The sequence below is a fragment of the Streptomyces jeddahensis genome (assembly GCF_001642995.1).
In the GTDB taxonomy this organism is placed as follows: domain Bacteria; phylum Actinomycetota; class Actinomycetes; order Streptomycetales; family Streptomycetaceae; genus Streptomyces; species Streptomyces jeddahensis.
This window is the reverse complement of sequence record NZ_LOHS01000200.1, coordinates 114,330-166,420: the sequence shown is the minus strand read 5'-3', so window position 1 is coordinate 166,420 and position 52,091 is coordinate 114,330. Positions and strand designations below refer to the sequence as shown.

The window sequence follows — 52,091 nt, the reverse complement described above, 5'->3', positions numbered from 1 at the left end:
AACAGACCATCGAAGGCCTGGACTTCGTGCGTCCGGACCGGTTCAAGACCAGGTAACCGCCCACTCCGGCCGCTTCGGCTCAGTGGCCTCGGTGGCGGCATCCGGCTGACGGTCGTTGCGGGACTCATCTCTTGACGTCCCGCAACGATGCCGAGGACCAGCCGTATGCCGACCCCCTGGGCGGTCCTCGCCCCGGCCGCCGTCCTGGGCCCTGCTCGGGGCGATCGCGGTCACGGCGGCCGGTGGCGTACGCATCCCGCGGCTGAGGCGGCGCCCGCGTCGTGCCTCCGTGGAGCGGCCCACGGACCATCCCAGCGGGACGGCGCAGACGGTGCCGGAGCCACCGCGTACGCCCGTAACTCACACCACCCAGGAACTGACGGCCACCGCCATGCCCGATCTCATCTCCCGCGCCCTGACCCGCCGAACCGTCCGGACGACCAAGCCTTCACGCGAGCGGACCTGGAAGCATCTGTCACCGCTGCTGCGGCTGCTGCTCCTTACCCAACTCACCTCCGGTATAGGCTTCTTCGCCGTTCTGCCGTTCCTCGCCGAGCACCTCGGCACCGCGCTCGGCATGGCGGGGTGGATGGTCGGCTTCGTCCTGGGTCTGCGCACCTTCAGCCAGCAGGGCCTCTTCGTGGTCGGCGGCGCACTCGTCGACCGCTACGGCGTACGCCCGATCGTGCTGGCCGGCTGCGCGCTGCGGGTCGCCGGCTTCGCCTGGCTGGGGTACGCGGAGCAGACCTGGACGGTGATCGGCGCGGTGCTCCTCATCGGCTTCGCCGCCGCACTCTTCTCACCGGCGGTGGAGTCCGAAGTGGCCCGGCAGGCGGTGATCAGGGAGGAGGAGGGCCACGGTTCACGCACTCGGGTGCTGGCTCTGCTGAGCGCGGCCGGACAGGCCGGTGCCTTCATCGGCCCGCTGCTCGGCGCCCTGCTGCTCGCCGTGGACTTCCGCACCACCTGCCTGGCCGGGGCCGCCGTTTTCGTCCTCATCCTGGCCGGGCACGTATGGCTGATGCCGCAGCACATCCCCGGCCGAGTACGCACCCGGCAGCGGGGCGGCACGCGCGTACTGCTGCGCAACCGCAGCTTCCTCGCCCTGTGCTGCGCCTACGGCACCTATCTGCTCGCCTACAACCAGCTCTACCTCGCCCTGCCGGACGAGGTGCAGCGCGCGACCGGCTCCCAGGCAGCCCTGTCCTGGCTGTTCGCCCTGTCCTCCCTGCTGGTCGTCTGCGCCCAACTGCCCCTCACGCGCTGGGCAGGCGACCGGCTCGGCCTGCGCCGCTCAATGATCGCCGGGCTGCTGCTCATCGCGGCCGGTTTCGCCGTCGTGGCCGCCGCCCTGCCCGTCGGCTGGACGGGTGTGGCGGGGTTGCTGCCCGCCGCCGGGTACGTCGTCCTGCTCACCCTCGGCCAGATGTTGGTCGTCCCCGCCGCCCGCGCCTGGGTGCCCGACCTCGCCGAGAACGGCCGCACCGGCCTCTACACCGGCGCACTGTCCTCCGTCTCCGGCCTGATCGTCCTCATCGGCAGCTCAGTCACCGGCTCCCTGCTCGACCTCGACCTGCCACCCGCCGTGCCCTGGCTGATCCTCGCCGCAGTGCCCGCCCTGGCGGCGGCAATCCTCCCGAGCCGCTCGGAACGGTATGCGGATGCGGGAGGGGCTCACTGACGTCATTGGTTCCTGCCCGCACGCAGGCGGCCTGACCCGTCGCCTTCTCAGCCGCGCCACCCCGACAGGGTGCGCCACGCCGATCACGTCGGGTCTTGCCCTCCTGGGTGCGGCGTTCGTAGTACGCCTGGGTGCGCACGCCTCAGACCCTCTCACGTATCACGGACGTCCCTATAACGGGGGCACTGGATACCCGTCCTGACCAGGTTGAAGACCTCTCGGGCGGCATATCGCTTGAGGCAGGGAATGATCTCACGCCGGGTCTTGCCCTCCTGGGTGCGGCGTTCGTAGTACGCCTGGGTGCGGGGGTCGAGGCGTAGCCGGGCGAACACGATGCGGTGCAGGACGGCGTTGGCCTGGCGGTCGCCGCCAGGGGCTCCGGACTCGCAGGGTGACGTGCATGACGAGACGGATCGCGTTCGAGCGGCTGCGTCCGCCGCGGTTCCGGAGAGGCCCTGGTCGTCCAACAGCCTGACGAAAGATGGGAACCAGCGGAGCAGCCCGCCGTGGCGGGCCCGGTCAGGGCCAGGGGATCTCCGTGGAGGCGAGGTAGGCGAGCCCTCGCTCCTCCCAGAGCTGCGCGTGACGGGCGAGGCGGGTCCGGTGGCCCTCCCATTCCGGCTGCCGGCCGGTCCATGCGGTCTCCGCCACGGAGACCATGCGCGGCAGCAGCAGGGTCGTGAGGTCGTCGAAGCCGCCGACGGATTCGCCGAACAGCGTGGCCTCGACCCCGGCGATCCGTTCGTCGGGGACGGCGTGCGCGGCCGGGTTCCAGTCGGCCGTGTGCCGGACGCCGCCTGACCGGTAGGTGCGGAAGCCGAGGCGGGCGCCCGCCTCGACCTGATGGGCCGGCGTCACCTCGTGCGCGTACGGGCGGTCCAGGTAGAGGTGGGACTGCGGGGAGAGCAGGACGCGCCCGCCCCCCTGGACGATACGGGCGAGGTCGTGATCGGCAGGGGCGAAGAACGCCTTGAGGGCCTTGATGAACTCGAGGGTGTGGCCGGCTGCGAGCAGTTCGGGCCGGTCGGCGAGTTCCTCTTCCGTGTCGGGCAGGTCCATCATCGGCACGTCCACCCAGAACTGGGCGATGTCGTCCGGGGCGATCCCGGCACGTGAGGACTCCTGCCAGGCCAGCGGCCGCCTCCCCGACGCCCTTACCAGCGCGCGCAGTTCACGTATCGCAAGGGCGAAACCGTCCGCGGTCATCCCGACGGCCTCGTCACCGCCGATGTGCACGAACGGGCCGGCGGTCAGCCGGCACACGTCGGCGAGAATCGCGGCGACGACGTCCCGTGTGCCCGGGTCGGCGAGGTCGAGCGGAGGGACGAACGGGAAGCGGCCCGCGAGGCCCTCCGGTGCGGGGGCGGCCGGCAGTCCCGGCATGGCCTCGCGCAGGGCGGCGCAGTGGCCCGGCAGGTCGATCTCGGGGACGACGGTCACGAAGCGCTCGGCCGCGTACTCCTGGAGGGCCCGGTAGTCCTCGGTGGTGTAGTACTCCCGCGGTGCGCCGTCGCCCCTGGGGGCGGTCAGTTCGGGAGCGGCGGGCAGCTGCAGACGCCAGCCCTCGTTGTCCGTCAGGTGCAGGTGCAGCACGTTCAGCTTGTAGAGCGCCGCGAGGTCGATGACGCGACGCAGTTCGCCGGGTGTGAGGTAGCCGCGCGCAGGGTCGACCATCAGGCCGCGCCACGCGTAGTGCGGGGCGTCCGTCAGCTCCTGGCAGAGGATCCGCGCGGCGGACGTGGTGAGCAGCTGGATGGCGGTGGCAGCGGCCCGGAACACCCCCTCGGGGGTGACGGCCCGGCAGGTGATGCCGCGTTCGGTGACCGTGAGGCGGTAGGACTCGTCCACCGGTTCGGCGGCGCCGCGCGGGGAGATGCCCACGGTGGTGCGGTGCGGCGCCCGCGGCTCCTCGTCCAGGGCGAGTGTGAGGGTGGCGGGACCGGAGCCGGTGGCGCCGCCGTCGGCGTCCGGCGGCAACAGGCGGTCGCGCAGGTGTGGTTCCAGCAGCGCGCGGACCGTCCCGGCGACCGCGGCGAGTCGGCCGTCGGCGGCGCGGATCCGCCAGGGGCCAGCGACGGGCAGTTCGCCGCCGGTGGCTGTTGCCTGCCGCGCGGGGCGGGGAATGACGGCGTTCACGGTCTCCTCCACCGGGCTGATACGGGACCGGCTGGCGGCCGGTGTGCACCCCCGGCCCAAAGGCTGGCGCCTCGTCAGGTCGGTGCCGGGCCTCTGAGCCGGTGGACCGCGCCCGGAGCGGCGCTCGGGCTGCCGCCTCTTCCTGCCGGACCGGGTGCGCCTGTAGGCTAACACGAAAACCGATCAATGAACGCTTTTTGTGGAGTTGCGGGTCAGCCGCCCGGCGCCCCGGCTCCGCAGCGGAAGGAGCTCCCGCATGACGCCCTCGATCGGGCCCGGTCTCGTACTGCCGGACGGCTTCCTCATGGGAGCCTCCACCTCCGCCCACCAGGTAGAGGGGAACAACGTCTCCAGCGACTGGTGGGCCCTCGAGAACCGGCAGGGCAGCTTCGTCGCCGAGCGCAGCGGGGACGCGGCCGACAGCTTCCACCGCTGGCCGCAGGACATGGACCTGTTGAGCGAACTCGGCTTCAACGCCTACCGGTTCAGCATCGAATGGGCCCGCGTCGAGCCCGAGCGCGGACACGTCTCGCGCGCCGCCGTCGAGCACTACCGCGCCATGGTGCGCGGGGCGCTGGAGCGCGGCCTGACCCCCGTGGTGACGCTGCATCACTTCACCTCGCCGCGGTGGTTCAGCGAACTCGGCGGCTGGACGTCGCCCGAGTCCGCCGATCTCTTCGCGACCTACGCAGGAACGGCCGCGGAGATCCTCGGGGAAGGCGTCCGGTACGCGGCCACGATCAACGAGCCGAACATGATCGCGCTGATGCACACCCTGCTGCGCCACGCCGCCCGGAGGGCGGACGGTGACCCCGGCTCGACGGCGGGCGGGGATCACGGGGGTGCCGCGGCCTTCGGCCCCGGCGCGATCGAGCCGGACGCCGAGGTCACCCGGGCCCTGATCCGGGCCCACCGGGCCGCCTCCGCCGTCCTGAAGGCGGCCGACCCCGCGCTGCGGATCGGCTGGACGATCGCCAACCAGGTCTACCAGGCCGAACCGGGAGCGGAGGAGACCGCCGCCGTCTACGCGTGGCCGCGCGAGGACGTCTTCCTGGAGGCCGCCCGCGAGGACGACTGGATCGGCGTGCAGGCGTACACCCGCCACCGCATCGGCCCGGACGGCCCGCTCCCCGTGCCGCAGGACGCCGACACCACCCTGACCGGCTGGGAGATCTACCCCGAGGCGCTGGGCGAGGCGGTGCGGCACACGGCCCGCGTGGTCGGCCCGCACGTCCCCATCCTGGTCACCGAGAACGGCATCGCCACCGGCGACGACGACCTGCGCATCGCGTACACCACGAGCGCCCTGGCGAGCCTGGCCTCAGCCATGCGCGACGGCGTCGACGTCCGCGGATATCTGCACTGGAGCGCCCTGGACAACTACGAGTGGGGCTCCTACCGGCCGACGTTCGGGCTCATCGCGGTCGATCCGCACACCTTCGCCCGCGAGCCCAAGGCGTCGGCCCGCTGGCTGGGCTCCCTGGCCCGCGCCGGGCGCATCCCCTGCCCGCCGGCCGCTGCGCCCGCCGGCGTCTCCTCCGCGGGTTAGGCTGGCCGGCATGGCGAAACGGGGCCCGTACGAGAAGGGCGAGGCGAAGCGCAAGGAGATCCTGCACGCCGCTCTTGAGATCTTCGCCGCCGAGGGATACCGGGGCACCTCGCTGCGCAAGGTGGCCGCCAAGTGCAATCTCAGCCTGCCCGGCCTGATGCACTACTTCGACTCCAAGGAGGACCTGCTCACGCAGGTGCTGCGGATGCGCGACGAGACCGCTCGGGCGCGGCAGAACGAGCGCACCGGCCCCGAGAGCTACCGGGAGATCATCCGGGAGAACGCGAGGACACCGGGACTGGTGGAGCTGTTCGTGTCCATGGCAGCGGCGGCCGGCGAGCCCGGCCATCCGGCGCACGCACACTTCGCCGAGCGCTATCCGGTGCTGCGCGAGCGGACTGCCGCGTTCGTCCGGAAACGCATGGACGAGGGGCGGATGACCACCGCGATCCCGGCCGAGCGGCTGGCGGTCCTGCTGCTGGCGGTGGCCGACGGCATCCAGCTGCAGTGGCTCATCGACCGGTCCATGGACATGGAGCAGCCCATCGACGACATCATGCGACTGCTCGACCCGGGCCGGGAGAGCTGAAGTTCACCCGTCCCGGCCGTCGGCGGCGACGAGAGCGGCCAGCTCCCGCACGCCCTCGGGCGGTACGGGGCTCTGCGGGAATTCGGCGATCACCTCGAGCGGCATCCCGGCGAGGAACCGCCGCATCACCGGGTCATCCATGGCGCTCGAACCCGTCCTTGCCGCCCGGGCCCGGGCGAACCTCTCCGCCAGCAGCGGCCCGCCCACGGGATGCCGCAGCCATTCCGCGAGCGTGTTGCGTCCGCTGAGCAGCAGGCGCGAGGGGTCACCGGCGACGGTCACCTCGACCGACAGCCGGATGTCGCGCGAGGAGGAGCCGGCCTCGATGCGGTGGACGCCGGCCTCGACCCGCCAGCCGCCTTCGCGTTCGCTGTAGTAGGCGAGGTCGTCGCGCGCCAGCTCCACGACCACCTCGCGGCTCTCGCCGGGGGCGAGGGACACCGAGGCGAAGCCGCGCAGCTCCCTCGGCGGCCGGGCGACCGCGGAGTCGGCCGGGCCGCTGCTGTAGATCTGGACGACCTCACGTCCCGCACGGTCGCCGGTGTTGGTGACGGTCACCGCCACGGTGAACGTCGCGCCGCCCTCGGCCTGGACCACGCGCATCCCGGAGTACGCGAAGGTGGTGTACGACAGCCCGTGGCCGAAGGGGAAGGCGACCTCGCAGTGGCGGGCGTCGTAACCGCGGTATCCGACGAAGACGCCTTCGCCGTACCGGACTCGGCCCTCCTCGCCGGGGAAGGAGAGGTGGCTGGGCGAGTCCTCCAGGCGCAGTGGCACGGTCTCGGCCAGCTTGCCGGACGGGTTGACCGCTCCGAACAGCACTCGGGCGAGCGCGCCGCCGCCGGCCTGGCCGAGCAGCCAGCCCTCGACCAGGGCGGGCACGGCCGTGTGCCAGGGGGCGGTCCGCACCACGCCGCCGTTGGAGAGCACGACGGCGACGCGCGGGTTGACCGCGAGGATCCGCTCCAGCAGGTGCAGTTGCGCGACCGGCAGGTCGATGTGGTCGCGGTCGAAGCCCTCCGACTCGTCCTGGGCGGCGAGTCCCAGGAACAGCAGCACGGTGTCGCTCGCGGACGCGAGCCGTACGGCTTCGTTCGCCAGGGCCTCTTCCGGGGCCGCGTCCGTCGGCGCCGCCCCCGGGAGCGCGTAGCCGGGAGCGAAGTCCACGCGGGCTCCGTCGGCGAGTTCCCACAGGCCGTCCAGCGGTGTGTCGAGGCGGGTCGGTGTCACCTGGGAACTGCCCGCGCCCTGATAGCGCGGCGTACGGGCCAGCTCGCCGATGACGGCCACGGTGCCGGACGCGGGATCGAGGGGCAGCAGCCCCGAGTCGTTCTTCAGGAGCACGACGCACCGGTCCGCGGCCTCTCCGGCGAGACGGTGGTGCTCCTCGACGGACGTCTCGTGGCCTGTGCGCGCGCCGTCCGTCACGCGCCGGGCGAAGCGGACGAGCCGTTCCACCGCGGTGTCGAGCGCCGCCTCGTCGAGGTCGCCGGCGGCCACCGCGGCGACGACCTCGCGGTCGGTGCGCCCGCCCGTGCCGGGCATCTGGAGGTCGAGTCCGGCGCGCAGCGCGGCGACGCGGTCGCGCACGGCGCCCCAGTCGGACATGACGATGCCGTCGAAGCCCCATTCGGTGCGCAGGATGTCCGTGAGCAGCCGGGTGTTCTCGGACAGGGGGATGCCGTTGACGCCGTTGTAAGAGGACATGACGGACCAGGGGCGGTCGCGCCGGACGATGCGTTCGAAGGCCCGCAGATAGATCTCGCGCAGCGGGCGCTCGTCGATGTCGGCGCTGATGCGCATGCGGTCGGTCTCCTGGTTGTTGGCCGCGTAGTGCTTGAGCGCCGCTCCGACGCCTGCCTCCTGCAGTCCTCGGACCATGGCTCCGCCCAACTCGGCGGAGAGCAGCGGGTCTTCGGAGAAGTACTCGAAGTTGCGCCCGCACAGCGGTGACCGCTTGATGTTGATGCCGGGCCCGAGCACGACGCGTACGCCGTGGGCGGTCGCCTCCGCGGCGATCGCGGCCGCGACACGCCGGGCGAGATCCGGGTCCCAGCTGCTTCCGAGCGCCACGGCGGGCGGGAAACAGGTGGCGGGGGCGGCGCTGTGCAGATCGACCTGGCCTCCGTCGCCGCCCTCCTTCGGCAGACGCAGCCCGTGCGGACCGTCGGACATGGTGACCGCGGGGATGCCGGCAGAGGCGACGGCCGTGGTGACGAAATCACCGGCACCGCTGGTCAACGAGGCCTTGTCGGCGAGAGAGAGCCGGGACAGCGTCGGGTCCGTGGCCGGGGACGGCGGGGTCTGCTGAGTCATACGGCACACCTATCGAGGTCTCATGAGGCAGGAGGAAACCGGCCCAGGGGTCCGAACCGTGCGCTGTGGACTGCCCCCTGACGATGCGTGGGGCCGGGAAGGCGCGGGCGGGCTGCGTCGGCGATCGCGCGATTCAAAAACCGTAAAATGTTCGGTTTTCACTGTCAAGGAGACCTGTCCTCCCGTCACCACGAGGCAGTGCCAGCCCATTTACCCCTGCGCAATCTCTTGACGCCCAGAAACCGATCAATTTACGGTTTTCGCGCTCGAGCCGCGTCGCTCCGGGACAGCGCCCGTGTCCCGTGGCCGCATCCCTCTCCATTCCTTGAGGAAGTGAGGAACGGTCATGTCTCCGTCCAGCCAGCCGCCCACCCTGCCCGAGGGAGCCCGGGCGTCCCGTGCAGCGGCCCCGAGCAGTTCCGGTGCCCCCCGCCGGGCGGTACGCGCCGGGATCGCGGCCACGGCGGCCGTCGCTGTACTGGCCGGCACGGCCACGGCCGCCTCCGCGAGACCCGCGACCAAGCACCCCGCCAAGCGCCCCGCCGAAGAGGTGCGTTATGTCGCGCTCGGCGACTCCTTCAGCTCCGGTCCCGGTATCCCCGAGCAGTCCGACTCGATCTGCGGGCGCTCGTCGAACAACTACCCTGCCCTGGTGGCCCGCGCGGTCGGCGTGACCTCGTTCACCGACGTGACCTGTGCGGGAGCCGACACCAGCCACATGACCAACCGTCAGGGGTCGGCTCCGCCCCAGCTCGACGCCCTGCGCCCCGACACGACCCTGGTCACCCTGGGCATCGGCGGCAACGACCTCGACCTGACCGGTGTGCTCACGCGCTGCGTGCTCCTGGGTTACGTGGCACCGCACGGCTCGCCCTGCAAGCAGAGCTTCACCCTGCTCGGCAGGGACGAGGTCGACTCCCGTATCAACGCCACGGCTCCGGAGATCGAAGCGGTCCTCAAGGAGATCCACGCCCGCTCCCCGCAGGCGAAGGTCCTCCTGGTGGGGTACCCGGTGCTCTTCCCCGACGACGGTACGGCGTGCCGGGAGACGGTCTCGCTCGCGACAGGCGACTTCCCCTGGATCCGGGACAAGGAGAAGTACCTCAACACGATGCTCGCGCAGCAGGCCAACGTCTACGACGCCACCTACGTCGACGCCTACGGGCCCTCGATCGGGCACGACGTGTGCAAGCCCGCGGGCGTGCGCTGGATCGAGCCCGAGGACACCGCGGAAGCGGCCGGGTTCCACCCCAACGCGGCCGGGCACCGCAGTATGGCCGGTGCGGTTCTCGCGTCCCTCACCCGCTGACGCCGGCCTCCAGGCTCCCCGCCCATCTCGCCTGGGACGACTCTTCCCCGGCCCTTCCGACGGAGCGAACCTCATGAGCAGAACCACCCGAACCGGGGCCATCGCCGCCTGCGTGGCGGCGTCCCTCACCCTCGCGGGATGCGCCGGCTCCGACGCCGGAAGCGCCGGCTCGTCGACGCTGAACATCGCGACGATGACCTTCCCCCAGAGCCTCGACCCCGCGCAGGCGGTCGGCAGTGGCCTGCCGTTCTTCCAGGCCACCTACGACACACTCGTCAAACGGGAGCCGGACGGCAGCTTCAGTCCGATGCTCGCCACCGCGTGGCAGTACAACGGCGACCGCACCGAACTCAGCCTCACCCTGCGCAAGGACGTGAAGTTCGCCGACGGCACCGCCTTCGACGCGGCAGCGGTCAAGGCGAACATGGAGCGCTTCAAGAAGGGCGGCGGCGCCGACGCGAAGTGGCTGACCGACCTGGAGTCGGTGAAGGTGGTCGACGCCACGCAGGTGACGCTGAAGCTCAAGCGGGCCAACCCCGCCATGCTGTTCTACCTGAGCGACGCGGCCGGTCTGATGGCGAACCCGGCGAAGTTCGAGAAGGCCGACAGCCTCAAGACGACCCCCGACGGCACCGGCCCCTACCGCCTCGTCAAGGCGAAGACGACGATCGGCACCAAGTGGGTCTACAAGCGCAACGCCGACTACTGGGGCGAGCGGCTTCCGTACGAGAACCTCACGATCAGCTTCTTCGACAACGAGACGGCGATCGTCAACGGGCTCAAGACCGGGCAGGTGAACGCGGCCCTCCTGCAGGCCGCCGACCAGCAGGTCAGCATCGAATCCGACCCCAAGGTGAAGACGACGAAGCAGGAGTTCGACTTCCAGGGGCTGCTGCTCTTCGACCGCGCGGGGCAGCTGACCCCGGCTCTCAAGGACACCCGCGTCCGGCAGGCGCTCAACCACGCGATCGACCGCACGACCATGCTCGGCGCCATCCGCCAGAACCGCGGCCAGGTCACCAGCCAGGTCTTCGGGCCCGACACCCAGGGCTACGACAAGCGGTTCGACTCGTACTACTCCTACGATCCGGCCAAGGCGAGGGCACTGCTGAAGGAGGCGGGTTACGCCAAGGGCTTCACGCTGAAGCTCCCGCGCGTCTCCGCGATCGTCAACGACGCCCTCGCCGAGTCGCTGGCCACCGACTTCAAGGCCGTGGGCGTCAAGCTGGCCTGGGACGAGCTCGATGGCGGCTCGGCGATCCAGAAGGTGTTCACCGACCGCGCGTACTCCGGCATGGTCATGAACATCGGCCAGTCCGCGTCCGACTGGGTCGTCGTCAACGAGCTGGTCACACCCGGCGCCTTCAACATGTTCGGCACCACCGACCGCACCGTGCAGAAGCTGATCCCCACGATCCAGACCGGCACGGGCGAGCAGGCGAAGCAGGCGGCGCGCGCCCTCAACGAACATCTCGTCAAGGAGGGTTGGTTCGCGCCCTTCTACCGCATGACGTACCTGCACGTCTCGGACGGCACGGTGAAGATCACCCCGCAGTCCGGCATGGCCGTCCCGTCGATCTACAACTACGCCCCCGTCAAGTGAGGTCGCGCCGGGGGACGGGCGGCGGGAGCTCCCGGCCCGTCCCCCGGCGGCCGGTCACGGATACCGAGTGCCATGCTGAACTTCATCGCCCGCAGGATCGCAGCCGGGGCCCTGCTCCTGGTCGTCATCTCGTTCCTCTCCTACCTGCTGCTGTCGATACCCGATGTGGACGTCGGCCGGCAGCTCCTCGGCCAGAGCGCCGACCAGGCGGCCGTCGACGCCAAGAACGCCTCCCTCGGCCTGGACCGGCCGGTCCTCGAGCAGTACACCGACTGGCTGATGCACGCCGTCCGCGGTGACCTCGGCACCTCCTGGTTCACCAGCGAGGACGTCGGCGACGCCGTCGCCGGCCGGCTGCCGGTCACCGCGAGCCTGATGCTCGGCGTCACCCTGGTCACCACCGCCGTGTCGTTCCTCCTCGGCGTCTGGGCGGCAGTCCGGCGCGGCGCCGTCGACCGCTTCGTGCAGATCCTCGGCGTCGTGGGCTACGCGCTCCCCGGTTTCCTCGTCACCCTGGTCATCGTGCTCGTCTTCGCGGTCAACCTGAACTGGTTCCCGGCCATCGGATACACCGCGTTCACGGAATCACCCGCCGGCTGGCTGTCCACCGTCACACTGCCGGTCCTGTCCCTGTCGGTGGCGTCCGTGGCCGGCGTCTCCCAGCAGGTACGCGGCGCCGTGATCGACGTGCTGCGCCAGGACTACGTCCGCACCCTGCGCGCGCGCGGCCTGCCCGCCTCCCGGATCGTGCTCAGGCACGTCCTGCGCAACGCATCGGCGCCCGCGCTCTCGGTCCTCGGCATGCAGTTCGTGGGCCTGCTCGGCGGCGCCGTGCTCGTGGAGCAGATCTTCGGCCTCCCCGGCATCGGCAGCATGACCGTCACCTACACGGCCCGCGGCGACATCCCCGTGATCATGGCGCTCGTCATGCTCACCGTGGCCGGCGTCGTGCTGATCAATCTCCTGGTCGACATCATGATCGGCTGGCTGAACCCGAAGGCGAGGGTCGCGTGAGCGAGAACCTCCCGGCCGACACGCCGACTGCGGCCCGTGCGCTGGTCCCAGCCGCGTTCGGGACGTCGACCGCCCGCCGCGGCGGCGTGGTCCGGCGGCTCCTGCGCAATCCCCTCGGCGCGCTCTCTGCCGCCGTACTGCTGCTGATCGTCGTCGCCGTGGTCCTGGCGCCCCTGCTCGCGCCGCAGGACCCCGGGGCCTCCTCGCTCCGCGACGCCTTCGCCGGCCCCAGCGGCGCGCACCCGATGGGGATGGACTCCGCGGGCCGGGACATCCTCTCCCGCATCCTCCACGGCGGCCGCAACACCCTCGGCGGAGCGCTGATCGCCCTCGGAATCGCTCTCGCCCTCGGTGTGCCCTCGGGCCTGTACGCGGGCTACTACGGCGGCCGGTTCGACTCCGCCGCCACCTGGGCCGTCAATCTCGTCATGTCCCTGCCCGCCATGGTCGTGCTCCTCGCCTCGCGCGCCATCCTCGGCCCCAACGTCTGGGTCCTCATGATCGTGCTCGGTGTGCTCGCGGCGCCGAGTTTCTTCCGCCTCGTGCGCGGCATCGTCGCAGGCGTCCGCAAAGAGCTCTACGTCGACGCCGCGAAGGTGTCAGGGCTCTCCGACACCCGCATCGTCGCCCGGCACATCCTGATCGTGGTGCGCGGTCCCGTCATCATCCAGGTGGCCCTCGTCGCCGGCATCGCCATCGGGCTGCAGGCCGGTCTGGAATTCCTCGGCGTCGGCAGCGGATCGGCCCCGACCTGGGGCGCCATGCTCAACGAGGCGTTCCAGAACATCCAGCGCGCGCCCTTGCCGATGCTGTGGCCGGGCCTCGCTCTCGGGCTGACCAACGGCGCCCTCGTCCTGCTCGCCGGAGCCCTGCGCGACGGGCTGGAGGACCGCACCGGTCACGCCGCCAAGCCCCACCGGGCCCGGGACCGCGCCGCCGCGGTCCCGTCCGCCGCCGCGGACTCCCCCGCCGGACAACGCGCCGGACTGCTCTCGGTGCGCGGCCTCACCGTCGCCTACGCACAGCCCGACGGCAGCGACAAGGAAGTCGTGCACGGCGTCGACATCGACGTACGCGCCGGTGAAATCGTCGGCCTGGTCGGCGAGTCCGGCTCCGGGAAGACGCAGACCGCCTTCTCCGTCCTCGGCATCCTGCCCGAAGGAGGGCGGGTCAGCGGTGGCAGCATCACCATCAAGGGACAGGAAGTGGTCGGCCTGCCCGAACGCGCCCACCGGGCGCTGCGGGGCGGCACCGTCGCCTATGTCCCGCAGGAACCCATGAGCAACCTCGACCCCTCCTTCACCATCGGCAGCCAGCTCATGGAGCCCATGCGCCACGCCCTCGGCATCTCCCGCAAGGAGGCGGCCCGCCGCGCCGTCGATCTGCTGCGCCTGGTGGAGATCCCCGACCCCGAGCGTGTCGTCGGCCTGTACCCCCACGAGATCTCCGGCGGCATGGCCCAGCGCGTCCTCATCGCCGGCGCCATGTCCGGCGACCCCGAACTCCTCATCGCCGACGAGCCCACCACCGCCCTCGACGTACGCGTCCAGGCGGAGATCCTCGAGCTGCTGCGCCGTCTGCAGAAGGACCGCGGCCTCGGCGTGCTCCTCGTCACCCACAACCTCGGCGTCGTCGCAGACCTCTGCGACCGCGTCGCCGTGATGAACTCCGGCCGGATCGTGGAGACCGGCACCACTGAGCAGGTCCTCCACGCCCCCCAGGACCCCTACACCAGGACCCTGCTCGACGCCGTCCTCGACGAGGCCCCGGCGCGCGCCCCCTGGGAGCCCCGAGAGGCGAGGAGCACCACCGCATGACCGTCACCGAAGCCACCGCCCCCGCGGACGCTCTGCTCTCCGTACAGGATCTGCGGGTCTCCTTCCCCAGCAAGGGCTGGCGCGCCCCGCGCACCGAGGTCCTCAAGGGCGTCTCGTTCGACGTCCGGCCGGGCGAAACCCTCGGTCTGGTCGGCGAATCCGGCTCCGGCAAGACCACCATCGGCCGTGCGGTCCTCGGCCTCGTCCCCGTCCGATCGGGCACCATCACCTTCGCCGGAGAGCGCATCGACCAGGCGAGCTCCGCCCACCGCCGCAGGCTGGGCCGCGACCTCCAGGTCGTCTTCCAGGACCCCTACACCTCTCTGAACCCCTCCCGCACCATCGGGGACACCCTCGCCGAACCCCTGCTCGGCCACGGCGCCAGCGTCAGAGAGGCACGCGGCCGGGTCGGCGACCTGCTCGCCCGCGTCCACCTTCCCGCCGACGCCGCGGCCCGGCTGCCCCACGAATTCTCCGGTGGCCAGCGTCAACGCGTCGCCATCGCCCGCGCACTGGCCCTGCGCCCCCGGCTGGTCATCTGCGACGAACCCGTTTCCGCTCTCGACCTCACCACCCAGCGGACCGTTCTCGACCTCCTCCTGGAGATCCAGGAGGAGACCGATGTCGCCTACCTCTTCGTCACGCACGACTTGTCGGTCGTGCGCTTCGTGAGCCACCGGGTGGCGGTGATCCGCCACGGGCAGATCGTCGAAACAGGAGACGCCCGCATCGTCACCACCGAACCGCAGCACGCCTACACCCGAGCTCTGATGCTCTCCGCCCCGGTGGCGGACGTCACCGAGCAGCGCCGCCGCAGGCAGGCCGCGCAACGCCTTGCCGAGCAGACCGTTCAGCCGGCGGCCGACGACGGCTGACGGCGGCGAGGACGGCCGGGATGACCGTCTTCAGGTCGCGGCCGGCCGCTCGCTGAGTGTCGAGGGTCGGGTCCGGGAGATCTCAGAAGTCATCCGCTGACCGATCAACGGGCTTGCCCGGCGCGGACCGCGTCGGCGCCGGATCCTGCCGGTGATCTTCCTCAAGGCTGTCGCCAACATCACGGGCCGCGGCAGGCTCCGCTGCGTCGTCGAGCACCTTCTCGCGCGCACCACTTCAAACGCCTCGTCTGGACAAGCCTGCGCAGGACCGAGTCACGAAGTCTGAATGCCGAGCTCAGTCGCTTGCTCCTTGGGCGAGGCAGGGTCGGCCAGTCGTGGCACTCCGGGGACCGCGAGCGGGACCAATGTGGTGAGGACTCCGAACAGTCCGGCCCCCACCAGGACGGGTTTCGCGCCGATCATGTTCGCTAGTGCTCCGGACACGGCGTAGCCGACTGGCTGGAGCCCGAAGCTGCCTACCTGGTCGATGCTGAATACCACTCCGAGACGGTCCGGTGGGATGTCGCGCTGCAGCGCCGTGTACCAGTACACGCCGAAGAGCATGAAGCCGATGCCGATCAAGAGGTATCCGGTGAAGATGATTCCGACGGGCGCCGTGGCGGCAAGGGCCAGCAGCACGAGGGGATAGGGCATCACGCCGACCAGGGACACCAGACCTGGCCTGCGGGGCGTCCACTTGGTCGCCAGCAGGCCGCCGACCACTTCTCCGACCGCCATGCACGACATGGCCAGGCCGTAGGTGGAAGGGCCGTAGTCGTCGGCGGCGACGATCGGCAGCAGGATGAAGCCCGGCGCGATGGTCAGGGGAGCCTGCACCGTGGCGATGGCGATGATCGCGACCACCCAAGGGCGCTGGCGCACCTCCGCCATCCCTTCCTTCAGATCGGCCAGCAAGCGACGAGGGCCCGTCTCGTCCCGGGGCAGTCGCTGCTCCCTGATCACTGCCAGCGCCGCGATGACCATCAGGAAGGTCATCGCGTCTATGACGAAGACGACCGACGCGCTTGTCAGGGTGAGAAGGAGACCCGCCACAGCTGGTCCGGCGATGCCGGCACCGCGATTGGCTATGCCTTTGAGCGCGTTGGCCTGCTGGAGGTGCTCGGCGGGCAACAGCACTGGCAGCAACGAACCCGCCGCGGGTCTCACCGCCGAGGAGAACACCCCGCTCAGCGTTGCCAGGACGACGAGGGTGCTCACCGAGTGCGGGTTCGTGGCGTGGCCGAGCACCACCAACAGCTCGCCCGTATGGGCCACGATCAGAACATGTTTCTTCTTGTATCTGTTGATCAGTGCGCCGACCGGCAGCCCGAGAAGTGAGACCACGATCCCCTGCGCTCCCATCAACAGGCCGAGGATCGCGGGCCCGTGCGGCTCAGCCACCAGGCCGACGAGCGCGATGGGAAACATCGCGCTGCCGAACTGGCTGACGGCATCCCCGGCCAGCAGCAGCCGGAAATCGCGGTGATTCAGGGCGCCCGCTCCCTTGCCATTCACCAGGCTCATTCCGCTCTGGTGCAATCCAGCAACGCTCCTCGTGTGACCGGGTCCTCGCGTGTGACGACGAGTTTCCAGCCGGCCTCGGAGAACAGGTTCTCGAATTCGGACCGGCGGCGCTCACGGCCTCCGACCAGGACAAGCATCCACACGTCGGCGAGGAGTCCCGGGTGCGGTTCGTGGGGGGACTCGGGTAGTACGTATTCGCCGATGACCAGCCGGTCGCATGCGGAGCGTTGCCGTAGCCCGGCCAGCAGTTCACATACCTGATGGTCGGGAAGGTTGTGCAAGACATTGACCAGCAGAGCGCAGTCGGCGGGAGGCATGGGATCCGCCATGTAGTCGAGGGCGGCGAACTCGACCCGGTCGCGTACGCCGGGCTGCCACTCGCGCTCACGGGCCTGAGCGATCCCGGCCGCGCGGTCGATCAATGTGCCCGTCTTGCCGGGGTGGCCGGCGAGAACCGTCTCAAGGTGGTGGCCGACGCCGCCGCCGATGTCCAGGATCCGCCGGCTGCGTCCCCAGTCATGGGAGCGCAGCACGGCGCTGAACGTGCGCCCCGAACGGCTCCGGCAGGCGCGTCGGAAGGTGTTCGCCCAGTCGTCATTGCGGTCCAGTGCCTGGTAGAAGCCACCCTGTTCCGCCATCGCCGGCCGCCCCGTGCGGACCACGTGCTCGATATCGCCGAACGCCAGGTACTCGGCCTGGAGCTGGACCTCGTCGGCCAGTTGGCCGCCATTGGTACACAGCAACAGGCTGGTGGGCGTGTTGCGATACCGGGTCCCGGACGTGCGCTCGAAGATCCCCGCTGCCGCCAGTGCCCGCAGGATCCGGTCAAGGGAGTCGGCATCGACCTCCAGCCGGTCGGCGATTTCCGCTGCCTCGTGGTCCTCGCCGCGGCCCAGGAGGTCGGGCACTCCTAGCCGGGTGACGGCATACAGCATGCGGGAGAGCGAGATGTCGTGCAGCTGGGTCAGCCAGAGGACGTCCGCGTGGGAGGGCGCCCCGTCGGTGGACGCCGTCACCGGCCTCGCCGCCGCTGTTCGTCCTCGACCGCCTGGAAGAGGGCTTTGATGTTGCCGGCTCCGAATCCGGAGCTCTGCCTCCTCCGCTCGATCAACTCGAAGAAAAGCGTGGGGCGTTCGAAGACCGGTGCCGTGAAGATCTGCAGCAGCTCTCCCTTCTCGTCCCTGTCGGCGAGGATCGAACGGCTCCGCAGCCGGTCGACCTCGGCCCGCAGGGCGGGAACTCGGCTCGACAAGGTGCTGTAGTAGCGGTCCGGTACGGGCAGAAACCGCACTCCGTTGCCGGTCCAGTCGTCCACACTGGCGACTATGTCCCTGGTCCCGAAGGCGATGTGCTGTATGCCGGGCCCCGCGTTGTGGCGGAGGAATTCGCTGATCTGGTCGTCTCCCTCGGCTGCTCCTGGCTCGACAAGAGTGAAGGTCACGCCGGAATCCGGCTCACGGACCACCGTGCTGCGCATACTGGACCGCCCCGTGTCGGTCGTCTCCTTCATGAGGACTTCGAACGACAGCACCTCGACGTAGAAGTCGGTCCATTCGTCGAGCTTCCCGTACGGCACGGCGAGCGCCAGGTGGTCCACATGTCCGTGGCGTTCTTCCGTGGCGCCCGGCGGCGTCTCCTCTAACGGCGGGCTCTCGACGAAGGTGTGCTCGTACGCCCCGAAGACGCTGATGGAATGACGGGCCTCGCCGCTGTCGCCGGGCTCGGCGCCATGAGCAAGCGCCTTCTTCCAGGCGCGGTCGGCGTCGTGGACGAGGAAGGCTATGTCGCGCACGCGGGTTCCATGCTCCGCCACGAACGCGTCCGCGTGGGCGCCAGGTTCTTGGGCGCCGCTGACCAGGAGCACCGCCTCACCTCGGCGGAGGACGTAGGTCACCTCACCTCGGCGGGCGCTGTCGCTCTCGCCCGCGGGAGTGAAGCCGTATCGTTGCGTGAGGATCGCCACGGCCTGGGCGGCATCCGCGGCCACGAGGTCGAGGTAACCCAGTCCCCGGATCGAGTCGTGTCCTGTCGTGGCGCTTGTCTGCACCGTCACGTTCGTCAGCCTTCCCCTGAGTCCGATGTGCCTGAACGAGAGCTCTGTCGCATGGACAGACGGCTTGTGATGAGGGACGTCTGTCCATCGATCGTGAGATGTTCGAACAGGTCGTCCAGGGAGAACTCGATGTCGAGGCGCTCCTCCAGCAGAGTGAGGAAGCGCAGCATGCTGAACGAGTCAGCGCCTTCATCGAACAAGTTGGCGGCAGAGTCGGCCACCTCGAACCCGAGGATCTCTTCCCACAGTTGACGCACCAGCGACTCCACCGTCCGCTCGCCGAGAACCGGGGCCGGCCGGGCGGAGCCGTCCGTGTGGGGCTGTGGCGTCAGCGGGTCGTCCGCGGTGTCCAGCAGGATTGTCCCGGTCCTCCGATAGGAGCCGAGGATCAGCCGCAGCCCGTCGGCCGCGGTGATGCCTGTGGGGATGCCTTTGGCCATGCCGAGATCGCGCCAGGTCGGCCAGGCTACGGTGAGGACGGAGGGGTCCCCCGCCCGCTGGGCCATGGGCACCATGTTGAGATAGGCGTTGGCCGCCGTGTAATCCGCTGCTCCTGCGTGCGGTTTGACTGACGTCAAGGACGAGAACAGTACGAGCCAGCTGCCGTCGCCAAAGCTGTCGAGCAGCCGGAACGTGCCGTCGCGCTTGGCGCCTAGGACTTCGTCCGACACGGCTGGATCCCACTGGTCCAGCCGCTGTCCTGTGGCAGTGCCCGCCGCGTGCAGGACGATGTCGACACTCTGCAGGACCTGTTGGCACGCGTCCCGAAGGGCCCGCACCTCCGCCGCGTCGCAGACATCGGTCTTCCGCAGCCACAGCCTGGTGTCGTGGCTGTTTCCCGGGTCGGCCGCGTCCAGGAGCCGACTGCGGCATCCGCCGATGCTCACGCCGTCCTCGGGGAGTTTCCGCCCGGTGAGGACGACAGCATCGTTCGGGCGCGTGGTCAGGATCTCCTCCGCCAGCGCCCTGCCCACCCCGCCGAGACCACCGGTGATGAGCCACCGCAGGCGGGCGGGCGGCCGTGACGGAGGGGTGGGGTCCTCAACGTACTCGGGGATCAGCCGAGTACCCGACCGCCGGGCCACCAACGGCCGGGCCAGGGGCACTTCGTCCCGCACCGCCTCGGCCACAGCCGAGGCGTCGGCCGTGCGCGGCAGGTCGAGCATGGTCACCGCCGACCCCCTCGCCTCCCGGGGCAGTGTGAGCAGTGGACCAAGCGCCAGTGAACGCGCGGGCAAGGGACGGTCGGCCTCGGTTGCCGCGAACCCGTCGGCCATGACGTAGACGAAGCGCACCGGGCGGCCGACGGAGGCCGTACCAAGCAGTCGGCACAGCCGGACGTATTCGGAGTGCTCGTCGGTCGTAGTCACCAGCGCAGTCAGATCGATCACGGTTGACGGATCGCCGGCGTCCGCGCCGGGCAGATCCTCAAGTGTTTCGAGTCGGTCGCTGGTGCCCGTTCCGTTCGGGAAGAGCGGCCTGACCGCACGCTCCACGGCGTCGCGGATGGCCCCTGCCGGGCCCACCACCGCGCAGCTGCCGCCGAGCGTCGCGGGAGGTTCCTGGGTCTTCGGCGCGACCGTCCACTGGATCGTGTGCGGACGCCCGGTTGCCGTCGACGTGGCCGCCTCGCTGGTGCGGGATCCGGTGAGCGGCCAGTGCCGGAGCCGGTCGAAGGGGTACGTGGGCAGCACGGTCTTCTGGCGGGGCCGTGTGTGCAGCTGCCGCCAGTCGACGTCGTGGCCGGCTGCCCACGCATCAGCGATCGAAGCGAGCACCCGCTCGGCCGGTCTTCTCCCGTCGAGCGAGTCAGGGCTGGCCGCGGTCACCTCGGCCCTCCTGGCCGCATCGGCGAGGTCAGCCAGTTCAAGGCTCCCTGTCACGGCGCTCAAGAGCAACCGCGCTTCCGCCGAGCCGGCCGTCGGATCGATTCCGAGCCGGTGCAGAAGGTGGGCCCAGGCGTATCCGAAGGCCCAGTCCTCGGGCAGTCCGGCTTCCGTGCAAGCCATGTCGTAGGGCGCTCGTAGCCCGTCAAGCGCGGCGACCGCTTCCTGAACGTCCCACCCGTCGGTCATGGCCGGATGCCACTCGAAGGCGAGCTGCGCGGGCGGGACGTCGTTGGCGCCCCGCGGTTCCTCCGCGAGGTCGGCGAGTGCGGTGACGGCGGCCTGAGGGGTGTTCGCGATCACATAGCGGCGGCGGGGGAGTTGGCGCCGCCCGGTCTGGAGAACGTAGCCGACGTCGTCGAGGCAGACCCCGTCACTGTTCCGGCCGAGGTGGTCCGCCAGTCGTCGGCACTGTTCGCGCAGGGACCAGTCGCTCATGGCCGATACCGGCAACAGCACAGGGCCACCGCTTGTGCGCTCGAACGGCAAAGTATCGGGAGGACTGCTCACCACGACATGTGCGTTGGTGCCGCCGAACCCGAGTGAGGACACACCTCCTCGTATGGGTGTGTTCTCCGGGAGCCGTACGGTCTTGGGGCTCACCTCGATGGCGGTGGAGGCGGCGAGGGCGTCGCACGGGGAGTCGAAGTTGGCCTGCGGCGGGATAGTGCGCCGCGAGGCGACAAGCGCGGCCTTGATCAGACCCACGACGCCCGCGGCCGCGTCCAAGTGGCCCAGATTGGCCTTGATGGACCCGATGCGGCACGCCTCGCCGCGTGCGTCGGCGCCGAAGACGCGTTCCAGCGCTCTGATCTCGACGGGATCACCGATGGCGGTCCCGGTTCCGTGTGCCTCGACGAATGCGATGTCGCCCGGGGTCAGACCGGCCACACGCAGGGCGTCTCGGATCACCGAGGCGTGACCGTGCACGCTGGGGGCGGTGAAGCCGGCCTTCTGGTGTCCGTCGTTGTTGACCGCGCTGCCCAGGATGACCGCTATGACCTCGTCCCGGTCGGCAATTGCGTCCGAGAGCCGCTTCAGGACCACCGCGGCGGCCCCGTCGCCCCGTGCCGATCCGGACGCCTGGCTGTCGAACGGCCGGCAGCGGCCGTCAGCCGAGCCGATGCCTCCCTGCTGGTAGAGGTATCCGCGCTCGGCCAGGAGGTCGAGGGCGCTGCCGCCGGCCACCGCGATCCGGCACTCCCCCGAGAGCAGCGCCCGGCAGGCCAGATGGACGCTGACCAGGGAAGCGGAACAGGCGGATTGTGCGGACAGGCTCGGTCCTCGCAGGTCCAAGGCATACGACAGCCTGGTGGCGAGGAAGTCTGCGTCGTTGAGCAGCCAGACGGTCGGATCGTCCGCGGCTGTCTCATACCCCAGTTCTCGCAGCAGGAGTGTCGTGTACATGTTCATTCCGGCGCTCGCGAAGACCCCGATGGGCCCGTCGTCCGGGTGCCCAGCACAGCCCGCGCGTTCCAGGGCTTCCCAAGCCACTTCCGCGAACAAGCGGTGCTGAGGATCCATCAGGGCGGCTTCACGGTCGGTCAGCCCGAACAGCTTGGCGTCGAACTCCTTGTACGTGGTTCCGACTCCGTGGGTGCCGAGAACGTAGTCGGGCCGATGCACCTTGGTGGCGTCGGCGCCCGCCGCGATGGCCGCCTCGGGTGTGACGACGGTCAGCTCATCCCGGCCGGCCAGCAGGTTCTCCCACAGTTCCTCTGGGGTGTCGGCGCCGGGCACTCGGCAGGCCATTGCGACAATGGCGATCTTCTCCGTCACACGTCAGCCCTCCTGGATTCGTGGTTCCGCATCGAGTTCGACTCGCTCTCCAGCGCCTCGACCAGAGCGCGCACGGTGGGGAACTCGAAGAAATGCGTGATGGGGAAAGCCAGCCCCAGCTCCGCGGTGAGCCTTTGACGCGCCTCGACGAGCAGGATGGACCGGGCGCCGATGTCGAAGAAGTTCGCGTCCGGGTGCACATCCGGCACGCCCAGCAGATCCGCAAGCACCTTGCGTACTTTCGACTCGCGCGAGTCCTCGGTGGCGTCAGGCTCCTGGGGTGCCGCCTCTTCTGCCTGGGGGAGCATGATGCGGGGCCCGGTCAGTTCCGCGGCAGAGGCCCCCGGCTCCGTCGCCAGTCTGCCCAGGTTCTCCACGAATCGGGTCAGCAGCGTGGCCGCTGCGGGGCGCTCCACCACCGTGCGGTCGAAGACCAGCTCGACTGACACCGTGGGCCCGGAGTCGTCGACCACCAGGGTCATCGGCTGTCCAGTGCGCGTGACCGTCCGTGCGGAGAGAACGCGGATCGCGTCGGGTTCCGCGGAGTGCTCAGGTCTGGCGTAGTTCTGGAAGACGAAGTGGTTGTCGTAGAGGCGGCCGCGCAGTCCCATGTACCGGCGTATCGCTGTCTCACCGACGTACCCGAAGTACTGGCCGTCCGCGACCTCGCACTGGAACTCGCCGAGCCAGTCGGCCACAGAGTGTCCGGGCTCGATACGGCAGAACACCGGCACCGTGGTCACATGCATGCCTACCACCGGGCCGTCCCCGTCGGTCTCGGGTTCGTGGCTCACGCTGGTGCCGACCACCACGTCGTGCCTTCCCGAGGTGGCCATCAGCACCAGAGACCACGCCGCCAGGCAGATCGTGCCCACGGTGATCCCGTGCTCCGCCGCGGCGTGGCGCAGAACGTCGAGGGTCTCCGTGTCGAGGTTGCGTCTGACGACATCCAGCTCGCGCCCGATGGCGCTTGGCAGCGGGCGATCCCCGAACAGGAGGAGTGAACGTGCCCCCTTGCCGGCCTGGGAGGCCCAGTGTCTTTCGGCCGCGGTGTCGTGACGGGCCCGCCGCGGCACGTGCTGTGCGGACGGGAGCCGTCGCGGCTCCCGGGCCGGGGCTGTGGGCGCCGTGCCGGTCTGTTCCAGAACGGCCGCGAGCAGCGCCCATGATCCGGCGCCGTCCAGAACCGCGTGGTGATGTGTCCAGACCAGGCTGGCCAGTTCGGCTGAGCGAAGAAAGAGACCCCAGCGCACTGCCGGCGGACGACTCAGGTCGAAGCCTGCCTCCAGATCCTCGTTGGCGTAGCTGTCGATTCGGCGCAACTGCTCACGTGTGGGCAGACCGGTGAGGTCCTCGATGTGCACGTGGGAAGGAACCCGGGGCTCCACTCGGCGACGCGGCTCTGCGCTGTCCAGGTGAAAACTGGAGCGCAGCAGTTCATGGCGCTGCGTCTCCGCCTCGACCGCCGACCGGAAGCGCTCCGGATCGATACGTCCGCCGAGGGTGATCACCGTGTGCTCCACCCCGACCAGGGAATCGGGCCGTGCCGCGGTGTGGAGCACCATGGCTGCCTGGGTCGGCGTGACCTCCAGGTCTTCCACCGAGTGCTCGTCGCTGACCAGGCGGGTCACTGCGGACACCAGCAGACGCCCGAATTCCCTCGCCTCCGCATCGGATACGCGGCTGCTGTCGACGGCGTAGCGGATTGCCAGCTCCTCGGTCCAGGGATTGCCCTCCACTACCAGGTCGAGGGCGTAGGCGGACACGTTGGTCTCAGCAACGTCTTCGCCCAGCAGCTCCGAGGCCACGTCGGCAGCGGCCACGGTGAAGTGGCCGTAGCCCTCTTGCGACCGCCTGCCGAGGTACGTGAAACAGACTTCCGCGGGACTGGGCGGCAGCGGTTCCTCGCTCAGGAAGCGGTGTGTGAGGAAGCGGGTGCCGACGGACGCCAGGTCTCGCAAGGTGTGTTGCACGTCCTCGGCGGTCGACCGTTCGCCGAGCAGCACGGGATGGGTCGCGGCCAGCCAGCCGAGCACGTTGGAGGCGTTGTCGTCGAGCGCGTCGCGGCCGTGGCCCTCTCGGTCGACTATCACCGCGGGGACCGATTTCCAGCGTGTCAGGGCCTGACCCACGGCGGCGAGCAGCAAAGCCTCGGCACCGTCCGCACGGCCGGCGCGACCGGGACGTACGCGGGGTACGGTTTCGGTGAACCATCTCAGACGCCCGTCGCCGCCCGCCGGCTTCGCGAACAGTGGGTGCGCCGGTGAGGCCAGTAGACGACGCCACATCTCATGTTCCTGGGGCGCCTCGCGTACGGCGGCACGGAGCCCTTCCACCCATTGCCGCACGGTAGGGCCGGGCGGCTCAGCGGTGTGCGGGCGGTGCAGCCAGGCGTCGAGCCTGTCGAGCAACATGTTCCAGGAAACCGCGTCGACGATCAGATGATGGGCGAACAACGCGACTCGTTCCCGGCCGGTCGCATCGTGTCCCGTGACTACCCGGAACACGGTGGGATCCTGATCCGAGATCTCTTGACGTGCGGCTGCCACAGCGCGTTGCCACGCCTCGTCCCCCTCGTCCGCGTTGATCACGCGTGGTTCCGGAGCACCGTGCGCTCCCAGGACCGCCTTGAGGCCCTCGCACAGACGCACCGTGTCGCATCCGGCCGCCGGGACGAGCAGCCTTGCCTGCTGGTAGTGCGCAGGGTCGGGAAAGTCCTGCTCGCGGAACCATTGAGCCATCGGTGTCAAGGCCCAGTCAGCCGGGTTCCTTTCCCCCCGGTCCGGTTCGGGCCTGCTGGACGGTTCGGGGTCCGTACCGTGGGGAACGGCGTGTTCCGAGGCGCTCAGGGCGTCCCGGAGCGCGCCGAGCGTCTGGTTGCGGAAGAGCAGGGCAGGGCCGATGGAGTACCCGAGTGCCCCGAGTCGGGCAACCAGTCGAAGAGCGAGAATCGAGTCGCCGCCGCAGGCGAAGAAGTTGTCAGTGTGCCGGGCGTAAGACTGCCCGAGCACGGCACACCATGCCTCCCCCACTGGATCGTTCGGTTGCCTGTGCCCAGAATCGTCGGACCGGAGTGTGACGGCGCCTCGCGCCGCTAGTTCCGCGAGTGGACGGCGCGCCAGTTGGCCGTCGGAGGATCGGGGAAACCGTTCGAGCACCATAGAGGAGGTCGGCACCGACTCGGTGGTCAGTACCGCTGCTGCGGCCCCGACCACCTCGTCCAGCAGCGCCGTCAGTGATTCGCGGCGCAATGGGTCGTTCGGACGACGGCTGCCTGCTGCCCAGGCGGTGCGGGGTAAGAAGAACCCTGCCTCCGTCAGGAGCATCCCGCTCGAGGCGCTGCGCGCGTCACGCCGGACAAAGGTCACATCCACCCGGCTGCTGTCTTCGGCATAGGGCAGCAGCACCTGGTATCCGTGCTGTGCGGCGGTCACGTACCACTCACGCCACACGTCAACCTCGTCGACGGGCCCGCCGGATGCCGGCGGAAGAAGCGAGGCGAGCCCCGCCTCGGCATACATACGTGTCAATTCCCCCAGCGCCTTGCCGAGTTGGGGAAGCGGTCGGTTGGGTATGACGACCACGTCGTGTGCCGCGGCAAGGGCACGCTCGAGTCCTGTCACATCCGGAGAGCAGATCGCCGGTGTCCCCGACTGCTCCCAATCGCCGTAGAAGAGCCGTGCGTCGAACCGGTAGCGGTTCAACTCGCCCTCGGGCCAAGGGGGGCGGGCGAACGTCTCCACGCCGACGGGGGCAGACGTCCCTCGGCCGGCGGAAGTAAACCAGCGAGGAGGAATCAGCAGCTCCTCCTCACGGTTGACGAGTGTTTCGATCTCCGCGATCAACTCCACGTCGTCCCGTGGAGTGGTGTCGGCGAGTACCTGCTCTCGGTACAGCGCCCGGACGAGGTCTGGATTGCGCACGTCACCGACATGAACCACGGCTTGTTCGGCGAACAGCGGTGCCAGCGTGCCCAGGAGACTTTCCAGGTACTCAACGGAAGGGAAGTACTGGGCCACCGAGTGGATGACGACCGCGTCGAAGGGACCCTGAACACCCAGGCGCCCCAGTTCGTCGGCGCTGCCGAGGAAGAGCTCCACGTGAGCGAGATCGGGACGCAGCTCCCTGATCGTCCGCTCGACGTGATCGAGGGCCGACTTGGACACGTCGATCCCCACGTAGCGCTCGCAGTCGGCCGCCAGCTGGAGCAGGAGCATTCCGGTGCCGCAGCCGATCTCAAGAATCCGTTGGGGCCGGAAGCGCCGGATTCCCGCGGCGGCGTTGTCCGCCCAGCTCCTCATCACACGTGCCGACAGCGGAGTCCGGTGGATCGCACTGGTCCATCCGCTGATGTTGAGCAGCGGGTCACCGTCGGCGTCGTAGTCGTTGACCGCTTCGTCGTCGTGAATTGCCGACCAGTCGAGCACCCGGGCAGCGTCACTGGCTTGTCTGTTCCGCCGGTGCGTGTCAGGCACTTCCAGTACGGCGACGAGCTGACCGTCGGCACGGGGGACGACCAGAGCGTCAGTCACCTGGGCATGCGTGGTCAGTGCCCGCTCGATGCCGTCCGGGTCGACCAGGACACCGCGGCGCTTGAATTTCCGGTCGATCCGCCCGAGCAACTCCACGTCTCCGTCAGGAAGTACCCGTGCCGCGTCTCCTGTATGAAGGACAGAGCCGGTCTGGGATGCCGGCCAGGAGACGGCTGCTCCGCTCAGCACAAGACGTCCCGGTTCGCCGGGTGCGACAGGTTGCTCGTCCTCGTCGAGCACGAGCAACTCGACATGGTCGAGTGGTCGTCCGATGGGCAGCCGTTCCGTTTCGCTCCCGATGGCGAAGTCCGTCAGATCGCGAACGGCCACGGTCACGGTGCCTTCCGAGACGCCATAGGCATGCAGCAGTTGGACGCCGTCGTAGCCGAGGTTTCGCCAGCGAAGCACAGAGGCGGGACGCAGTGGTTCGCTGCCGAGTACTGCCAGACGCAGTGGCAGCGCGGAGCCCGGTGCGACGTCGGCACGCGGACGCAGTTCCTCGGTCATCCGATGCCAGAAGGAGGACGGAAGGTTGGCCACCGTAATGCCGTGGTCGCGGACGAAGGAAAGGAATCCTTCCGGTTCGGCCGCGAGTTCCGCAGGGGCGACCACTACGGTGCCACCGGCGAGCAGCGTGGGCACCACCTCTTCGATGGCCACGTCGAAGCCGGTCGCCGCGAAGTGCAGAACTCGGTCGTCCGGTCCCAGCCTGTACGCACGGCGCACCGCGTCGAGGTAGGCGGCGAAAGCGCGGTAGGAGACGGCTACTTGCTTGGGCGCGCCGGTCGAACCGGAGGTGTGGACGATGTAAGCGGTGTCGTCGGCCGCCTCGCCAGGGTTGCTTCGCCCTGGAGTCGAAGTCAGGGATCTGACCAAGTCCCGCCAGATGTCGGCGTCGCTGCCGACGATCGCGGCGGGGCAGAGCCCTCGGATCACGGAGTCGAGACCTTCGGCGGACATGCGCTCGTCGAGTGGGCAGTAGGCGGCGCCCAGAAGGAAGATCGCGAGCATCCGCACAACCCCGTCGGCCGACCGGGGAGAAGCAACGGCTACGTTCTGGCCGGGTTGGACACCCGCGGCGTTCAGTTCCGCCATGGCTTTGTCGACTTCGGCGAGCAATTCGGCACAGTTCCAAGCCCTGTCGCCTGCGACAAGGGCCGGCCGTGCGGGGTCCTGAGCCAGAGCACGGTGGAGTGCTTCAGGGACGCGTCCCAAGGGGTGTGGCGTGTGGGCGGCCGGGGAGGGTTCCAGAGCTCTGACGCCGTTGTCCGCCGACGGGGTCGCGGAGGTGAACGCCACTTCGCACAGCTCTTGCAGTGCGTCGAGGAACGCCTGCTCGATCGCATGAACAGCCCCGCGATCCAGTGCTTCCGTGGCGTACTCAAAGGTGCATTCGAATCGCTGTCCATCGTCGTAGATATCGAGACTCAGCGTGAATTGGGTAGTCCCTTTGTCCACGTGCCTGAACTCGCATACGGCGCCGGGGAGGATGAGTCGCTGGTCCGCCGCGTTCTGTTGCTGGCAGGTGACATCGAACAGCGGGTTCCGGCGTATGTCCCGCACCGGGCTGATGCGCGAGACGATGCTCGCCAACGGCACCGCCTGGTGATCGAAAGCATCCAGCGCGGCTGACCGCACCGCCTCGACGACGCTGTCCGGGTCAGCGTCCGGCGGAATCACCGTACGTATCGGCAGGGTGTTGGCGAAGAAGCCGACTGCCTGCTCCAGACGCTGGTCCGTTCTGCCGGCGATTGGGCAGCCTATGGTCAGGTCGTGCCGTGACGTACGGCGGCCCAGTGCCATGCGCAAGGCCGACAGCATGATGATGAACGACGAGCACCGCCTCCGGGCGGCCTCACGGCGCACCGATTGCGCGAGCTCTTCCGGGACATGAAAGGTGTGGAGGGCACCGGCCGCTCCGACGAAATGATCCTGTCCAGCCACCGCCGCATTTCCGGGCGCGGGTGTGAGCTGACCGACCCAGTAATCGAGGAGGCCGGCAGGGCCGACGTCCTTGACTGTGTCCAACGGTGAGACTGCCGGCGGGAGCTCAATTGCGGAGGGCGGTCCTTCGGCACCGTACAGGGCGGACAACTCGTCGAAGAGGATACCGACCGACCAGGCGTCGATGACGATGTGGTGAAAAACCAAGATCAATGTGTGGTCCGCGACGCCTCTGCGCATCAGGATCGCGCGGATCAGAGGCGGACGTGCCAGATCGAACACCCGACGCGCGGCATCCTTGGCGACCTCCTGCACCTCAGCGTCCGAGTCGGCATGCACACGCTCGACCGACCAGCCCTGGGGCGCTGCGACCCATTGGACGACTGAGCCCTCGTCGTCGAGACGGAATCCGGTGCGCAGCGCTTCATGTCGATCGACCAGGACGCTGAGGCAGTCGCTCAGACGGTCCCCGTTGAGCGACCCGCGAATGCGAACGCTGATGGCCACGTTATAGAAGGGGTTGTCAGGTGACAGGCTCTGCAGGAGATACAGCTGTGCCTGATTCGGTGTGGCCGGGGCGCATCTGATCCACCCGGGCGCCTCGCTTCCGGATACTGAGTCGGCCGTCATTGTTCCCGTCCCTCCGAATCGTCAAAAGCCTTTGCAGACTCCGTATCGCGGGGGAACCTCACTTCCGCAACTCCGCTTCGATCTGTGTGGCGAGGCCGCGCACCGTCGCGTCCTCGTAGAATTGACGGAGCGGCACCGAGATACCGAACACGTCGGCGACACGGGACAGCACCTGGGTGGCCCGGAGTGAATGGCCACCGAGGTCGGTGAAGTGCACGTCCGGATCCACGGCAGTGAGTTTCAGAACGTCTGCCCAGATCGCACTGACCCTCTCGAGGACAACCTGCTGGTCCGCCTCAAAGCCAGCGGTCGCGCTGCCTCCGGTGGCATCCGGCGGTGAGTCCGCCGTGGCGGGGCCCGTCAACCTCGGCGGTCGTGCGAGTTCGGCAGCCCTGTTGCGGTCGATCTTGCCCCGGTCGGTCAGGGGCAGCGCGTCGACGATGACGGCCCGGCCAGGCACCATGAAGTCGGGCAGGTGCTTGCGGACCTCGCGAAGGATGTCCGCGGCGTCGGCAGTGATACCCGCCGTGACGGTCAGCAGCACGACCAGTTCATCGTCCGCTTCATCACGCAGATATATGGCATGAGCGTCGTCTACGGTATCCAGTGATCTGCACAGGTGCTCGACCTCACTCAGCTCGACGCGGAATCCGCGGATTTGAACCTGTCGGTCCTGGCGTCCCACCAGGACGTAGGAGCCGTCCTCGCGGCAGCGGGCGAAGTCGCCTGTACGGTAGGCGCGCACGCCTGCGGAGCCTGTGGACGCCGGCAGCATGATGAAGCGTTCGGCGGTCGCGGCAGCGTCGTTGATGTATCCAGCGGCGAGTCCCTCTCCGGAGACGTACAGCTCGCCGGTCTCACCTGGACCCACCGGCCTCAAGTCGTCGGTGAGGACATGGACTTCGGTGCCGCGCAGCGGCTCTCCCAGCGGAATCGGCGACATGGGGTCGATCTCGCCGTCTGCCCGGTAGAGCGTGGTGAAGACCGTGTTCTCCGTGCATCCGTAGCAGGCCACCAACTCGCCGCCGAGAGCGGCACGGGCGATGCCGAACTGCTCCGGCGGTACGGTGTCGCCGCCGCACATCACCAGGCGCGTCCCGGAGAGGGCGGAGACGTGCCGCGGGATGAACTGCCGGAAGAGCCCGGCGGTGAGGTGGACGACGGTGGCGCCAGACCGCTCGACCATGTCGGCCAGGCCGGACAGCGACATCTTTCGCTCGTCCGGTATCACCAGGTCGGCACTGCCGTCGAGGGCCGCCCACAACTCCCAGAGAAAGGCCCCGAACCCAGGGTGAGCGAGCATCAGCAACCTGTCGTCCCGGCGCAGCCGAATCAGATCGCTGTCTCGTACGAGATGGGTGATCGCGTGCGGTGTCATACCGACCAGCCGTGGCGTCCCGGTCGTGCCTGACGTGCTGATGAGGCAGGCCGCCCCGGCGGCCTGCGCATGGGCGGCCCCGCCGGCCCGCCGGGCCGGGTCCGCCAGCAGCCGCACGGCGATAGGGTCCGGTTGCCACCACATATGCCGGGACTGCTCCAAAACCGCCACGGCACCGGACAGTTCGAGCGTTCTGCGACGATGCGACTCGGGCCATTCCGGGTCGATGTAGACGTAGCACATTCCCGCCGAGATCGCGGCCAAGATCGCCGTGACAAGCGCGGGTCCGGGTGGCGCACTGATGCCCACAACGCTTGCCCTGGCCACGTGTTGCGCTCTGAGGGACTTGGCCACTTCCGTCGCCATATCCATGAGCATGGGATACGGGACCGTTTCTCCGCGATGAGTTACCCCATTGCGGTCGGCCGTTGATGCCTTGACAGCTATCTCGAGCAGCTCGGCGCCGACGGACGGCTTTCCCTCCTCGAAGGCGAGTCGATCCGCTGAAGTCACCGTCACTCCTCTCCTTGCAGCAGGTTGAGCTCAGGAATATGTCGCGATTCTGGAAACCGAAGACCTTGGAGCGATATGCCTGGATTTCTTGCGACGCCGACTATGCACGATTCAATCCAGCGCACGACAGACTCGGGATCCGGACACTGAGATATGGCAACGCTTAGTTGAATTTCGCTGGTCTTCTCTATGACCTGCAGTTCAAACGTCGGGCCCTTCTCCCGTTCGACCGTCTCCAGGCGCACGGTTCTGCCTGGCCGGGAGCCTGCGACCCGCGCAGGTATGTAGTTGTAGTAAACCTCGTCCCGAAGCTGCTCTCCATTGGCTCCGTGCTTATCCTTGCTCTGCCAGTAATCACGAGAAGAGGAAAGTCCACTGTACATAGCACGCATAGTGGATTTCAGGCAGAGCTTCGCCGTTGATTCGAAATCCGCCCTGCCGTCCAAGGGTAGGACAATCGGCGCAATTCTTGCCAAATTTGCAACACTGTCGAGAGAACCCGGTATTATCCTGTTGGATACATGGGTAAGTATTCGACTTACTGGAGCACCAAGTTGCGTCCTTAGATATAAAGCTAGGGCGGCAAGCCATATTGATTGCACAGAAACCTTCAGCGCGCGGGCCGCGGCGTGTGCGGAATCGAATACTTCCGGACAGTATGAGGTGGTCATTGCGAACCGACCACCGGAGTCATATGTGTCGGGGAAAATGCTAGTTGGACTACTGGCTGCACAGCGCCGGAGGTATTCGATCGATCGCGCCCTGTGGGCCACCCCGTGCGGCGACTGCTCGTATGCTGCCAGATCGCGTGGTTGCATTGGCCTTGCCGAAGAAAATGTACCACTACTCAAAGTGTCTTTAAAGTCTTTCTCCAATACCTCTATGGAAGCAGCGTCGGCAGCCACGTGATGGATCGCAAGAATGAGAACACCAGCGGAGTCGCAAGTCACCAACCGTGCCCGCATCGGGTTCTCTTCCGCAAGATTGAATCTCGGCGAAGTCAGGGATGCGGCGGCCTTTCGGCACTCTTCCGTGAAACCCTTCTCCGATACTTCGAGGAGAGGAAGCTCGTATGTATCAAATCCGTTTACTTGCTGGGATAGATACCCGTCCGGGCTCAAAGAGATAGTTGTTCGCAGCCCCTCATGCCTACCGAGAATCCCTTCCAGGGCTTGTTTTGACCTGCGGTGCATTTCCTCTGGATTTGATCCAGGGATCGATATATGGAGCGGTAAGATCATCCATGAAGGGTCCCGGTCTCCATGGGAGCGAACAGGTAGGCTCCAGATGCTGTCTTGTCCAATGGTAGCTTTGGTGTGCATTTACACCTTGCCATTCGTTGGAGATATCGAAATTCGGCTGGTTCGGTCGATGTCAGATCGAGGTGTAGGACTTCTCGGCGATGGTGAAGAGTTCGGCGTAGCGGCCGTTGGCGCGGACCAGTTCGGCGTGCGGGCCGGCTTCGACGAGCCTGCCCTCGTGCAGGACGAGGATCAGGTCGGCGCCGGCGACCGTGGAGAAGCGGTGGCTGACGATGACCGTGACGGCGCCCGTGGACTGAGCGAGTTCTCGCGCCCTGGCCATGTAGCGTTCGAAGATGGCGTGTTCGCTGGGGGCGTCGAGCGAGGCGGTGGGCTCGTCCAGGACGAGGAGGAGGGGTGTCTCACGCATCGAAGCGCGGGCCAGGGCCAGCTTCTGCCACTGTCCCTCGGACAGTTCGGTGCCGCCGTCCTCCGCGCCGAGCCGGGTGTCGAGGCCCTCCGGGAGCCGGGCGATCAGGCGCTCGGCGTCGGCGGCCGCCACGGCGCGGGCAACGGCCTTGTCCTCCGACTGCCCCTGACCGTCGGACTGTTGCAGGTCACCGAAGGCGATGCTCTCGCGGACGGTCGTGCGGTAGCGGCCGAAGTCCTGGAAGGCCGCCGAGGTGCGGGCACGCCAGTGGGCGGGGTCGATGCCGCGCAAGTCCACGCCTTCCACCTGCACTTCGCCCTGCTGCGGCTCGTGGAAGGAGCACAGCAGCTTGACGAGGGTGGTCTTGCCCGAGCCGTACTCTCCGACGACGGCCACAACGCTGCCAGCGGGGATGTGCACGCTGACGCCGTCGAGGGCGGGGCGCGCCGAACCGGCGTACCCGAAGGTCACGTTGTCCAGGGTGATGCCGTCGAGGAGGCGGTCGGGGGCCGGGCGCTTGGTCCAAGTGGCGGCCCGGGCGCGGTACCCGGCGGCATACTCGCGCAGCCACAGGAGCGGTTCGATGACGCGCTGGGCTCCGGCGGCGGTCGTGGAGCGCTGGACGGTGTAGGCGACCTCGTGGCTCAGCGACGTCGCGACGGTGATGCCGAGCACTGCTTCGCCCAACGTGGCCCTGCCACTTCCTGCTTGGAGAAGCAGGAGGGACAGTAGTCCGCCGAAGCCCGCGCAGAAGGCCAGCCAGCCGGCCAGGCGCCAAGCCGCCGCGGGCACGGCCCCGCGTACCACGGCCGCGGTGGCACGCTCGTCGGCCTCCGCCTGCAGACGGATCAGGTCGCGCCCCGTACCGGTGACGCGGATCTCCTTGCCAGGTCCCGGCCTTGTCAGATTCTCGTGCAGCTCGCGTTGCAGGCGTACGTCACCGGCGGCCTCCTGGGTCGAGCGGGTCTCGTGTGCGCGGGCGCGCGCGTCGGTCCACAACGGCAGGGCGGCGCAAGGCAGGAGAAGCAGCAGCCAGGGGCTGGCCGAGCCGAGCAGGGCCAGGCCCAGGGCGAGGCGCAGCGCGAGCATGACCGACTCGAGGGCCGCCCACGCGGAGTCCATGATCTGCCAAGTGGCCCCGCGCACTATCGTCACACGGCCGAGGAACTGGGGGTCTTCGAGGTGATCGAGGGTGTGGATGTCGGTGACGTCGCGCAGGATGCCGTCCTGGATCTCGGTGAGTCCGACCTTCTCCACCACGAGGATGCGCAGGTTGAGCGCGAGGGTGAAGGTGGAGAAGTCGGCCAGGCGCAGACATGCCAGGCCGATGGCAGCCCACATGGCGGCTGCCGCCAGGCCGGCCTCGGCGCGGTCGATGACCTCGCGTACGGCCAGGGCGATGGCGACGAAGACGACGGTGTCGAGGATACGTACGAGCAGGGCGGCGGCCGTCAAGCGCGGCTCCAGCCGCCAGCACAGGTGCAGGAGCCGCGCCCACAGGGTGATCAACCGGCGGGTCATGCCTCGTCCTCATCGATGTGGCGGAAGCCCTCGGCGAAGCGGCGGGCCTGGGTACGGAACATGTGGGCGTACAGGCCGTCCAGGGCCATCAGCGCGTCGTGGCTTCCCTCTTCGGCGATCCGGCCGTCGTCGAGGACGAGGATGCGGTCGCAGGATCGGACGGTGGCAAGCCGGTGGGTCACGAGCAGGACGGCCGCATCCCTGGGCCGCTCGGCCATGCGGTCGAACAGCTCCTTCTCAGTGCGTACGTCAAGGTGTGCGCTGGGCTCGTCGAGCACCAGCAGCGATGCTCCGCCGGCCACCGCATACAGGGCTCGGGCCAGTGCGAGTTGCTGCCACTGGCCGCCGGACAGGTCCGTGCCGTCCTCCTGGGAGCGGGTCAGAACCGTGTCCTCGCCTTGGGGAAGCCGGTCCAACACCGGCAGCAGACCAGCCTCTTCGCACGCCCGGACGACATGCTCGCGCCGCGTCTGGTCGAGCGGCCGGCCTAACTGGATGTTCTCGGTTGCGCTCAGCGGATGGCGTATGAAGTCCTGGAAGACGGCGGCCACTCTCGTGCGCCAGGCGGTGCGCCGCTCGGCGCTGACCACCTCGCCACCGACGACCAGTTGCCCCTTTGCGGGCTCGTAAAGGCCGCACAGGATCTTGATAATGGTGGACTTGCCGGCACCGTTCAGACCGACCAGACCGACGCGTTCGCCAGGGGCGACGGCTAAGTCCACGCCGCGCAGCACCTCGCGCTCGGCGTCCGGGTAGGCGAAGCGTACGCCGCGCAGTTCGATGCTCCCGGCCGGGAAGGGCTTCTTCGCGTGTACGTCGGGCCCACCGCCCAGTCTTTTCTCCAGGTCCGCCAGCGCCTGCAGGGCCGGGCGCGAACCGGCCAGCGGGAACATACCGCTCACGTCGCCGAAGGCGGTATACAGCGCCCAACCGGCCGCGATGACGCCCGTCAACAAGGCGATCTTCTCGGTGTCGTGGGCGGCCTCGCGCGCTGCCATCGCGTATACCAGGGACAAAGGTATGGCGGGGATGAGGAAGTTGATGACCTCGAGCTTCTGCAGGCGCAGGCTGCCTTCCCACACAGGGTCCATCTGAGCGTGCACCGCGCCCTGGACCCGCTGCCGGATCCACCCCGCGAGGCCGAAGACCTGGACCTCCTTGCCGGTGCCCGGAGTGGTGGCCGCCTCGCGCCAGTATTCGGCGCTCCGGCCGTGGTGGGCGCGGTCTGACCAGCCCGCCAACTGCCTCAGCCACTGGGCCCTGACGACCCGGCGCACGACCAGCGCCGCGACGATGAGCAGCGGGGCCGCCCACCACACGTACACCGCCAAGACCGCGGCGGCGGCAGCCACCCCCACCCAGCGCACCCACTGCTCGATGAGGGCCACCGCCCCCGCCCCCGGCGTGTGCTCCGTCCAGTTGCGGGGGAACGCGGAGGCGGTGTGCAGCAGGTCCTGGACCTCGGGGTCTTCCAGCGGGTCGAGGGTCACGGGGGCACAGGCGATGCGGGCCACGCGAGTCCGGTGCGCCCGGGTGCAGCGCGCCTCGACCAGGACGCGAAGCGGGGCCATCAACCCGTCGAGCACGTAGGTCCCGACCATGCACGCCAGGAACAGGGCGAAGGCGGTCCAGGGGGCGTCGGTGCCGATGGCCCCGACGAGCGCGGCCATCGCCGCCGCCCCCGCAGCCGGAAGCAAGCTGCTCACTGCGCGAAGGACGACGTATAGGGCCAACATCCCCCGCCCTGCCGACGAGGCGACCCTTAACAGCGCCAACGACTCGCGAAACGTGAGCACCACGGCCTCCCCACTCGTCATTGAGCAACTCGACGAACATAGACGTGAATTACCGGAAGAACAACCGAGTCTTCTCGATGATCGTCCGGAAATTTCCGCAAGGACTCTTCATGTTCCCGCTGACCTCAAGCCGCGCCAGGCGGCCTTCAAAGCCCTGGATCTGCTCGAGAGAGGAACCCCAGCCGACGCACGGCTGGGGTTCCTTGAGGCGGTGAGTATCGGTCAGCGGGTGGAGTTGCCCACGCCGTAAACCGCTCGTCTACGCGTCGGCAGACGGCACCACATCGCGATCACCGTGGATCAGGCAGGTTAGCGCTGCAGGGTAAGGAGGCCCGGCCGATACGGCAGTTTGTTGTAGTCGCCGCCCGAGTTGGGGGCCTTGCCCTGGTAGAGGAACTGCAGGTTGCAGGGGTCGATGGTCATGGTCTGGTCGGGGTTGTTGCGGACCAGGTCACCGTGGCTGATGTCGTTGGTCCAGGTGGCACCGCTGTTGGCCTTGCCCGCGAAGGGGTTGCTCTCGGTGGCGGCCTGCGGGGTCCACGAGCCGCTCAGGCTGGAGGCCGTGAAGGAGCGGAAGTAGCGCCCGTTCGCGCCCATCGCCTCGACGATCATGAGGTACTGGTTCTGGCCCTGAACCTTGTAGACCTGTACGGCCTCGAAGAGGTTGGCCTTCGTGTCGCTCATGATCGTCGTGTACGACGAGCCGAAGTTGCCCGGGAAGTTCCCGATCGGCATGCTCGCCCGGTAGATCTTGCCGTTGTCACCGGCGAAGAACAGGTACATGTTCTGGCCGTCGGCGATCAGGGTCTGGTCGATCGGGCCGGTGTCGGAGCCGGAGATGCTCCCAGTGAACAGCGGCTGCGGCGCGGACCAGCCGTTGGGGTTGGTCGGGTCGCTCGACGTGCGGTAGATGAAGGGCCACGCACCCCACTGGTACGCCAGCACCCAGATGTTCTTGGGTGCGAAGTAGAACAGTGTGGGCGCCACCGTGGCCTGGTTCATCCCGGTCTGGCGGGCCGACGCCATGTCCGACCAGTTCGTGAAGGGACTGAACATCATCGAGCCGTACGACGTTCCCGAGAAGTTCGACCCGTAGACGAGGTGCTTGCCGTTGTGGACCACGTTGGTGAAGTCCTTCAGCGAGGCCCACCCGTTCGCCGGCTGCGCCAGCGCACCCGTCGACGTCCACCGGTACGTCGACGGAAGAGAACACGTGCCGCCCGGCGGCGCGGACAGGCCGGTCCACTTCTGGTTGCTGCCGCCGTTGCACGTCCCGATCTCCACCGCCGTGCCGTTGGCCGTACCGGAGCCCGTAACGGCCAGGCACAGCCCGGACTGCACGCCGACGACCGTGCCGTCGGCGTTCACCCGCCACTGCTGGTTCGCACCGCCGGAACAGCTCCAGATCTGTACCCGGGTACCGGGCGCGGTGGCGTTGCCCGGAACATCAAGGCACTTGTTGCCGTACACGGTCAGCTGGTTGCTGTCCGTCAACGTCCACTGCTGGTTGGTCCCGCCCCAGCAGTCGTAGATCTGCAGGGACGTGCCGTCGGTCTGGCTGGCGCCCTGCACATCGAGACACCGGCCGGAACCAACACCGCGCAAGGCGCCGGTGGTGGCCGCCTGAGCCGGGTTGGCGACGAGCATCGCAGCCAACGAGACCAGGGCCGCAACCGCGGCGGCGAGCACCACAGACAGATGCCTGCGGCTGGAACTTCGTCTGCGCATGGGGACCTCGTAATTCTTGAATCAGCGGTTCCGGTTGGCCCCGTCTGAGGCTGTCCGGACTGTCGATGTGGTGCGGTTCGTAGCGGTCTGTGGGCCCGGGCTGACCCCTTGTGGCATCCCGGTCCTGCGAGACCTCCTGAAAGACGGGTGGCGCCCGCTGTCTTCGGGCGGCTGCGAAACGCGCCGGCCTGTGGCTGGTTGACCAGGGCATGACATATCCAGGTGTGTCGTTCTCCTTGTGCGGCCCGGCCGTTGTGGTTGGCGCATGTCGCCGCCATGAGCCTCACGGCTGTGGAGGAGGTGCTTTACCCGGCGTGCCGTTGCGGGGGGTGCCCTGCTCGTACGCGCGGTGCGGAGTGACGGGGTCGATCAGGTTCGTGATTTCGAATACCGATCGGCACATCGAGCATCCAGGATGATAGGAGACCCACACATCCCGTCAATACCTCTCGCATAATTCGTTGCGCATCTCGAAATGTTTCGGAAGCGATGCGCCCCCGGGTTCCGGCGAGCACTCGGATGCCGGTCAGAGCTCAGTGGATCACTCGTCTCATTTGCGCAGCTGATGAGCCGCCGGATGTGTTGACATGTCCGGGCGTCTCTCTATCATCCGTGAGGGCTTGCAGCCCGAAAGCTGTTCGAAATCGCGGTCGCTCCCCTTGCAGCGTCATGAGCGTGACATCCCTTCTTCTACGTCCATGTGCGGCTGCACGACGGCGGAACCGCGCGGGTGTCCGGCGGCGCGAGGGGCCGAGGATGAGGACCGGGGCGTCTTCCGGGCCGTCGAAGCGGTACGCGTTCGCCGGCGTGTACTCGTGACCGTGTCGGCACTGGGCCTCCGGGCGCGCGCCTTCCCCAGTCCCTACGACCAAGAGCCGCTACCGCCGCTGTGCGGCAAGGCGGACGGGAGCGTTGGCGGCGCCGTAGCCTCCGTAGTCACCTGTGCGTTGGACGATCTCGAAGAAGACGCGGCCCACGGTGGCCGTGTAGCAGTGGCGGAACTCGCCTCCGCTTTCGTCGCGGTCGTAGAGGATGCCGAGTTCCCGGTACGTGTCCAGCTCGCCGGGGGCGAACGCGTACTTGGCGTCGAGGTCCTCGTAGTAGTTGGCGGGGATCTTCAGCAGTTCCGCGCCGGCGGCACGGATGCGGCGGGCGGCCTTGACGATGTCGTCGGTGGCGAGGGCGATGTGCTGGGCCCGGGTCCGGACCTCCGCCGCCGGGCTGGGAGCCAGGTTGAGGACGAGCCGGAACGCCCCCGAGTCGTCGGACAGGGCGCGGCTGCGGAAGAGCCCGTAGGGATCGGCCAGGTCGACGCTCTCGTGCGGGCGCAGTCCCAAGACGGTGCGGTGGAAGAGGACGGCTTCGTCGAAGTGGTGCCAGGGCTGGGTCAGGGCCACGTGGTCGATGCCGGTGATGGCCCCGTCTCGTGAGGGGGGCTGCCGCGGGTGGACGGTAGCCGTGAAATCGCTGATCCAGTCGGCGTGTCCGGGGCGCCGGGTGGCGCAGAAGAACAGTTCGGTGCCGTCGGGGGCGGCGACCGCGTCCAGCGGGACGTCGTGCCCGCTGTGGCGTCGGGGCAGGACAGGGGCGAGCAGGGACTCGGCACGGTGGGCGGCGGCGCCGGGATCGGGGGTCTCCAGGCCGATGGCGGTGAGGGCCGTGCCCTCGCTGCGGGTGCCGGTGCCGTGGTTCAGCAGGATGCGGGCTTCGCCCTGTTCCCACAGTTCCACCGGTTTTCCGGTGTGCCGTCCGGTGCGCCGGAAGCCGAGTCGGGCCAGTAGTTCGGTCACGGGCTGCGGGTCGGCGGTGGCGAGTTCGGCGAAGGCGATCCCGGACGGTACGACCGGGGCCGGGAGCGTGGAGATGCCCGCGCTCTCCTCCAGGGCAATCAGCGAGCGCAGCGCGTCGACGGCGGTGCTGCCCGCGTCCGCCTGGCGGAACACGTCGTTGAAGACCTCCAGCGAGAGCGGGCCCCGGTACCCGGCGTTCACGACGTGGCGGACGAGGGAGGTCACGTCGAGGCCGCCCTGGCCGGGGAAGCAGCGGTAGTGGCGGCTCCACTGGAATACGTCCATGGCCATCAGCGGGGCGTCGGCGAGCTGCAAGAAGAAGATCTTCTCGCCGGGTATGGCCGCAATGCCTTCGAGGTCCTTGGGCTCAGAGCCGCGGGAGAGGATGTGGAAGCTGTCCAGGCAAACGCCGAGCGCGGGATGGCCGGCCTGTTCGACGATGCGCCAGGCGTGGTCGTACGTGCTGACGTGCCGCCCCCAGGCGAGCGCCTCGTAGGCGACGCGGATACCGAACTCCTCGGCCAGGTCGGCCAGTCGGCCGAGTTGCCCGGCGGCGAGCGCGTCGTCGTCCACGGCCTGCGGGGAGACGTTGGAGCACACCAGGAGCGTGTCGGCCCCGAGCCGGCGCACGACGTCGAACTTGCGCGCCGCCCGGCGCAGATTCCGTACGAACACCTCCTCGGGCACGGCCTCGACGTCTCGCATCGGCTGGTAGAGGTCGATCGTGAGCCCGAGGTCGGCTGCGCGGGCGCGGATCTCCTCCGGAGACAACGGGCTGGCGAGGAGATCGTTCTCGAAGATCTCGACACCGTCGAAGCCCGCGCGGGCGGCCGCGGTCAGCTTCTCGGTCAGTGAACCGCTGAGGCAGACCGTCGCGATGGACTTACGCATGCCCGCTCCCGTCGGAGTCCCGGATGCTGATCCAGCTCTTTCCGGCACGTGCGGCGGCACCGGCGAACGCCTGCTGGGCCTGCTCCAGCGGGAAGCAGGACTCGATGACGGCTCCCGGCCGGGCCTCGGGCAGCTCGGCGATCGCGGTGGTGAAGTCGCCGGGGTGGTCGTAGATCATCGACCCGCGGATCACCAGCTGGCGGCGGACCACGTCGTCGGTGGTGAACGGCAGTTGGTGGGAGTTGAGGCCGATCAGGACCACGGTGGCGCCGGGGGCGGCGCGGTCCACGGCCGGGCGCAGGGCCGGGGCATGGCCCGAGGTCTCGAAGACGTACGTGAACCCGGTGCGGCCGTCGTCGGGGGTTGCGCCCAACCGCGCGGCCCGGGCGAGCCGTTGCGGATGTGGTTCGGTGACGACGGGTTCGATGCCGAGGCGGGCCAGGATCAGGCACACCAGCAGTCCTTGGGCCCCGGCGCCGACGACCAGACAGCGGTCCGCGGCCGTGACGCCGCTGCGCCGTACGGCGGCCCGGGCCACGGTGTAGGGCTCGGTGCTGGCGAGGTCGGCGCCGGTGAGGCCGTCGGGGACGGGGTGCGCGAAGTGCGCGGGGAGGGCGGTGCGTTCGGCGAGAACGCCCGGGGCGTTCAGGCCGACGATGGTCCGGTGCGGGCAGGCCGAGGTCAGGCCGGTGAGGCAGTCAGCGCATTTCAGGCAGGCGTAGTTGGGTTCGATGACCACGCTCTGGCCCACCTGACGGTCCGGCACGTCGCTGCCCACGGCGGCGATCCGTCCGAAGCCCTCGTGACCCATGACCCACGGCGTCGTCGGCGGCCGACGCGTGCCGTGGAAGACGGCGAGGTCGGTACCGCACAGACCCACGCCGTCCATCTCCACGATGACGTCGTGGGGGCCGCAGACGGGCTCCGGCCACTCGTCGACGGTCTCGATCCTGTTCGGCCCCGTGAGGACAGCTGCTTTCACCAGAACTCCTAGCGGTCCGCTAGACGGATCATTCGATCCATTCTGCGGTCAGAATAGGGCGTGGATGGACCCTCAACAAGGCCGAGGGCCCGACAGGGCAAGGGGCCCCGGCATGGCCGGGACCCCCGAAAAGCTCCCCGATCCGAGCGGGACGACTCGGTCAGGCGGTCGCATCCGCCGCCGCGGTGGGCTGCCGTACGGCCCCTGGCGCCCCGGCCGCCGCGTCGTCGCCCCGCATGCGCAGCGCGACGAGGAAGGAGACGGCGCAGCCGAGGGCGATGTAGGCCGCGACCAGGGTCCAGCCGCCGTCCGCCCAGATCACCAGAGAGCTCGCGATGAACGGGGTGAAGCCGCCGCCGACGGCGCTGGCGAGCTGGTATCCGACGCCGGCGCCGCTGTAGCGGTATTCGGGGCCGAACATGTCGGTGAACAGGGACTGCTGGACGGAGACCGCCATGTCGTGGGCGATGTTCACCAGCAGTACGGCACAGGCGATGATCAGGACCAGCGAGCCGGACTCCATGGCCCAGAAGTACGGCACCGCGCTCGCGACGCCGACCAGGGCGCCCCAGCAGTAGATCTTGCGGCGGCCGAAGCGGTCGGCGAGATAGGCGAAGGCCGGGATGGTGAGGACGGCGAGACCGCCGACGGCCAGGTTGACGTTGAGCAGGCTGTCGCGGTTCAGGCCGAGTTCCTCGGTGCCGTAGGCGAGGCCGAAGGTCGTCACGCCGTAGAAGGTGAACAGCTCAACGAAACGCAGTCCGATGATGGCGAAGAAGCCCTTGGGGTTGGACTTCACGGCGGCCATCAGCGGCACCCGCGGCCTGGCCTCCTCGCTCATCGCGGCGACCTTCTTGGTGAAGACCTCGGACTCCTCGACCTTGGCCCGGATGATCAGACCGACGATCACCAGGGCCGCGCTGACCAGGAACGGAACGCGCCAGCCCCAGGAGCGGAAGGCCGCGTCAGATGTGGTGCCCGACATGACCTTGGTGATGAGGGTGGCCAGCAGCAAACCGACCGAGGCGCCGACCTGGACGCCGCTGCTGTAGAGGGAGCGCCACTTGGCGGGAGCGTTCTCCACCGCCATGAGGGCGGCGCCGCCCCACTCACCGCCGACGGCGAAGCCCTGCGCGGCGCGCAGGATCACGAGCAGCACGGGGGCCCAGATCCCGGCCTGGGCGTAGGTGGGCAGCACGCCGATCAGCGTGCTGGCCACACCCATGATCAGCATGGTGAGGACGAGCATCCGCTTGCGGCCGAGCCGGTCGCCGAAGTGGCCGAAGACGATGCCGCCGAGCGGACGGAACAGGAAGCCGACACCGAAGGTGGCCCAGGCCGCCAGCGTGCCGACGGCCGGAGAGGCGTCCGGGAAGAACAGGTCGCCGAAGAGGAGGCCGGCGACGATGCCGTAGAGGAAGAAGTCGTACCAGTCGACCACGGCTCCCATGAAGCTCGCGATCGCTGCTCTCCGCGCGACGCCGGAGGCTCCGGCACCGCCGGCCGCGACCGGCTGCTGCGCACTGCTCATCTCACATACTCCCTTGGATGCTGCGGCTCCCGTGGCCCGGGCGTGCCGCGCGAGCGGTGCGCGGCACGCCTGGGTCGGGACACGGATGGCTACGGTGGGGACAGATGCCTGGGCGACGGCGGACGCTCGGCGGGTGTGGAGCGGCCGTCACCGGCAAACCGGGCCATCGCCACAGCGTGCGGGCGGCGACCCTCAGGACAAGGTCCGTTGAGTGGACCGTTCGAACCAAGTAGCGGAAACATAAGGGGCGAGATTTCCGCCATCAAGGGTTACGCCAAGATTTCTTAGGCTTTACGGTTCCCGTGGTCCGCCTGGTGGACTAACGTCACGTGTGAGCGCGGTGACGGACACGGCAGGTGCCGCGCAGAGACGACCGGTACGGGGAGGGATTCGCGTGGACGACAGGGACGCACAGGGCGAGACGGTCAGAGAGCACAACGGGACGGGCGTCCGGAGCGTGCGGCGCGCCCTGGACATCCTCGGCCTGCTGAGCGAGGACCGTCCGGTCATCACCCTGCGCGAGATCACCGACGCCACCGGACTGGCCAAGACCACCGCCCTGCGCCTGGTCCAGACCCTGGAGGACAGCGGCCTGCTGTGGTCGCACCCGGCCGGCTACACCGCCGGGCCAGGCCTGTGGCGCTGGGCCTACCTGGCCCGCAGTCAGTGGGAGGTGCCGCGCGAGACCCGCAAGGTCATGCGTGACCTCGCCGACCGGCTGGGCGAGACGGTCAACATCTTCATCGCCCGCGACGTGAGCCGCGTCTGCGTCGCCCACGAGGAGAGCCCGCATCCGCTACGCCACGTCGTCGATGTCGGCGACGAACAGCCCCTGTGGGCCGGCGCCTCCTCCAAGATCCTGCTGCGCGACGCCTCCGAGACCCTGCTGCGCCGGGTCGCCACGGCCTCCCCGCACGGCGAGACGTACGCGGACCAGTTGCGCGCCTGGTCGCAGGAGGCGGCACAGCGCGGTTACGCCGTCAGCAGCAGCGAGTGGGACGAGGGCCTGACCGCGGTCGCCGTGCCGGTCACCGGCCGCTCGGGCGCGGTCGTCGCCTCGCTCTCCCTCAGCGGGCCCAGCCAGCGCTTCCCGTACGAGGCCGTGGAACGGTTCGCCACCGACCTCGCGGAAGCGGCCACGCTCATCTCCGCCCAGGGCTTCAGCCACCCGCTCAGCCCAGGTCGCTGACCCTGGTGCCGGCACGTACGGCCCGCGGGCGCGTGGCCCTGCCGACGGCGGCCTTCGCACGGGACACACGCAGAACGCCCGCCTGTGGCCTCCTGGGTTCACAGACCCTCGACGGCCGTGATCAGCCGTCGTACGGCTTCGTCGACCGTGGAGCGGGGGCAGCCCAGGTTCACCCGCATGTAGCCGTGGCCTTCGATCCCGAACTTCTGTCCCTTGTCCAGCCACAGGCGTGCCTTGGTGAGCATGAACGTGTCCAGGGACTCGGCGTCCATCCCGAGGCCACGGCAGTCCATCCATGCCAGGTAGAGGGAGTCGGCCGGCAGCACCCGCACCTGCTTGGTGGCGGTGTTGACCGCCTGTGCGAAGTGGCTGTGGTTGCCGCGCAGGTAGGTGAGGAGCTCCTCCAGCCAGGGCTCGCCGTGCGTGTAGGCGGCTTCGGCGGCGACCATGCCTAGCACGTTGACCAGCGGGAAGACGTTGCGCTCGTACTGGCGGGCCAGTTCCTCGCGCTGCCTCGGGTCAGGGACGAAGACGTTGGCGCTCTGCAGACCCGGGAGGTTGAACGTCTTGCTCGGGGCGGTGCAGGTGATGCTGTTCCGTGCGAATTCCCGGCCGAGCGAGGCGAACGGGATGTGCTTCCTGGCCGGGTTGATGATCAGATCCTGGTGGACCTCGTCGGAGATGACCAGGACGCCGTGCCGCGCGCAGATCTCGCCCATGGTCCTCAGTTCGTCCTCGGTCCAGACGTTCCCGGTGGGGTTGTGGGGGTGGCTCAGGATGAACAGCTTGGTGTCCGGGCGTATGGCGGCCTCGAACGTCCGGGCGTTGAACCGGTAGCCGTCGTCGGTCCGCTCCAGTGGGGCCAACGCGAGGTGGCGGCCGTTGAGCAGGACGTCGTTGTGGAAGTGGGCGTACACCGGCGGCTGGATCAGGACCGAGTCGCCCGGCGCGGAGAACGCCTGCACCGCGGTCTTGAGGGTGGTGATGATGCCCGCGGTCTGCAGCACCCACTCCCGCGGCACCTCCCAGCCGAACCGCTTGGCCTGCCAGCCGGTCACGGCGTCGAGGTAGCTGTCGGTCGCGCCGCCGGGGTACCCGAAGACGCCGTGGTCCACGGCCTGGTGGAGCGCGTCGATCACGGCCTGGGGAGCCTTGAAGTCGGTGTCGGCAACCCACATCGGCAGCGGGTCCGCCGCGGCCTCGTCGGCCGCGAGGAGCTGATGGGCGTAGGCCCACTTCATGGAGTTGGAGTTCTTACGGTCCACGACGGTGTCGAAGCCCGATCCCGCGGTTGCCGCCGCGGAGCCATGTCGTGGCTGGTCACGGGGTGTGGTTTCAGCTGCCATGGCTAAAGGCTAGCCAGGGCAGCGGGCAAAATGTTCGTGCACTTTGCTCGACCGAGGCGCATCAGCACTAGAATTTTGCTCGTGGACTCCACCGATCGCAAAATAGTTGCCATCCTCCAGTCCGAGGGGCGCATCACACTCACCGATCTGGCCGACAAGGTCCAGCTCAGCGTCTCCAGGTGCCAGCGACGCGTCCGTGACCTGGAGTCGGCCGGGATCATCCGCGGCTACCGTGCCGTCATCGATGCCGCGGCCCTGGGATACGGGTTCGAGGTCCTGCTCTTCGCCACGCTCAGCCGGCCCGACGCGGTGACCGAATTCGACGCGGCACTCGCCGAGATCCCTGAGGTCATCGAGGCACAGAGGCTGTTCGGCGAACCGGACTACCTGATCCGCGTGGTCAGCGCCGACCTTCCGTCGTACCAACGCCTCTACGAGTCCGTTCTCATCCACCTGCCAGGAGTCCGCGGCCTCAACTCGACGATCGTGATGAAGCAAGCCGTCGATCCCCGGCCCTTGCCCGGGCGACCGCCGCGTGAGGTGCATCCGGTCGGCCCCCGTTCATCGGCGAGGTCGATCCAGTCGTAACCTGCGGCCCTTGCGCCTCACGTCTGCGCGCATTGACATGTGCAGGTAATCGGCGGGTAAAGAGCGCTTTCTAGCGTCTGGGCGAGTTGTCGCTCACGGAAGAAGGATGATGGCGCCTTGAGAATCGCCCACCGGACCACTGCTCTGCTCCTCGCCCTCGCCGCCGCGGTGGGTGCGACCGTCACCGGCGCGAGCGCCGAACCCGGCGACGGCAAGGACGTCCCCGACGTCGCCGTCATCGGAACCGGCGGCACCATCTCCGGAGTCAGCACCAACCGGGTGTCCTTCCAGGACTACCGCTCCGGCCAGCTGGCCATCTCGAAGATGGTCGACGAACTGCGGCCGGAGGTCGACGGTCTCGCCGACGTCACCACCGAGCAGTTCGGCAACAAGGGCTCCAGCGCGTACACGATCGCCGACTACCGCCGCCTGACCGCCTCCGTCGACGCGGCGCTGAAGAAGAACGACGCGGTGGTGGTCACCACCGGAACCGACACGATGGAGGAGTTCGCGTACTGGCTCGACCTGACCGTGCGTAGCGACAAGCCGGTGGTCCTCACCGGCTCGATGCGCCCGTGGACGGTCATCGGCACCGACGCACCGGCGAACCTCTACAACGCGATCAAGCTCGCCGCGAGCCGCAAGACCACCTGCTACGGCACCGTCGTCATGCTCAACGACCAGATCCAGGCCGCCCGCGAGGTCCGCAAGACGAACGCGCTCCGCCTGGACACCTTCGACAGCGGCCCGACCGGCGAACTCGGCGTCGTCGACCAGGACAACATCCGTCTGCACCGAGCCCCGGCACGCGTTCAGAAGTGCGGCAAGAGCAGCTGGAACACACCCTTCGACCTGGATGGGATCGCAGCCGCAGCCGACGGACCGCTGCCGAAGGTCGAGATCGCGTACTCGTACCAGGACGCCGGCGGCGAGGCGGTCACCGCCTTCGCGAACGCCGGCGCCGACGGCATCGTCACCGCGGGCACGGGGGCGGGTGGCATCTCGCCCGCCATGTCGGCGGCCCGCACGGAAGCGGTCAAGAAGGGCGTGCTGTTCGCGTCGACCACGCGGACGGGGTCCGGCGCGGTGTACGGCTCGTCGGCGACGACCGGCGTCATCGGCGCGGAGGATCTGAGCCCGCAGAAGGCCCGTCTGCTGCTTCTGCTCTCGCTGGCGGCGACGGAGGACGAGAAGCAGGTACGGGAGTGGTTCTCGACGCTCGGGACGGCTCAGTTCGTCACGCGGTGAGGCTCAATTCGTCGGCTCAGTCCGTCATTGGTGAGTCGTCGGCGGGTCCGTCTCGGCGGCTGTCAGGGCCTCGGCCGCCCTGGCCGCCGCCGTTTCCACCAGCCGTATGCCGGTGGCCATGGAGGGCTGGTCGTCGCTCAGTACGGCTATGAGCAGCCGGTGACCGTCGTGCTGTACGACGCCGATGGTGTTGACCACCCACAGTCCGGTGGCGCTGCGGGGCAGCCAGCCGTTCTTGACGGCGGCGGCGACGGGGGCGGTGGCGGCTGCGGAGGGAGTATCGGATGGGGTGCCGGCGGGGGTTGCGATGGCGGTCGGTCGGCTTGCGGTCGGTGTGCTTGCGGCGGTGGTCGCCGGGCTCTGGGCGGCCGTGACGCCCCAGTCCTGACCCGGGTGTATGCGGGTCATCAGGTCGTACAGGTAGGTCCGGGACGCACTCGACAGCGCGGAGTCGTCGCGGGTGATGGCCTCCAGTAGGCGCAACTGGTCCGCCGCGGTGGTCTGGGTCAGCCCCCACAGTCCACCCGGTCCGGGCGTGGTGGCGGTGAGTCCCAGCCGCTCGTTGGCCTCGGCGAGGCCGGTGCTGCCGCCGATCCGTGTCCAGAGGCGGCTGGCGGAGGCGTTGTCGCTGACGCGGATCATGGGCCCGGCGTCGTTCTTCTCCTGCTGTGTCAGGGGACGGCCCTCGCGCTGCGCGCGCAGCAGGAGCGCGGCGAGGATGTCGGACTTGACGATGCTGGCGGTGGCGAACCGGTGTTCATCCGGGGCGTACACGGCACGGATGCCGGTGGCCGTGTCGGCGATGGCCAGCGAGAAGTGGCCGCGGGCGCCTTCGGCCACGTCCGCCAAGGCGTCGGCGACCCGAGCGTTGGCGGCTGCCTCGGCGGCCTCCCTGGCGGCCGCGACAGCGGCTGCGGAACGGCTCGAGAGGGTGCCGGCGCTCGCCGGTGCGACGATTCCGGCCGACACGGACGGGGCGGGCGCGGGGGTCGAGTGCACGGGAGGTGACCCTGCCACGGGCAGCGGGCCGACGGCCAGGGCCGCGGACAGCGGTCGCGGGACGCCGCTCTCCGTCTTCCGCGCGGCCGGGACCGTCCCCGTCACACATGTGTCGCCCAGCACCAGGGCCGCAAGCGCGGCGCACCACAGGCCCCACCAAGGCGCCCGCGTCCACCAGACCGTTCCTCCGAGTCCCTTCACGGTTCAGAGGAAAGCCTCGGCATGTTTCGCGGGGATGAGGGTTGCGGTGCGGTTCACGAAACAAGCGGGCGGTCGGCTTGCGTCTCCGCCTCCGTCCAGCCTCCATCCATACGCGTGCGCCGAGCATCTGGGCTGGACTCAGCCCGGCTCGGGACCGGTGCCGGTTCCGTCGGCTCCACTGGCTCCACCGGCTCCCAGCAGGCCCGTCAGGGCACCGACCGGATCCAGGTCCGGGGTGCCCCTCGGCCACCAGTCGTCGCGGCCGGGCTCGGACTCGTACGCGTACCAGAGGCCGTCGCGGCCGAGGCGCAGCTGGACATGGCCCTGGGGGTGGGTGAGGCGGTTGTGCCAGGGACGGAAGGCCGGGAAGTCGGCTGCGAGGAGCGCCGGCCGTGCGCGGTCGAAGCGGCCGGCGGGCGGGTCCCAGTACTCCTCGAGAACTGCGAGACCCGCCTCGCCGCCCTGGCGCCAGGCTGCGACCGCGCGAGCGAGGTCGGCGGGAGTGCGGCCAGCAGCGGAGGCAAGGGAGGCGTACAGCGCCCGGCCGGATCCGGTGAGGCCGGAACCGGGGCGGGCCGCGGCGAGGCGGACGGCGTCCTGCCAGAGGGTCAGCTCGGCGACGGAGTCGCGGCCCGTGGCGAGCAGAGCGTGCGCGCGGGCCGCCGCATCGGTGGCCAGCTGGTCGAGGGCGAATGGGTCCGGGCCTCCCGGAGCTGCGGGGTAGACCGGCGGATGCTCGGGGTGCGGGGGCGTGGGCAGTGGGGGCGGGAGGGGCTGGAGTTGGCGTGGGGCGAGGGCGTCCCGGGCGCGTACCCCGGGGAAGGGCGGCGCGTCCTGGGCCGGACGTGCAGCCTGCGCGGCGTTGCGGCGGGACAGCTCGTCCAGCAGCTCCCGCTCACCTCGGCCGCGCATCAGCAGCAGCACGAAGGGGTCCTCGTCGAGCAGGCGGGCGGTCTGGTAGCAGAGGGCCGCGGCGTGCTTGCAGGGGTAGCCGAAGTCGGGGCAGGAGCAGTCGGGTCGGAGATCTCCACGGCCTGGAAGGAGGTCGACTCCGCAGTCGGCGAGCGAGTGCGGCATGTCCTTCTCCAGCAGCGCGGCGATACGTCCGGGACGCTCGGCGGCCGCGTCCAGGAATCGGTCCCACTCGTCGTCGGAGAGGACACGCAGGGCGATGCGGGTGCGGTACGGGCGGGCGCGGCTGCCCTGCACGTACGCCAGGACGAGGCCGGGCGTGACGGTGATCGCGCCCACGTTGCCCTGCGCGGCATAGCGTCGGCCGCGGGCGAGCCGGCCCTGGTCGAGCGAGAGATCCTCCAGCGCCTCGGTCCATGCGTTGCCCCACCATGTGTGTGCGAAGTCGGCGTCGGGGGTGGCGAGGCCGGGAGGCAGGGCGCCGAAGGTACGGCGCAGCTCCGGACCCGTTCCCGTCCCTGTCGCCGGCCCTGTCGCCGCGCCCGGGGCGGTGCCAGCGGTGCCTGCCCGGCCGCGTTCGCCGATGCGACCGCGGCCGCCTTCCCCGGCGCCACCGCGGATGCCGCCGCGACGGGGAACGCGCGGCGCCTCATCGCCGTCCGGCACGTCGTCGGCGGGCTCGTCGCGCACCGGGGCACCGGGCGGGTGGGCCTCCGCTGCGGAATGGGGTGCGCTGTGGGTGAGAGGTGCCGGTGCCCCCATCGCCCCCACGGAACGACTGCCCACAGCGGTAGTGGCGGGTGTCCCCTGAGGGGTGGGCGACCCCTGGGCGGCTGACCCGGGAGTGGTGGGCGCGCCCTTGGCGGTGGCTCCTGCCGAGGAGGTGGTGGACGTCCTGGAGGTTTTGGGCGCTCTGGGGGTGCCGGGCTCGGCGGCGCGTGTTGAGGTGGCCGGTGCTTCGGGGGCCGGGGCCGCCAGTCGCCGCTGCGCGGCGCGTAGCGCGTGCCGTGCCGCGTCGCCAGGACGCGGCTTCGGCCCAGTGTCCTCGAGGCGTCCGTCCTGCGGTGCTACATCCCGAGCAACGTCAGCACCCCCGGCACCGCCGTCGCCACCGCGCTCGCGGTCACCACCGCGCGCACCGTCGAGCCGCGCCCGAGAGTCCACGCCGCCCCCGGCGCCAGCCAGACGACCGGGGCCATCCCGGCCATCCACGCCCTCGTCATCGCGGGGGCCCGTACCCCCGCGCCCTGTGCCGCCCCGCCCTCGGCGGGCTGCGCGCAGCGCCATGCGGGCCGCATCCGCGGGCCGAGCCGAGGCCGCCGTGCGGTCGGGATCGGGCGGCTGCGGATGGCGTGTCATGGCTGCCTCCGTAGGGAGACCAGGTCGGCCAGCTCCCGGTCCGTCAGATCCGTGAGCGCCGTCTCGCCGGAGGCGAGGACCGCGTCGGCGAGGGCGCGCTTCGCCGCGAGCATCTCGGCGATGCGGTCCTCCACCGTGCCCTCGGTGATCAGGCGGTGGACCTGGACGGGCTGGGTCTGCCCGATGCGGTACGCACGGTCGGTGGCCTGTTCCTCGACCGCCGGGTTCCACCACCGGTCGAAGTGGATCACATGGCCTGCGCGTGTGAGGTTGAGGCCGGTGCCGGCGGCCTTGAGGGAGAGGACGAGGACCGGGGTCGCTCCACTCTGGAAGCGGTCGACCATGCGCTCACGCTCGACGACACGTGTCCCGCCGTGCAGCAGCTCGGCGGGCACGGCACGCTCGGCGAGGTGTGCCTCGAGCAGCCGGGCCATGCCGACGTACTGCGTGAAGACGAGCGCCGAGCCGTCCTCACTGAGGATCGTGTCCAACAGCTCGTCGAGCAGGGTGAGTTTGCCGGAGCGGCCGAGGAGACGGGCAGGAGCCGTACCTTCCTTCAGATACTGCGCGGGATGGTTGCAGATCTGCTTGAGCGCCGTGAGGAGTTTCAGGACCAGGCCCCGGCGGGCCATCCCCTGAGCCGTGCCGATCGCGGTCATGGACTCGCGGACGACCGCCTCGTACAGCGAGGCCTGTTCGCGAGTCAGCGGCACCGGGTGATCCGTCTCGGTCTTCGGCGGCAGTTCGGGCAGGATGCCCGGGTCCGACTTCTTGCGGCGCAGCAGGAAGGGCCGGACGAGCCGGGCCAGGCGCCGGGCGGCCTCCTCGTCCTCGCCGCCCTCGACGGCACGCGCGTGCCGGGCGCGGAACGACTTGAGCGGTCCGAGCAGCCCCGGTGTCGTCCAGTCGAGCAGCGCCCACAGCTCGGAGAGGTTGTTCTCGACGGGGGTGCCCGTGAGGGCGACCCTCGCCGGGGCGGGGATCGTGCGCAGCGCCACCGCCGTCGCCGAGTAAGGGTTCTTGACGTGCTGCGCCTCGTCGGCGACGACCATGCCCCATTTCTCCTGCGCGAGCAGGGGCGCACTGGAGCGCATCGTGCCGTACGTCGTGAGGACGAACCCGCCGCGGTCCGGCTCCTCCAGGGTGCGGTCCGGCCCGTGGTAGCGGCGCACGGGGACACCCCGCGCGAAACGGGCGATCTCCCGCTGCCA

The 52,091-nt window shown here is 69.3% G+C and carries 32 protein-coding genes and 1 pseudogene (1 of these 33 only partly in view); 12 read left to right on the top strand and 21 right to left on the bottom strand.

Annotated features, from left to right (window positions below; genetic code table 11):
* Positions 1-391 precede the first annotated feature (391 nt).
* Complete coding sequence (locus tag STSP_RS35955) at positions 392-1,681, top strand: MDR family MFS transporter (RefSeq protein WP_078067786.1); 1,290 nt, start codon at positions 392-394, stop codon at positions 1,679-1,681.
* Between the two features lie 152 nt (positions 1,682-1,833).
* On the opposite strand, the pseudogene STSP_RS38010 reads toward STSP_RS35955, so the two are convergent.
* A pseudogene (locus STSP_RS38010) lies at positions 1,834-2,052 on the bottom strand (hypothetical protein); the annotation flags it as partial.
* 148 nt (positions 2,053-2,200) lie between these two features.
* Complete coding sequence (locus STSP_RS35950) at positions 2,201-3,817, bottom strand: family 20 glycosylhydrolase (protein WP_067285448.1); 1,617 nt, start codon at positions 3,815-3,817, stop codon at positions 2,201-2,203.
* A gap of 256 nt (positions 3,818-4,073) precedes the next feature.
* Between STSP_RS35950 and STSP_RS35945 the strand changes: the two genes are divergently transcribed.
* Together STSP_RS35945 and STSP_RS35940 are read left to right on the top strand one after the other, a co-directional pair.
* Positions 4,074-5,366, top strand: a complete 1,293-nt coding sequence (locus STSP_RS35945; protein WP_067285404.1) for a glycoside hydrolase family 1 protein — start codon at positions 4,074-4,076, stop codon at positions 5,364-5,366.
* Positions 5,367-5,376: 10 nt separating this feature from the next.
* A complete protein-coding gene (locus STSP_RS35940; RefSeq protein ID WP_067285403.1) occupies positions 5,377-5,955 on the top strand; it encodes a TetR/AcrR family transcriptional regulator in 579 nt (192 codons plus the stop codon).
* Positions 5,956-5,958: 3 nt separating this feature from the next.
* On the opposite strand, the gene STSP_RS35935 is transcribed toward STSP_RS35940, so the two are convergent.
* A complete protein-coding gene (locus STSP_RS35935; RefSeq protein WP_067285401.1) occupies positions 5,959-8,271 on the bottom strand; it encodes a glycoside hydrolase family 3 C-terminal domain-containing protein in 2,313 nt (770 codons plus the stop codon).
* A gap of 346 nt (positions 8,272-8,617) precedes the next feature.
* Here STSP_RS35935 and STSP_RS35930 point away from each other — a divergent pair, with 346 nt between their 5' ends.
* The 5 genes from STSP_RS35930 (at position 8,618) to STSP_RS35910 (ending at position 14,889) form a co-directional block, all read left to right on the top strand.
* A complete protein-coding gene (locus STSP_RS35930) occupies positions 8,618-9,580 on the top strand; it encodes an SGNH/GDSL hydrolase family protein (RefSeq protein ID WP_078067785.1) in 963 nt (320 codons plus the stop codon).
* Between the two features lie 73 nt (positions 9,581-9,653).
* Positions 9,654-11,183, top strand: a complete 1,530-nt coding sequence (locus STSP_RS35925) for an ABC transporter substrate-binding protein (RefSeq protein WP_067285399.1) — start codon at positions 9,654-9,656, stop codon at positions 11,181-11,183.
* Positions 11,184-11,255: 72 nt separating this feature from the next.
* The gene (locus STSP_RS35920) at positions 11,256-12,197 is read left to right on the top strand and encodes an ABC transporter permease (protein WP_067285398.1); all 942 of its coding nucleotides are present in this window, start codon (positions 11,256-11,258) and stop codon (positions 12,195-12,197) included.
* Positions 12,198-12,238: 41 nt separating this feature from the next.
* Complete coding sequence (locus STSP_RS35915) at positions 12,239-14,014, top strand: dipeptide/oligopeptide/nickel ABC transporter permease/ATP-binding protein (protein ID WP_232789935.1); 1,776 nt, start codon at positions 12,239-12,241, stop codon at positions 14,012-14,014.
* The gene (locus STSP_RS35910) at positions 14,011-14,889 is read left to right on the top strand and encodes an ATP-binding cassette domain-containing protein (RefSeq protein ID WP_067285395.1); all 879 of its coding nucleotides are present in this window, start codon (positions 14,011-14,013) and stop codon (positions 14,887-14,889) included. The genes STSP_RS35915 and STSP_RS35910 overlap by 4 nt, the downstream gene beginning before the upstream one ends.
* A gap of 273 nt (positions 14,890-15,162) precedes the next feature.
* On the opposite strand, the gene STSP_RS35905 is transcribed toward STSP_RS35910, so the two are convergent.
* From STSP_RS35905 to STSP_RS35870, 9 genes are all read right to left on the bottom strand, one after another.
* Positions 15,163-16,413, bottom strand: a complete 1,251-nt coding sequence (locus STSP_RS35905; RefSeq protein WP_067285393.1) for an MFS transporter — start codon at positions 16,411-16,413, stop codon at positions 15,163-15,165.
* Positions 16,410-17,429 (bottom strand): methyltransferase, encoded by a 1,020-nt coding sequence (locus STSP_RS35900; protein ID WP_067285391.1) that lies wholly within the window; start codon positions 17,427-17,429, stop codon positions 16,410-16,412. Before STSP_RS35900 ends, STSP_RS35905 begins: the two co-directional genes overlap by 4 nt.
* Positions 17,426-18,466: a 4-hydroxyphenylpyruvate dioxygenase gene (gene hppD / locus STSP_RS35895; protein ID WP_157902987.1), complete on the bottom strand. Its 1,041-nt coding sequence runs from the start codon at positions 18,464-18,466 to the stop codon at positions 17,426-17,428. Before hppD ends, STSP_RS35900 begins: the two co-directional genes overlap by 4 nt.
* A 5-nt stretch (positions 18,467-18,471) precedes the next feature.
* The gene (locus STSP_RS35890) at positions 18,472-22,131 is read right to left on the bottom strand and encodes a beta-ketoacyl synthase N-terminal-like domain-containing protein (protein WP_067285390.1); all 3,660 of its coding nucleotides are present in this window, start codon (positions 22,129-22,131) and stop codon (positions 18,472-18,474) included.
* Positions 22,128-29,237: a condensation domain-containing protein gene (locus STSP_RS35885; protein ID WP_067285388.1), complete on the bottom strand. Its 7,110-nt coding sequence runs from the start codon at positions 29,235-29,237 to the stop codon at positions 22,128-22,130. Before STSP_RS35885 ends, STSP_RS35890 begins: the two co-directional genes overlap by 4 nt.
* Before the next feature lie 58 nt (positions 29,238-29,295).
* Positions 29,296-31,128 carry a non-ribosomal peptide synthetase gene (locus tag STSP_RS35880; RefSeq protein ID WP_157902986.1) on the bottom strand — a complete coding sequence of 611 codons (1,833 nt, stop codon included), beginning with the start codon at positions 31,126-31,128 and terminating at the stop codon, positions 29,296-29,298.
* Positions 31,129-31,130: 2 nt separating this feature from the next.
* Positions 31,131-32,369, bottom strand: a complete 1,239-nt coding sequence (locus STSP_RS38005) for a condensation domain-containing protein (RefSeq protein ID WP_157902985.1) — start codon at positions 32,367-32,369, stop codon at positions 31,131-31,133.
* A gap of 133 nt (positions 32,370-32,502) precedes the next feature.
* Positions 32,503-34,320, bottom strand: coding sequence for an ATP-binding cassette domain-containing protein (locus tag STSP_RS35875; RefSeq protein ID WP_067285384.1), 1,818 nt, complete (start codon positions 34,318-34,320; stop codon positions 32,503-32,505).
* A complete protein-coding gene (locus STSP_RS35870; protein ID WP_157902984.1) occupies positions 34,317-36,026 on the bottom strand; it encodes an ABC transporter ATP-binding protein in 1,710 nt (569 codons plus the stop codon). The genes STSP_RS35875 and STSP_RS35870 overlap by 4 nt, the downstream gene beginning before the upstream one ends.
* Positions 36,027-36,108: 82 nt before the next feature.
* On the opposite strand from STSP_RS35870, the gene STSP_RS39470 reads away from it, so the two are divergent.
* A complete protein-coding gene (locus STSP_RS39470) occupies positions 36,109-36,366 on the top strand; it encodes a hypothetical protein (RefSeq protein WP_157902983.1) in 258 nt (85 codons plus the stop codon).
* 59 nt (positions 36,367-36,425) lie between these two features.
* Here the strand turns inward: STSP_RS39470 and STSP_RS35865 are convergent, their stop codons facing one another.
* The 4 genes from STSP_RS35865 to shiA form a co-directional block, all read right to left on the bottom strand.
* The gene (locus STSP_RS35865) at positions 36,426-37,844 is read right to left on the bottom strand and encodes a non-reducing end alpha-L-arabinofuranosidase family hydrolase (protein ID WP_107441499.1); all 1,419 of its coding nucleotides are present in this window, start codon (positions 37,842-37,844) and stop codon (positions 36,426-36,428) included.
* Positions 37,845-38,722: 878 nt separating this feature from the next.
* A complete protein-coding gene (locus STSP_RS35860) occupies positions 38,723-40,525 on the bottom strand; it encodes a bifunctional sugar phosphate isomerase/epimerase/4-hydroxyphenylpyruvate dioxygenase family protein (protein ID WP_067285381.1) in 1,803 nt (600 codons plus the stop codon).
* The gene (locus tag STSP_RS35855) at positions 40,518-41,507 is read right to left on the bottom strand and encodes a zinc-dependent alcohol dehydrogenase (RefSeq protein ID WP_067285380.1); all 990 of its coding nucleotides are present in this window, start codon (positions 41,505-41,507) and stop codon (positions 40,518-40,520) included. The genes STSP_RS35860 and STSP_RS35855 overlap by 8 nt, the downstream gene beginning before the upstream one ends.
* Positions 41,508-41,667: 160 nt before the next feature.
* A complete protein-coding gene (gene shiA / locus STSP_RS35850) occupies positions 41,668-43,038 on the bottom strand; it encodes a shikimate transporter (protein ID WP_067285378.1) in 1,371 nt (456 codons plus the stop codon).
* Between the two features lie 394 nt (positions 43,039-43,432).
* On the opposite strand from shiA, the gene STSP_RS35845 reads away from it, so the two are divergent.
* The gene (locus STSP_RS35845) at positions 43,433-44,227 is read left to right on the top strand and encodes an IclR family transcriptional regulator (RefSeq protein ID WP_067285376.1); all 795 of its coding nucleotides are present in this window, start codon (positions 43,433-43,435) and stop codon (positions 44,225-44,227) included.
* Between the two features lie 98 nt (positions 44,228-44,325).
* Here STSP_RS35845 and STSP_RS35840 read toward each other — a convergent pair whose 3' ends face one another.
* Positions 44,326-45,573, bottom strand: a complete 1,248-nt coding sequence (locus STSP_RS35840) for a MalY/PatB family protein (RefSeq protein WP_067285373.1) — start codon at positions 45,571-45,573, stop codon at positions 44,326-44,328.
* 81 nt (positions 45,574-45,654) lie between these two features.
* On the opposite strand from STSP_RS35840, the gene STSP_RS35835 reads away from it, so the two are divergent.
* Both STSP_RS35835 and STSP_RS35830 read left to right on the top strand, forming a co-directional pair.
* Positions 45,655-46,161 carry an Lrp/AsnC family transcriptional regulator gene (locus STSP_RS35835; protein WP_067285372.1) on the top strand — a complete coding sequence of 169 codons (507 nt, stop codon included), beginning with the start codon at positions 45,655-45,657 and terminating at the stop codon, positions 46,159-46,161.
* A gap of 117 nt (positions 46,162-46,278) precedes the next feature.
* The gene (locus STSP_RS35830; protein ID WP_067285370.1) at positions 46,279-47,409 is read left to right on the top strand and encodes an asparaginase; all 1,131 of its coding nucleotides are present in this window, start codon (positions 46,279-46,281) and stop codon (positions 47,407-47,409) included.
* 24 nt (positions 47,410-47,433) lie between these two features.
* Here the strand turns inward: STSP_RS35830 and STSP_RS35825 are convergent, their stop codons facing one another.
* The 4 genes from STSP_RS35825 to STSP_RS35815 all read right to left on the bottom strand — a co-directional run.
* Entirely contained in the window at positions 47,434-48,609 is a 1,176-nt protein-coding gene (locus tag STSP_RS35825) for a serine hydrolase (protein WP_157902982.1), read from the bottom strand.
* Between the two features lie 138 nt (positions 48,610-48,747).
* On the bottom strand, positions 48,748-50,685 hold the full coding sequence (locus STSP_RS38000; RefSeq protein ID WP_408646403.1) for an SWIM zinc finger family protein: 1,938 nt from the start codon (positions 50,683-50,685) through the stop codon (positions 48,748-48,750).
* Positions 50,589-50,819, bottom strand: a complete 231-nt coding sequence (locus STSP_RS41405; RefSeq protein ID WP_408646404.1) for a hypothetical protein — start codon at positions 50,817-50,819, stop codon at positions 50,589-50,591. The genes STSP_RS38000 and STSP_RS41405 overlap by 97 nt, the downstream gene beginning before the upstream one ends.
* Before the next feature lie 57 nt (positions 50,820-50,876).
* Positions 50,877-52,091: the end of a DEAD/DEAH box helicase gene (locus STSP_RS35815; RefSeq protein WP_107441498.1), read on the bottom strand. It continues 1,740 nt past the right edge of the window; 1,215 of the gene's 2,955 nt are visible here — the last part of the coding sequence; its start codon lies beyond the right edge, outside the window; its stop codon occupies positions 50,877-50,879.

Excerpts from the sequence above, each read along its gene's own strand:
- STSP_RS35955 (WP_078067786.1), top strand. The coding sequence starts at position 392 with ATGCCCGATCTCATCTCCCGCGCCCTGACCCGCCGAACCGTCCGGACG.
- STSP_RS35945 (WP_067285404.1), top strand. The coding sequence starts at position 4,074 with ATGACGCCCTCGATCGGGCCCGGTCTCGTACTGCCGGACGGCTTCCTC.
- STSP_RS35940 (WP_067285403.1), top strand. The coding sequence starts at position 5,377 with ATGGCGAAACGGGGCCCGTACGAGAAGGGCGAGGCGAAGCGCAAGGAG.
- STSP_RS35935 (WP_067285401.1), bottom strand. The coding sequence starts at position 8,271 with ATGACTCAGCAGACCCCGCCGTCCCCGGCCACGGACCCGACGCTGTCC.
- STSP_RS35930 (WP_078067785.1), top strand. The coding sequence starts at position 8,618 with ATGTCTCCGTCCAGCCAGCCGCCCACCCTGCCCGAGGGAGCCCGGGCG.
- STSP_RS35925 (WP_067285399.1), top strand. The coding sequence starts at position 9,654 with ATGAGCAGAACCACCCGAACCGGGGCCATCGCCGCCTGCGTGGCGGCG.
- STSP_RS35920 (WP_067285398.1), top strand. The coding sequence starts at position 11,256 with ATGCTGAACTTCATCGCCCGCAGGATCGCAGCCGGGGCCCTGCTCCTG.
- STSP_RS35910 (WP_067285395.1), top strand. The coding sequence starts at position 14,011 with ATGACCGTCACCGAAGCCACCGCCCCCGCGGACGCTCTGCTCTCCGTA.
- STSP_RS35905 (WP_067285393.1), bottom strand. The coding sequence starts at position 16,413 with ATGAGCCTGGTGAATGGCAAGGGAGCGGGCGCCCTGAATCACCGCGAT.
- STSP_RS35885 (WP_067285388.1), bottom strand. The coding sequence starts at position 29,237 with ATGACGGCCGACTCAGTATCCGGAAGCGAGGCGCCCGGGTGGATCAGA.
- STSP_RS38005 (WP_157902985.1), bottom strand. The coding sequence starts at position 32,369 with ATGATCTTACCGCTCCATATATCGATCCCTGGATCAAATCCAGAGGAA.
- STSP_RS35875 (WP_067285384.1), bottom strand. The coding sequence starts at position 34,320 with ATGACCCGCCGGTTGATCACCCTGTGGGCGCGGCTCCTGCACCTGTGC.
- STSP_RS35865 (WP_107441499.1), bottom strand. The coding sequence starts at position 37,844 with ATGCGCAGACGAAGTTCCAGCCGCAGGCATCTGTCTGTGGTGCTCGCC.
- STSP_RS35860 (WP_067285381.1), bottom strand. The coding sequence starts at position 40,525 with ATGCGTAAGTCCATCGCGACGGTCTGCCTCAGCGGTTCACTGACCGAG.
- shiA (WP_067285378.1), bottom strand. The coding sequence starts at position 43,038 with ATGAGCAGTGCGCAGCAGCCGGTCGCGGCCGGCGGTGCCGGAGCCTCC.
- STSP_RS35840 (WP_067285373.1), bottom strand. The coding sequence starts at position 45,573 with ATGGCAGCTGAAACCACACCCCGTGACCAGCCACGACATGGCTCCGCG.
- STSP_RS41405 (WP_408646404.1), bottom strand. The coding sequence starts at position 50,819 with ATGCGGCCCGCATGGCGCTGCGCGCAGCCCGCCGAGGGCGGGGCGGCA.